General features: G+C 66.6%; 53 protein-coding genes (1 of these 53 running past the window's edge). 15 read left to right on the plus strand and 38 right to left on the minus strand.

All coding sequences use genetic code 11. The annotated features are described in order from the left end of the window. Window positions 1–433 precede the first annotated feature (433 nt). Window positions 434–1,090, plus strand: coding sequence for an endonuclease domain-containing protein (locus tag WYM_RS20980; protein ID WP_192813705.1), 657 nt, complete (start codon window positions 434–436; stop codon window positions 1,088–1,090). 97 nt (window positions 1,091–1,187) lie between these two features. Here the strand turns inward: WYM_RS20980 and WYM_RS21640 are convergent, their stop codons facing one another. From WYM_RS21640 to WYM_RS03895, 7 genes are all read right to left on the minus strand, one after another. Further along, window positions 1,188–1,331: a hypothetical protein gene (locus tag WYM_RS21640; RefSeq protein ID WP_019179517.1), complete on the minus strand. Its 144-nt coding sequence runs from the start codon at window positions 1,329–1,331 to the stop codon at window positions 1,188–1,190. Window positions 1,332–1,372: 41 nt separating this feature from the next. After that, a complete protein-coding gene (locus WYM_RS03870; RefSeq protein WP_019179518.1) occupies window positions 1,373–2,524 on the minus strand; it encodes a UDP-N-acetylmuramate dehydrogenase in 1,152 nt (383 codons plus the stop codon). A gap of 3 nt (window positions 2,525–2,527) precedes the next feature. Then, entirely contained in the window at window positions 2,528–2,941 is a 414-nt protein-coding gene (locus WYM_RS03875; RefSeq protein WP_019179519.1) for a MaoC/PaaZ C-terminal domain-containing protein, read from the minus strand. A 137-nt stretch (window positions 2,942–3,078) separates the two neighbouring features. After that, window positions 3,079–3,528, minus strand: coding sequence for an FAS1-like dehydratase domain-containing protein (locus tag WYM_RS03880; RefSeq protein WP_026059528.1), 450 nt, complete (start codon window positions 3,526–3,528; stop codon window positions 3,079–3,081). 46 nt (window positions 3,529–3,574) lie between these two features. Next, entirely contained in the window at window positions 3,575–4,369 is a 795-nt protein-coding gene (locus WYM_RS03885) for a sulfite exporter TauE/SafE family protein (protein WP_019179521.1), read from the minus strand. A gap of 1 nt (window position 4,370) precedes the next feature. Further along, complete coding sequence (locus WYM_RS03890; protein WP_019179522.1) at window positions 4,371–5,255, minus strand: DUF2510 domain-containing protein; 885 nt, start codon at window positions 5,253–5,255, stop codon at window positions 4,371–4,373. Window positions 5,256–5,286: 31 nt separating this feature from the next. Beyond that, the gene (locus tag WYM_RS03895) at window positions 5,287–7,446 is read right to left on the minus strand and encodes a heavy metal translocating P-type ATPase (protein ID WP_019179523.1); all 2,160 of its coding nucleotides are present in this window, start codon (window positions 7,444–7,446) and stop codon (window positions 5,287–5,289) included. A 215-nt stretch (window positions 7,447–7,661) separates the two neighbouring features. Here WYM_RS03895 and WYM_RS03900 point away from each other — a divergent pair, with 215 nt between their 5' ends. Then, window positions 7,662–7,967 (plus strand): NIPSNAP family protein, encoded by a 306-nt coding sequence (locus tag WYM_RS03900; protein WP_019179524.1) that lies wholly within the window; start codon window positions 7,662–7,664, stop codon window positions 7,965–7,967. Between the two features lie 120 nt (window positions 7,968–8,087). Here the strand turns inward: WYM_RS03900 and WYM_RS03905 are convergent, their stop codons facing one another. Then, a complete protein-coding gene (locus WYM_RS03905) occupies window positions 8,088–9,038 on the minus strand; it encodes an arginase family protein (protein WP_192813706.1) in 951 nt (316 codons plus the stop codon). A 12-nt stretch (window positions 9,039–9,050) separates the two neighbouring features. Beyond that, the gene (locus WYM_RS03910) at window positions 9,051–9,239 is read right to left on the minus strand and encodes an Rv0909 family putative TA system antitoxin (RefSeq protein WP_019179526.1); all 189 of its coding nucleotides are present in this window, start codon (window positions 9,237–9,239) and stop codon (window positions 9,051–9,053) included. A gap of 261 nt (window positions 9,240–9,500) precedes the next feature. Here WYM_RS03910 and WYM_RS03915 point away from each other — a divergent pair, with 261 nt between their 5' ends. Continuing rightward, window positions 9,501–9,833: a hypothetical protein gene (locus WYM_RS03915; RefSeq protein ID WP_019179527.1), complete on the plus strand. Its 333-nt coding sequence runs from the start codon at window positions 9,501–9,503 to the stop codon at window positions 9,831–9,833. A 24-nt stretch (window positions 9,834–9,857) separates the two neighbouring features. Here the strand turns inward: WYM_RS03915 and WYM_RS03920 are convergent, their stop codons facing one another. Continuing rightward, window positions 9,858–10,088, minus strand: coding sequence for a hypothetical protein (locus WYM_RS03920; RefSeq protein ID WP_019179528.1), 231 nt, complete (start codon window positions 10,086–10,088; stop codon window positions 9,858–9,860). 395 nt (window positions 10,089–10,483) lie between these two features. Between WYM_RS03920 and WYM_RS03925 the strand changes: the two genes are divergently transcribed. The 3 genes from WYM_RS03925 (at window position 10,484) to WYM_RS03935 (ending at window position 12,174) form a co-directional block, all read left to right on the plus strand. Continuing rightward, window positions 10,484–11,206, plus strand: a complete 723-nt coding sequence (locus WYM_RS03925; protein ID WP_157524849.1) for a GAF and ANTAR domain-containing protein — start codon at window positions 10,484–10,486, stop codon at window positions 11,204–11,206. Window positions 11,207–11,277: 71 nt separating this feature from the next. Continuing rightward, window positions 11,278–11,607: a nuclear transport factor 2 family protein gene (locus tag WYM_RS03930; RefSeq protein WP_019179530.1), complete on the plus strand. Its 330-nt coding sequence runs from the start codon at window positions 11,278–11,280 to the stop codon at window positions 11,605–11,607. A 66-nt stretch (window positions 11,608–11,673) separates the two neighbouring features. Beyond that, window positions 11,674–12,174 (plus strand): GNAT family N-acetyltransferase, encoded by a 501-nt coding sequence (locus tag WYM_RS03935; RefSeq protein WP_019179531.1) that lies wholly within the window; start codon window positions 11,674–11,676, stop codon window positions 12,172–12,174. A gap of 186 nt (window positions 12,175–12,360) precedes the next feature. Here the strand turns inward: WYM_RS03935 and WYM_RS22525 are convergent, their stop codons facing one another. After that, a complete protein-coding gene (locus WYM_RS22525; protein ID WP_423793899.1) occupies window positions 12,361–13,191 on the minus strand; it encodes a DDE-type integrase/transposase/recombinase in 831 nt (276 codons plus the stop codon). A gap of 468 nt (window positions 13,192–13,659) precedes the next feature. On the opposite strand from WYM_RS22525, the gene WYM_RS19120 reads away from it, so the two are divergent. Further along, window positions 13,660–15,036, plus strand: a complete 1,377-nt coding sequence (locus tag WYM_RS19120) for a CoA transferase (protein WP_019179534.1) — start codon at window positions 13,660–13,662, stop codon at window positions 15,034–15,036. Window positions 15,037–15,060: 24 nt separating this feature from the next. On the opposite strand, the gene WYM_RS03955 is transcribed toward WYM_RS19120, so the two are convergent. From WYM_RS03955 to WYM_RS21645, 8 genes are all read right to left on the minus strand, one after another. Further along, window positions 15,061–15,615, minus strand: a complete 555-nt coding sequence (locus WYM_RS03955; RefSeq protein WP_019179535.1) for an RBBP9/YdeN family alpha/beta hydrolase — start codon at window positions 15,613–15,615, stop codon at window positions 15,061–15,063. Between the two features lie 75 nt (window positions 15,616–15,690). Beyond that, entirely contained in the window at window positions 15,691–16,308 is a 618-nt protein-coding gene (locus WYM_RS03960; RefSeq protein WP_019179536.1) for a hypothetical protein, read from the minus strand. After that, window positions 16,305–17,054: an SDR family NAD(P)-dependent oxidoreductase gene (locus tag WYM_RS03965; RefSeq protein WP_019179537.1), complete on the minus strand. Its 750-nt coding sequence runs from the start codon at window positions 17,052–17,054 to the stop codon at window positions 16,305–16,307. The genes WYM_RS03960 and WYM_RS03965 overlap by 4 nt, the downstream gene beginning before the upstream one ends. Next, the gene (locus tag WYM_RS03970; RefSeq protein ID WP_019179538.1) at window positions 17,051–17,377 is read right to left on the minus strand and encodes a cupin domain-containing protein; all 327 of its coding nucleotides are present in this window, start codon (window positions 17,375–17,377) and stop codon (window positions 17,051–17,053) included. Before WYM_RS03970 ends, WYM_RS03965 begins: the two co-directional genes overlap by 4 nt. A gap of 88 nt (window positions 17,378–17,465) precedes the next feature. After that, window positions 17,466–17,954 carry a PaaI family thioesterase gene (locus tag WYM_RS03975; RefSeq protein ID WP_202802619.1) on the minus strand — a complete coding sequence of 163 codons (489 nt, stop codon included), beginning with the start codon at window positions 17,952–17,954 and terminating at the stop codon, window positions 17,466–17,468. A gap of 90 nt (window positions 17,955–18,044) precedes the next feature. Further along, window positions 18,045–19,226: an FAD-binding domain gene (locus WYM_RS03980; RefSeq protein WP_019179540.1), complete on the minus strand. Its 1,182-nt coding sequence runs from the start codon at window positions 19,224–19,226 to the stop codon at window positions 18,045–18,047. Further along, complete coding sequence (locus tag WYM_RS03985) at window positions 19,223–20,128, minus strand: NAD(P)-dependent oxidoreductase (RefSeq protein ID WP_019179541.1); 906 nt, start codon at window positions 20,126–20,128, stop codon at window positions 19,223–19,225. The genes WYM_RS03980 and WYM_RS03985 overlap by 4 nt, the downstream gene beginning before the upstream one ends. Further along, window positions 20,125–20,340, minus strand: a complete 216-nt coding sequence (locus WYM_RS21645) for a hypothetical protein (protein WP_157524851.1) — start codon at window positions 20,338–20,340, stop codon at window positions 20,125–20,127. Before WYM_RS21645 ends, WYM_RS03985 begins: the two co-directional genes overlap by 4 nt. A gap of 35 nt (window positions 20,341–20,375) precedes the next feature. Between WYM_RS21645 and WYM_RS03995 the strand changes: the two genes are divergently transcribed. Continuing rightward, entirely contained in the window at window positions 20,376–21,800 is a 1,425-nt protein-coding gene (locus WYM_RS03995) for a PLP-dependent aminotransferase family protein (RefSeq protein ID WP_019179543.1), read from the plus strand. Between the two features lie 80 nt (window positions 21,801–21,880). On the opposite strand, the gene WYM_RS04000 is transcribed toward WYM_RS03995, so the two are convergent. The 6 genes from WYM_RS04000 to WYM_RS04025 form a co-directional block, all read right to left on the minus strand. After that, window positions 21,881–23,113, minus strand: a complete 1,233-nt coding sequence (locus tag WYM_RS04000; RefSeq protein WP_019179544.1) for an NAD(P)/FAD-dependent oxidoreductase — start codon at window positions 23,111–23,113, stop codon at window positions 21,881–21,883. Beyond that, window positions 23,110–23,526 carry a VOC family protein gene (locus WYM_RS21910; RefSeq protein WP_019179545.1) on the minus strand — a complete coding sequence of 139 codons (417 nt, stop codon included), beginning with the start codon at window positions 23,524–23,526 and terminating at the stop codon, window positions 23,110–23,112. Before WYM_RS21910 ends, WYM_RS04000 begins: the two co-directional genes overlap by 4 nt. 67 nt (window positions 23,527–23,593) lie before the next feature. Then, complete coding sequence (locus WYM_RS19125; RefSeq protein ID WP_157524855.1) at window positions 23,594–25,264, minus strand: S1C family serine protease; 1,671 nt, start codon at window positions 25,262–25,264, stop codon at window positions 23,594–23,596. After that, window positions 25,233–26,105 carry a carbohydrate kinase family protein gene (locus tag WYM_RS04015; protein WP_237739298.1) on the minus strand — a complete coding sequence of 291 codons (873 nt, stop codon included), beginning with the start codon at window positions 26,103–26,105 and terminating at the stop codon, window positions 25,233–25,235. Before WYM_RS04015 ends, WYM_RS19125 begins: the two co-directional genes overlap by 32 nt. Before the next feature lie 178 nt (window positions 26,106–26,283). Then, entirely contained in the window at window positions 26,284–27,669 is a 1,386-nt protein-coding gene (locus WYM_RS19130) for an FAD-binding protein (RefSeq protein ID WP_019179548.1), read from the minus strand. Between the two features lie 93 nt (window positions 27,670–27,762). Then, a complete protein-coding gene (locus WYM_RS04025) occupies window positions 27,763–28,386 on the minus strand; it encodes a TetR/AcrR family transcriptional regulator (RefSeq protein WP_019179549.1) in 624 nt (207 codons plus the stop codon). A gap of 67 nt (window positions 28,387–28,453) precedes the next feature. Between WYM_RS04025 and WYM_RS19135 the strand changes: the two genes are divergently transcribed. Next, window positions 28,454–29,653, plus strand: a complete 1,200-nt coding sequence (locus WYM_RS19135) for an FAD-dependent monooxygenase (RefSeq protein WP_051008056.1) — start codon at window positions 28,454–28,456, stop codon at window positions 29,651–29,653. Between the two features lie 113 nt (window positions 29,654–29,766). Beyond that, entirely contained in the window at window positions 29,767–32,970 is a 3,204-nt protein-coding gene (locus WYM_RS20985) for a BTAD domain-containing putative transcriptional regulator (protein WP_192813707.1), read from the plus strand. Between the two features lie 122 nt (window positions 32,971–33,092). Here WYM_RS20985 and WYM_RS22345 read toward each other — a convergent pair whose 3' ends face one another. Further along, the gene (locus WYM_RS22345) at window positions 33,093–38,453 is read right to left on the minus strand and encodes a Calx-beta domain-containing protein (protein ID WP_192813708.1); all 5,361 of its coding nucleotides are present in this window, start codon (window positions 38,451–38,453) and stop codon (window positions 33,093–33,095) included. Between the two features lie 15 nt (window positions 38,454–38,468). Here WYM_RS22345 and WYM_RS22350 point away from each other — a divergent pair, with 15 nt between their 5' ends. After that, window positions 38,469–38,600 carry a hypothetical protein gene (locus WYM_RS22350; RefSeq protein ID WP_272943135.1) on the plus strand — a complete coding sequence of 44 codons (132 nt, stop codon included), beginning with the start codon at window positions 38,469–38,471 and terminating at the stop codon, window positions 38,598–38,600. A 1,937-nt stretch (window positions 38,601–40,537) separates the two neighbouring features. Here the strand turns inward: WYM_RS22350 and WYM_RS04045 are convergent. Both WYM_RS04045 and WYM_RS04050 read right to left on the minus strand, forming a co-directional pair. Next, window positions 40,538–41,146 carry a hypothetical protein gene (locus tag WYM_RS04045; protein WP_202802620.1) on the minus strand — a complete coding sequence of 203 codons (609 nt, stop codon included), beginning with the start codon at window positions 41,144–41,146 and terminating at the stop codon, window positions 40,538–40,540. Between the two features lie 136 nt (window positions 41,147–41,282). Further along, complete coding sequence (locus WYM_RS04050) at window positions 41,283–42,221, minus strand: NAD-dependent epimerase/dehydratase family protein (protein WP_019179553.1); 939 nt, start codon at window positions 42,219–42,221, stop codon at window positions 41,283–41,285. Window positions 42,222–42,432: 211 nt separating this feature from the next. Here WYM_RS04050 and WYM_RS20990 point away from each other — a divergent pair, with 211 nt between their 5' ends. Beyond that, window positions 42,433–43,080 (plus strand): DAPG hydrolase family protein, encoded by a 648-nt coding sequence (locus WYM_RS20990; RefSeq protein WP_019179554.1) that lies wholly within the window; start codon window positions 42,433–42,435, stop codon window positions 43,078–43,080. A 30-nt stretch (window positions 43,081–43,110) separates the two neighbouring features. Here the strand turns inward: WYM_RS20990 and WYM_RS04060 are convergent, their stop codons facing one another. Then, a complete protein-coding gene (locus WYM_RS04060; protein ID WP_202802621.1) occupies window positions 43,111–43,635 on the minus strand; it encodes a GNAT family N-acetyltransferase in 525 nt (174 codons plus the stop codon). 270 nt (window positions 43,636–43,905) lie between these two features. On the opposite strand from WYM_RS04060, the gene WYM_RS19170 reads away from it, so the two are divergent. Further along, window positions 43,906–44,748 (plus strand): hypothetical protein, encoded by an 843-nt coding sequence (locus WYM_RS19170; protein ID WP_019179556.1) that lies wholly within the window; start codon window positions 43,906–43,908, stop codon window positions 44,746–44,748. Between the two features lie 155 nt (window positions 44,749–44,903). Here WYM_RS19170 and WYM_RS04070 read toward each other — a convergent pair whose 3' ends face one another. From WYM_RS04070 to pdhA, 9 genes are all read right to left on the minus strand, one after another. Further along, window positions 44,904–47,585 (minus strand): AAA family ATPase, encoded by a 2,682-nt coding sequence (locus WYM_RS04070; RefSeq protein ID WP_019179557.1) that lies wholly within the window; start codon window positions 47,583–47,585, stop codon window positions 44,904–44,906. 304 nt (window positions 47,586–47,889) lie between these two features. Beyond that, on the minus strand, window positions 47,890–48,792 hold the full coding sequence (locus WYM_RS04075; protein WP_019179558.1) for an arginase family protein: 903 nt from the start codon (window positions 48,790–48,792) through the stop codon (window positions 47,890–47,892). Between the two features lie 275 nt (window positions 48,793–49,067). After that, window positions 49,068–49,235, minus strand: a complete 168-nt coding sequence (locus WYM_RS21650; RefSeq protein ID WP_019179559.1) for a hypothetical protein — start codon at window positions 49,233–49,235, stop codon at window positions 49,068–49,070. A gap of 789 nt (window positions 49,236–50,024) precedes the next feature. Beyond that, window positions 50,025–50,210, minus strand: a complete 186-nt coding sequence (locus WYM_RS04090; protein ID WP_019179561.1) for a hypothetical protein — start codon at window positions 50,208–50,210, stop codon at window positions 50,025–50,027. Window positions 50,211–50,855: 645 nt separating this feature from the next. Continuing rightward, complete coding sequence (locus tag WYM_RS04095; protein ID WP_019179562.1) at window positions 50,856–51,221, minus strand: DoxX family protein; 366 nt, start codon at window positions 51,219–51,221, stop codon at window positions 50,856–50,858. Between the two features lie 184 nt (window positions 51,222–51,405). Further along, window positions 51,406–52,308 carry an RNA polymerase sigma factor SigJ gene (gene sigJ / locus WYM_RS04100; protein ID WP_019179563.1) on the minus strand — a complete coding sequence of 301 codons (903 nt, stop codon included), beginning with the start codon at window positions 52,306–52,308 and terminating at the stop codon, window positions 51,406–51,408. 478 nt (window positions 52,309–52,786) lie between these two features. Then, window positions 52,787–54,082, minus strand: a complete 1,296-nt coding sequence (locus WYM_RS04105; protein WP_019179564.1) for a dihydrolipoamide acetyltransferase family protein — start codon at window positions 54,080–54,082, stop codon at window positions 52,787–52,789. 14 nt (window positions 54,083–54,096) lie between these two features. Next, window positions 54,097–55,089, minus strand: a complete 993-nt coding sequence (locus WYM_RS04110; protein ID WP_019179565.1) for an alpha-ketoacid dehydrogenase subunit beta — start codon at window positions 55,087–55,089, stop codon at window positions 54,097–54,099. Further along, entirely contained in the window at window positions 55,080–56,228 is a 1,149-nt protein-coding gene (gene pdhA, locus WYM_RS19175) for a pyruvate dehydrogenase (acetyl-transferring) E1 component subunit alpha (protein ID WP_337479039.1), read from the minus strand. The genes WYM_RS04110 and pdhA overlap by 10 nt, the downstream gene beginning before the upstream one ends. A gap of 200 nt (window positions 56,229–56,428) precedes the next feature. On the opposite strand from pdhA, the gene WYM_RS04120 reads away from it, so the two are divergent. Then, complete coding sequence (locus tag WYM_RS04120) at window positions 56,429–56,884, plus strand: carboxymuconolactone decarboxylase family protein (protein WP_026059533.1); 456 nt, start codon at window positions 56,429–56,431, stop codon at window positions 56,882–56,884. A gap of 166 nt (window positions 56,885–57,050) precedes the next feature. Next, a protein-coding gene (locus WYM_RS04125; protein ID WP_019179569.1) for an NAD(P)/FAD-dependent oxidoreductase crosses the window boundary here: on the plus strand, window positions 57,051–57,671 show its 5' end (the start). The gene runs 753 nt beyond the window's last position; only the first 621 of its 1,374 coding nucleotides appear in the window; it begins with the start codon at window positions 57,051–57,053; its stop codon lies beyond the right edge, outside the window.

The following is a 57,671-nucleotide window of genomic DNA, read 5'->3' on the forward strand; positions in this document are numbered from 1 at the left end:
GCGCCCCGCACCCGCGCCCGGGTCCCTGAACCTCCGACTCGCCAAGACACGCCGTGCCCGCGACCCGCGCCCCTGCGTGTTCTGGCAAGTGGCCGGTCAGAGCACGCGGTGCACCGTTCCTCCCCAGAAGCGCGCAAGTCTCAGGTGCTCACAAAGGCTCTGATCGAGAGATTGGCCCGGCCTTCCCGCACGCACCATGGGTCTCGTGCCGCACCGCCCACTGCCCGCCGACCTCGGTCACGCATTCACTGTGCGCCAAGCCCGAGCGCACGGCGTCTCATCCGGTCGGCTTCAGGCCAAGCACCTCTCTGCTCCGTATCACGGCACACGGACGCGACATGCGCTCGACGACGGAGAGCGCCTGTTGCTCCTTCTTGACGTGCTCCCTCAACACGCGTTCGCATGCGGCCCGACAGCAGCAGCACTGCTCGGCATGCCGCTGCCCCTCGCTCTGGAATTGCGAGCGTTCTCGGAGCCGACGATCGGCGTGCCTTTGCCGGCGAATCGGATTCGGCGCCCGGGCGTCGTCGGCCGGGCACTCGCGATCTCGGATCATGACATCACCCGGGTGCACGGCATCCGCTGTACGACGCCCGAGCGCACGTGGATCGATGTCGCTCCGCTCGTCTCGCTCCCCCGCCTCATCGCCATCACGGACCATGTGATCTCCCGCCGTCGGCAGGTCACGACGCGGGCTGCTCTGCAAGCGGCCCATGCGCATGCCGGAGCCAACCGCGGTTCGGCAGCCCGCGCCACCGCACTCGCGTTCTGCTCGGACGGCTCCGAGTCGCCGCGCGAGTCGGAGACGCGCGCGATCCTGGTGCTCGCAGGACTGCCCGCGCCCGAGGCCAACGTGCAGATCCTCGACGGAAGGCGATTCGTCGCGCGCGTGGACCTGCTGTACCGCGACGCTCGGCTGGTCATCGAATACGACGGCGACTACCACCGCACGCCTGCACAGTGGAGCAGAGATCAATCCCGGCGAGCCGAGCTCGAATCGCTGGGCTACCGGGTCACCGTCGTCACCTCCCGCGACTTGGACGATCCCGCCGCGCTCGTGGCGCGCATCCGACGCCTCCTCGCGGCCTGATCGCACCCGCGACTCGCCAAGACACGCCGCGTCCGGCGCGACCGACCGGCATGTCTTGGCGACTCGGTGTAGACGGTCGCAGGCGACCGGGCGCGGGTCAGATCTCGACGTCGACCGGGACGGGTCCGGGCTGGAGGATCAAGCCGAACTCGGACCGCACCGGCCCTGGATCAAGCAGGCGATTCCGCACCCGCGACTCGCCATGACACGCCGCCTCGAGGGCGCCCGACCGGCGTGTCATGGCGACTCGTTGCAAGGGCGCCCGCGGCAGCACGGGCGCGGTCAGAGCTCGACGTCGACCAGGACGGGTTCGGGCTGCAGGATTAGACCGAACTCGGACTGCACGCGGCCCTGGATGAAGCGGGCGAGTTCGGCGAGCTCGGCGGCGGTCGCGTTTCCGCGGTTCGTCAGGGCCAGCGCGTGCTTGCTCGACACCGCCGCCCGCGAGCGGGGCAGCTTGAACCCCTTGCGCACGCCCGCGTGCTCGATGAGCCAGGCGGCGCTGACCTTGACATCCGATTCGGTCGCCGCGGGCGGCGGCACGTACCCGTCGAACGATGCGAGCGGGATCACGAGCACCGGGTCGAGATCGGGTGCCACGGGCCACCGCGGGCACTCGCCGGGAAGGGTGCGGGCGAAGGATGCCGACACCACCGCGTTCTGGAAGAACGAGCCGGCGCTCCACGTGTCGGGGTCGTCGGCGTCGAGCACCATGCCCTTGCTGCGGCGCGTCGCCAGTATGCGTTCCCGAACCCAGGCGAGGGTCACCTCGTCGTCGGCTGCCAGACGAAGGGCCGTCCGCAGCTGATCGCCGGCGATGCGGCGGCCACCGGGGCCGACCTCGGCGAGGTCGAGGGTGACCGACAGGATCACGGCGCGGCGTTCGGGCGCCGAGCCGTAGTGGTGCTTGAGAACTGAGGTGCGGAATCCGAGGCCGAGCTCGGCAGCCGGGACGGTGGAGATCTCGCCCGTGGATTCGTCGATCAGCTCGACCTCGGCGAGCGTCTGCACGATCTCCTGGCCGTACGCGCCGATGTTCTGCACGGGGGCGGCGCCGACGGTTCCCGGGATGCCCGACATGGCCTCGATGCCGCCGAGGCCTTCTGCGACGGCGTACCCCACGAGCGCGTCCCAGTCGTGGCCCGCCTGCACCCGCAGCCTCGCGCGTCCGGGCGTGGGCGACGGCATCCGTTCGATCCCCTGCGTCAGCACGCGCACAACGGTGCCGTCGAACGGCTCGTCTCCGACGAACAGGTTCGACCCGCCGCCGAGCACGAACCACGGGTCGCCCGTCGACCAGACCTCGCGGAGGGCGGCGATGATCTCGTCGCGGGTCGCGGCGTCGATCATGCGAGCGGGGGCGCCGCCGGTGCGCAGCGTGGTCAGCTGCGCGAGCGGGATGGGCGTCACATCGCCTCTTTCGCGCACGGGCATGGGTCAGGCTATCCGCACGCGGACCTGCGCCTTGACGAGGACCGTGGTGCCGTTGTGCGAGACCGTCAGGTCGACACGCGCGGACTCCTCGTCGACGGCGCCGACCTTGGCGACGACGGTCACATCGGCGCCTGTCTCGGGGTCGACGACGACGGGCTTGGTGAAGCGCACGCCGTACTCGAGGATGCGGCCGGTGTCCTGAAGGCCGCTGGCATTCAGCCAGGACTGGATCGTCCCGACGGCGAGGCCCATCGTGAGCATGCCGTGCGCGAGCACCCCGGGCAGGCCGACGGCGGCGGCCACATCGTCGCGGTAATGGATCGGATTGAAATCTCCGGATGCCCCGGCATAGCGCACGAGAGACTCCCGGGTCAGATGCACCGTGCGCTCGGCGACGATGTCTCCGACGGCGAGCACCCCGGCCCCCGAGCCTGCCCCGGTCCCCGAGCCTGTCCCGTTCCCTGAGCCTGTCCCGGTCCCTGAGCCTGTCCCGGTCCCTGAGCCTGTCCCGGTCCCTGAGCCTGTCCCGATCCCTGAGCCTGTCGAAGGGGCGCTCATCGGTCGCCCTCCCCCACCAGCAGGACGGACGTCGCGGTCACCACGTGCGCGCCCGCGGCATCCGTGATCTCAGCGTCGCTCGTGACCATCGCGTTGCCGCCCATCGTGCGGATGCCGGTGACCGACAGGGTGGCGGTGAGCTCGTCACCCGCGACGATCGGCCGGGTGTAGCGGAACTTCTGCTCGGCGTGCAGCACGTTGTGCAGGACGATGCCCGAATCGGGCTCCGCGAGAAGCTGCTGCAGCGTGGCATCGGTCACGACGATTGCGAAGGTCGCAGGCGCGACCACGTCGGCGTAGCCGAGCGCCTGCGCGGCGGCCGGATCGGTGTGCTGCGGGTCGTCGGCGAAGACGGCGCGCGCGAACTCGCGCACCTTCTCGCGACCCACGAGGTAGGGGGCCGTCGGCGGGAACGCACGTCCGACGAGCTCGGGGTTCACTGGCACCACCCCATCCTACCGAGCAGGTGCTGACCGCCCGGCCGGGGCCGGGTCAGGCGCGGCGGTCCTTCACGGCGCGCACGCCCATCTGCACCGCGATGACCACGAGGTAGGCCGCGAACAGGATGTTGCCGGCCAAGGGGTCGACGAGCGTCGCGATCCAGGCGCCGAGAGCGGTCGTCGTGCAGGCGGCGACCCCGATCACCGCGGCGGCGAAGAGGTCGACGTTGCGCCGGCGAACGTTGCCGATCGTGCCCGAGAGGGCGGTCGGGATCATCATGAGGAGCGACGTGCCCTTGGCGACGAGGTCGCTGGTCCCGAAGAGGAGCATGAGAGCAGGGACGACGACGATCCCGCCGCCGACGCCGATGAGGCCGGAGAGGATGCCGGTCGCCACGCCCAGCGCGACCAGCGCGATCCCGGTGAGCCAGGTGAGCGAGAGCTCTGCGTCCCTCGAGGGAATGACGATGAACAGGCTCACGATCACCGCCGCGAGGAAGCCGATGAAGGCCCATCGCAGCACCGTCAGGGGCACCCGCGGCAGCATCCACGTGCCGATCTGCGCGCCGACGACGGCGCCCGCCGCGAGCAGGAGCGCCGGGATCCAGGCGACGGAATCGTAGATCGCATACGAGATCACGCCGATTGCAGCCGTGGGCACGATCGCAGCGAGCGACGTTCCGGCCGCGAGCCGCTGATCGAACCCCAGCATCAGGACGAGGAACGGCACGATCACCGTTCCTCCCCCCACCCCGAACAGGCCGGAGAGAAGCCCCGCGAGAAGTCCTACCCCGATGCAGGTGACGATGAAGCGGGCATCGCGCTTCGCAGGTGCGGTGGCGGGCACGTCACTCGTAGGTCAGGACGTCGATCGCCCACCCGTCGTCGGCGGGCACCAGGGTGTAGTGGTAGATCGTCGAGCCAGCTTCGCCCGTCTCGATCGGCGCGCCGGTGTCGTCGATGAGGGCGATGTACGACTCGGTGGTCGTGACCGAGATGACGTCGCCGTCGGACTCGATCTCGTCGATGTTCACCTGATAGTCGTCGAAGTTGGTGTCGAAGGCCTGCGCCTCCGCCTCGAACGCCGCGCAGTCTGTGAACCCGGCCTCGGTGCGGAAGTTCTCGGTCGTGGCCGCGTTGAAGGCTTCGCAGTCGGCGTTCTGCCACGCCTGGTCGTACTGCTCGACCGCGGCGACGGCCGCCTCCTCGTCCGCACTCGACGCGCCGCCGTTGCCCGCCGCATTGAGGAACGACAGCGGGATCAGGACGGCGGCCGCGATCACGATGCCGAGCAGCACCATGCCCAGCACGAGCCACAGGATCCAGAGCTTCGACCTCCGCCCATCGGTCGCTGCGGTGAACGCCCCTCCCGAGGCATCCGCTTCTGGCTGCCCGCTTGTCCCGGCGCCCGGAACCGCCGCAGGACTCTGAGCGGGATCCGCGCCCTGCACCTGGAACAGCGCCGCGGCCGGATCGGCCGCCGAGTATGCCTGGTAGTCCAGTGCTCCGGCCGGCGATGGCACGCCCGCGGCAGGCACCGCAGCGGGATAGAGGTCATTCGCGACGGGGTCGGGAGCTGCTCCGCCCTCCGAAGCGGCGACGATCTCTGCCTCGCTCGGCGCATCGGTGGTCTCGGCGTCGGGTGCGGCGACATGCTCCGTCCACTGCGACCCGTCCCACCAGCGCATTGCGCCGTGGCCGTCGTCATACCATCCGGGCGGAGTCGTCGTCATCCTCAAACCCTACTCCCGCCTGAGGATGCTCTCATCGCGCGAGGACGACCCCGGCACTTCGCCCTGGGCTCAGGTCGAGCCGCCGGAGCAGCTGGGCGTTGAGTGCGACGACCACCGTCGACAACGACATGAGGAGCGCTCCCACCGACATCGGCAGCACGAATCCCACCGGAGCGAGAATTCCTGCCGCCAGCGGCACCGAGATGAGGTTGTAGCCCGCCGCCCACCACAGGTTCTGCGACATCTTGCGGTAGCTCGCGCGCGAGAGCTCGATCACCGAGAGCACCGATCGCGGATCGCTCGAGGCGAGGATCACGCCGGCGGACGCGATGGCCACGTCGGTTCCGGCGCCGATCGCGATGCCGACGTCGGCGCGAGCCAGCGCCGGAGCGTCGTTCACACCGTCGCCGACCATCGCGACCTTCTTGCCCTCCGCCTGCAGCTCGGCCACCTTCGCGGACTTGTCTTCGGGGCGGACGCCCGCGAACACGCGACGGATGCCGAGGGCCTCGCCCACCGCGCGGGCCACCGGCTCGGCATCCCCCGTGATCAGCACGACCTCGACACCCAGCCGGTGAAGCGCGTCGACCGCCTCGCGCGACTCGGGCCGGATCTCGTCGGCGAGGGCGAGCACGCCGACCACCTCACCGTCGCGCACCACGTGCAGGACGATGGACCCGTCGTCGTGCCACGCGCCTGACTCGGCAGCGGCTTCTTCTTCCTCCTCGTCGAGCAGGCGGGGTCCGCCGACGCGCACGACGTGCCCTCCGACGCTCGCCGTCACGCCGACGGCGGGAGAGGACGAGAAGCCTGTCCCGGCCGGAACGTCGAGCCCGCGGTCGTGTGCCGCGCGAACGATTGCGCGGGCGAGCGGGTGCTCGCTGTCGGCCTCCGCGGCTGCGGCGAGCGCGAGCACCGCGTCGCTGTCGAGCGCACGGGTCGCGACCACGTCGATGACCGTCGGCGCGCCCTTGGTGAGCGTGCCGGTCTTGTCGAACAGCACGGCATCGATGCTCCGCATGGTCTCGAGGGCGAGCCGGTCCTTGACGAGAACGCCGCCGCGCGCGGCGCGCTCGGTGGCGATCGACACGACGAGGGGGATCGCGAGGCCGAGCGCGTGCGGGCACGCGATCACCAGCACCGTGATGGTCCGCACGACGGCTTCGTCGGGAAGCCCGAGAACCGACCAGGCGATCGCGGTGAGCACCGCCGCGATCAGCGCGAACCAGAAGAGCCAGCCCGCCGCCCGATCGGCCAGGCGCTGCGCGCGGGAGGTGGAGTTCTGAGCTTCGGCCACCAGTCGACGGATGCCGGCGAGCGTGGTGTCATCGCCCGCCGCCGTCACTTCGATCCGCAGGCCCGAATCGGTCGCGACCGTGCCTGCGGTCACGACGTCGCCCACGGAGCGGCCGACCGCACGGGACTCCCCTGTCACCATCGACTCGTCCATGTCGGCTCGGCCCTCGACGATGCGCCCGTCGGCAGGGACGCTGGACCCCGGCCTCACCACCACCACGTCGCCGACGCGGAGGTCGGCAGGCGAGACCATCACGATTCCGTCGCCGTCCACGCGCTCTGCCTGGTCGGGCAGCAGCGCCGCCAGCGAGTCGAGCGCCGACGTGGTCTGGGCGAGCGAGCGCATCTCGATCCAGTGCCCCAGCAGCATGATGACGATGAGGAGCGCCAGCTCCCACCAGAACTCGAGCTCGTGGTGCAGCAGCCCCAGACTCGCGCCCCACGAAGCCGCGAAGGCGACCGTGATGGCGAGGCCGATGAGCAGCATCATCCCGGGCTTGCGGGCGCGCAGCTCGTCGACCGCGCCGGTCAGGAAGGGCCATCCGCCCCAGAAGTACATGACGGTTCCGAGCACCGGTGAGATCCACCCCGAGAACGGAGCATCGGGGAGCGGGTAGCCGAGGAGCATGGCGAACATCCCCGAGAACCCGACGACCGGGATCGCAAGGAGCAGGTTGATCCAGAACAGGCGGCGGAAACGGGTGGAATGGTCGCCGTGACCGGCGTGGCCGGCGTGACCGGCGTGACCGCTGTGGTCGCTGTGGTCGCCGCTGTCGCCGTGTCCGGCAGGAAGCACACGCTTGGCACGGTGCTCGTGCGAAGCGGCGTGAGATCCGTGCTCGTGCTCCGAGGAAGCAGCATCCGCTGCGGCGCCACTCGTGTGGTGTTCGGGCATGGATCTCTCCTCATCGTCCAACTACTACTTCTATACCCCCACCGGGTATTAGGGACAAGTCCGGGGAACGCGCGGCTATTCCGAATCGCGCTCGTTCTGCCACGCATGGGCGAGGATCCGCCAGTGTCTGCGCGCGACGAGCGATACCCGATCGGGGTCGTGAACGGTCGGCGACAATCGAGGTGAGACCCGCCCGCGGCCCGAAGGAGCCTCTGATGATCACGATCCACCTGCGCTACGAGATCGACCCCGACAAGCTCGAGGAGTTCACGCACTACGGGCGGGAGTGGATCCGGCTCGTCAACAAGCTCGGCGGCACGCACCACGGCTACTTCATGCCGAGCGAGGGCGACAGCGACGAAGCGTTCGCGCTGTTCACCTTCCCTTCCCTCGCCGAGTACGAGGCCTACCGTTCCGCCTCGTTCGAAGATCTGGAGTGCATCGAGATGTTCCAGTTCGCGCGCGATACCGGCTGTGTCCGGCGGTACGAGCGGCGCTTCCTGACGCCGGTGTTCGAGTGAACGCCCGCGGCATCCGCTGACGGGGACATGTCGGTCCATCTCCTCGGCCGTCGCGGTGCCGCGTTGCTGGAACACGCCGCGGATGACCGCGGAATCCTGGCGGCAATCGACGAGATGTGCTCATAGCTGAGGCGAATCGTCGGCGATGAGCCGTCGTGAGTGACGCGCTCGGTCGACGATGAAGCCCAAGAGGGTGAGAGCTGCTCGGCCGAGCGCACCGTGCGGATCGAACGACGGGTCATAGGACGCCACGGTCGCCGAACCGATCCGCACGAAGTCGGATGCCAGTCCGATGACATCACGGACGTCGCCGGCCGAGAGCCCACCCGGCGCCGCGTACTGATTTGCCGGCGCGATGGAAGGGTCGAGCACGTCGAGGTCGACGTGCAGGTGGACGACATCCACCCGTTCCGCGAGAGCTCGAACAGCCGCGCGGAGTTCACCGGCATCCGAGCAGCTCGGCCCGAACACGGACAGACCGGACTCACCGAGGACCGTACGCTGAGCATCGGTGAGGTCCCGTACGCCGACGAGGACGACGTCTTCTTCAGGCAGAGGGCGAAAACCGGGGATGCGTGAGGTGGCAGCATGCCAGCAGCGACCTACCGCCATGGCGAGGCCCTGGCCATCGAGGAAGCCGGCACCGTCCTCATCGGGAGAGTTGAAGTCGCCGTGCGCGTCCATCCAGATGAGACCGACGCGCTCACAGGTAGCAGTCAGTCCCGCGAGAGCGCCCACGGTGGCGTTGCAGTTCCCCGCCAGCAGAAGTGGAAAAGCACCGCTCCGACGAGCTGTGCTCGTCGCCTCCGCGATCACACGGTGCAGTTCGAATGCTGTCGCCAATTCCGATCGCCATTCGGAGATCGGTTCGAGCTCGACCTCGAGCACGTTGTGACCGCTCTCACGCAGCACCCGAGCTGCGCCGGCAATCTGCAGCGCCCGCGGCCCGGCGCCCATCCGCTCGTCGAATCGTCCTGAGTCGTACGGCGCGACGAGGAGATGAACCGAAGCAGAGGAGGGCGCCCCGATGTCGTGGGGCGCCCTTCTTCCGCGGGACACTTCCTCTTCCACGGAGATCGACTGTTATCGCTCGTCGCCGATCTTGGAATCGGCTGCTTTCTCACCCGCGTCGGTCTTCTCGTCGAAGCGGCCTCCGGTCGCCGCATCCGCTCCTTCGCCGGCTTTGTCGATCGCGGCGTCAGATGCCTGTTCTCCCTTCTCGCCGCTGACCGCGTCCTTGGCTTTGTCGCCGAGATCTCCTAGATCCGCCATTGCTTCCCTTCCTCGCTTCCCGTGCTCACGGGCTGGTGCAAGCGTGCTCTCCGCGCGGCGCTCGGCACCCGGGGGTTGACAGGGGCCCGCCAGGCGCGACCGAGCTCATTCGCGGAGCGAGAGCTCGCCACGCTGGCGCCCGCGCCGCGCGGAGACGAATCGATCGACCGTAGGTCGGCCGCGACGGCGGGCACCTCCTGTCGTCTGCGGGACGTTGTCAAGCCCGTACCCGTCCTTTCGAGGCGGCCGGACCATGGTGCGATGAAGCACCTCTCCTTCGCGGACAAGACGATCTTCGTGGACGATGATGCCGCCGATTGCCTGGTCGAGTACACCGCGCTGCTCGGCGCCGAGCAGACGGCCGACTCCGTCCGGCTGCGTGCGATCGGGCAGGACGGCAATGAGGTCGATGTCGATTTCGTCCTGAACTCCGCTACCAACCTGGTCGCCGAGTCGACCAACTCGAGCCTTCAACCGCCAACGAACAAGGAGGCTGTCGACTACATGCGTTCCAGGATCGCAGCGATCCGCAACCCGCCTCCTATCCAGGCGTCCGATGAGCTCTACCTCGTCCAAGACGAGGACATCGCCTGACTCGCACGAACGTGATCGGCTCGGTCACCGCGAGCGCTCTTGCTCCTTCAGCGCGAAGTCGGAGATCGGATCAAGCACGATACGGGCGCCGCGAGTGATCAAGAGGTGCACATCAGCCCGCTCCCCCGGCTCGCGAACCGGAAGCCACCCACCGCCGGCAGCCAGACTCGCATTGATCTCGCGCTGCACCTGAGCGACCTCCCGCTCGGCCACGATGTACTCGCGGTCTCCGTAGGTGATCTCGATGCGATTCATTTCGCCCCCTTGAGTTCAGCGCTCAAGTTAGCCGTTCGAATACATGGCGAAGCAATGCGAGAGCAAGCCTGAGTCGATGCTGATCTCACCCTGAGTCGCCGCTTCGGAGTCCACGCGAGCGCAGCTGTCATGAGATGGCGGCGAACGTCCGACCCTCAGTTCCCGAACTGACGTGCAAGGGCTTCCCGGAGCCGGCTAGCAGCGATCTCCGCGTCTTCGCGTGAGGGTGAATGGACCCTCTCTCGGCACCGTGGTTCAGCGCCGGAACCGGCACCTTCACCTGCAGGCGCGATGCGCGTACGTTGGTGGAATCGGCGCAGCGTTCGACCCGGTCTGAGCCGTCAACGCTCGGTGATCGAGCGTGGCCGATCACTCAGTGAAGGGCTCCGAGAACAGTGAGCGACGAATCTGGTGCATGGCCCGGTGAGGAGTTGTCCACCGTGTTCGCGCGTCTGGCCGACGCGTTGGACCCCCGCCACGACGTGATCGACACCATGGATCTGCTCGTTCAGGCCGCTGTCAGACACACCGCTGCCGTAGAGGCGGGCATCGTGTTGGCCGATATGGAGGGGACGCTGCACGTGGTGGGCTCGACGAGCGAGCGCACCAGCGACGTGGAGGAGATGGAGCTCGGAATCGAGCAGGGCCCATGTCTGGACAGCTATCGGATGGGCATGGTCGTAGATACCCCGGACCTGAACGAGGCGCGGCAACGCTGGCCGGAGTTCGTCCAGATCGCTGAACAGCGTGGGTTCCGAGCGGGCTATGCCGTGCCGCTCACGTTGCGCGGACAGCACTTGGGAGCGGTGAACCTGTTCTTCGACCGTGTGCACGGCTTCACCGACCAAGACGCAGCGGTCGCACAGGCTCTGGCCCAGTTCGCGACCATCGGCATCATCCAGCGCCGAGCCCTCGCAGACCGCGCCGACCGAGCCTCACAGCTTCAACATGCTCTGGACAGCAGAGTTGTGATCGAGCAAGCCAAGGGCGCGCTCGCGTTCCAGCGGAATGTGCCCATCGACGAGGCGTTCACGCTGCTGCGCGGGCACGCTCGCAGCACCGGCACGCGGCTCCACGATGTGGCTGAGCAGATCGTCAATCAGCGCATCGACATCTGACAGGCGTCGCAAACCCGGTCGGGGCTCTTTCCCCACTGGACGTGCCATCGGTGACCACAGAGGATCGAGGCATGACTCAGGTTCCGTCACCCATCGCAGCCTTCATCGACGCCACCAACACGGGCGACTCCGACGCGTTCGTCGCCATCTTCGCCGAGGATGGCTCACTCGAGGACTGGGGTCGGATAGCGCGCGGCCGTGACGGCATCCGCGATTGGGACCGCACCGACAACATAGGCAAGCAGTCGCGCTTCGAGCTCGTCGACATCACCGAGGAAGCGCCACACGACACCTTTCTCGTACATCTGAAGGTCAGCGGGAACGGGTTCAACGGCACCAGTCCGTTCCGCTTCACGTTGCGCGGCGACCTCATCGAGAGCGTCGAGATCGTGCCCGACTGAGGTCAGTCGGAGACCACGGCAACGTCGCTGTCGATCCGCCGGCGTGGGAGCTGTCACAGTTGTGGCGTGGGCGAGAACGTCGAACTCCTGGGTCCGCATATCCGCAACTACCGAACCGAGGATGCGCCGGCAACGCTGGCGATCTTCCTCGCGGCGATCACAGAGACCGCCGCAGCTGACTACTCACCAGAACAGGTTCGGGCGTGGGCGCGGCCCGATCGCCGGAACCTGACCGAATGGGATCTGGCACGGAAGGCCCGGAACACATACGTCGCCTTGATCGTCGACGAGGTCGTCGGATTCTCTGACGTCTCTGCCACCGGCTATATCGACATGATGTTCGTCTCACCGGCTCAGGCGCGCCGCGGCGTGGCACGCACCCTGCTGATGGAGTTGGAACGACGGGCACGTGACACCGGTGTCACTCGGCTGACGGCCGATGTGAGCGTCACCGCGCGACCGTTCTTCGAGCGGTTCGGGTTTCACGTGGTCGCCGAACAGCGCCCCGTGACGGACGGAGTGCGAATGACGAACTTCCGTATGGCGAAGGCGCTCCCGCACGGGTGACCGGTGGATGAGCTTCAACGGATCGCCGAGGACCGATCGATGCGGGCTCGGCGCGACCTGGTCGGCGGCTGACCTGAGGCCGTTGCTCTGGAGGATGCCGAGACCGTCGCCGGAACGACAAAACCCCCGTTTTACCGGGGGTTTTTCGATGTAGCAGGAGCGGGGCTTGAACCCGCGACCTCACGATTATGAGGACTGACCAGGGGTTCTTTGTCGATCCAGCCTGATCAGAATGCCGCGTGATTCTGCGGATTTAGCTCCATCTCGATCTGCCGCGTAGGGGCTCGTTCTACTTCGTTCGTGGGCAAAATGTGGGCAAAATGTCTCCACTCGAGAAGTTGACTCGTGTGCAACTGACGGACGCCTATGGCAGTGGGGCCGCTGCGTTCTGTTTGAGGCGTTCGTAGGGGGTCTTGGCCGCCGAGGGCGCCGTGGGGCCGACCGTACTTGTAGTGGTCTTCCCATTGTTGGAGTCGTTCGGCGAACAGGCGGGTGTCGTAAGACCTCGCCTTCGAGGAGTCCGTAGAACTCGTCGGAGTGGATTCGGTGGGATCTTTCGACCTTGCCGTTGAGGCGTGTGGTGCGGGGTCTGATCTTGACGTGGTCGAAGCTCTTGTCGAGCAGGTGCCAGTGGAACGCCTGCCCGAATCCGGCACCGTTGTCTGTCTGGACTCGTTCGATCTGGAATGGCAGCTTGGCGAGGACGTGGTCGAGGAACTGGATCGCGGTCTTCTGGTTGTTGCGTTCGTAGGCGCGTAGCCCCCGGATGCGCGTGTATTCGTCGATCGCGGTGTATTGGTAGTACCGCTTCCTCTTGGCCGTCTGCCCCAGCGGTTCAATGAACTTCACGTCGACTTGCAGCTGGTGGCCGGGGCGTTGCTTCTCGTACCGCTTCCACCGGGTCTGCGTCCGCTTGTATCGCTGCGAGGTGGGCAGCCGGCCCAGGCCGAGCTTGTGAAGGATGCGCCACACTCCGGAGGCGCTGATGGTGATGTCGTGATACCTGGCGAGGTGCATCGAGATGTTCTGCGGCCCGAAGTGGTACTGCTGCCGCAGCCAGAGGATCTTCTCCACCACGTCCGGGACGATCTTGGTGGGCTGGTGGTGCAGGTTGCAGGAGCGGTCCTTGAGCCCCTCGAACCCCTCCGCGTCCTACCGTCGCTTGCACGCGGCATACGCCTGCCTGCTGATCCCGTAGTACCGGCACGTCGCGGCGACATTCCCGCCGACTTCCTCGGCGTGCCGCAGTACCGCCAGCTTGTGACTCGCTCGCCGATCAATCGCCCGATCTGACATGGAATCTTCCTCCCAATCGTATGATCCAACTGTCAACAACCTCCGTCAGTTCTAGACTTTCGATAGAAGTCAGGGCGGCGTTCACTCACCACCACGCGCCAACGAGGTCCCGGCGGACCGGTCCAGTTGCGCTCACCGGCTCTCACCTTCCCTTCGCCCCTGCGGTTTCATGGCCACCGTGGTGAAGGTATGAGCCTCGGTGCGGTCGGCGAAGAGTTCGCGAAGACGGTCGGCGTGCCGCCTGACTACCTGGATCTCGTGCCGCCCGCGCATGGCGGATCGCCGTGGGCGTCGCAGCTTCCGGTCGGGACGCTCGCCGCGGACAGTGTCGCGCTCGCGTCGCTCGCGGTGAACGCCGCGTCCGCGGAACGTTTCGGTGTCGATGTGGCCCCCGTCCGCGTGAACCGGAGCCGGATGGCAGCGTCTTTCGGCAGCGAGCGTGTTTTGCGGGTCAACGGCGAAGCACCGTCGGTGTGGGCGCCACTGTCCGGCTTCTGGATGGCAGCCGACGGCTGGGTGCGTACGCACGCGAACTACCCGCATCACGAAAGGGCGTTGCGGGTGTTGCTTGGCGTGGAAGGCGCTGCGGGCAAGCCTGAGGTCGCAGCGGCGATTCAGGGCTGGTCGGCGGTGGAGCTGGAGGACGCGGCCGCGCAGTTCGGTGCTGTCGTCGGCGCGGTGCGTACGGCGGATCGGTGGCGGGAGCACCCGCATGGGCGCATCGTTGACCAGGCGCCTCTCGTTCAGCGAACCAGGTTCGACGGTGCGGCCCCACGGGGATGGACGCCGGGTGACGCTCCTCTCAGTGGCGTGCGGGTGCTGGACCTCACTCGGGTCATCGCCGGCCCGATTGCGGCTCGCGATCTGGCGTTCGCCGGTGCGGAGGTGTTGCGGGTGGACTCGCCGGCGCTGGAGGAGACCGGCTGGATCCATCTGGACACCGGTCAGGGAAAGCGGTCCACGCTCCTCGACCTCCGGGAGCGGGCGGATGCTGAGACGTTCGACGCTCTCCTGTCGCGGGCCGATGTGGTGGTCACCGGGTACCGCCCCGGCTCACTGAGTCGCTTCGGGCTCGACCCGGAGTCGCTGGCGGACCGGCACCCGGGCCTGGTGACAGCGTCGGTATCGGCGTGGGGTACGACCGGCCGCTGGGCGGGACGCAGAGGGTTCGACAGCATCGTCCAGGCCGTCAGCGGTATCGCGATGACCGAAAGCGCCGACGGTTTCACTCCCGGGGCGCTTCCTGTGCAGGCGTTGGACCATTCCACGGGCCATTTCCTGGCATCCGCTATCGTCCTTGCCCTGGTGGAGCAGCGCCGAGTGGGCGGTTCCATCGACGTGCAAATGTCGCTCGCACGCACCGCCAAGGCGCTGCTGACTTCGACCGATGACGTCGAGGATGCCGCCCCTGACGTTGTCCTTCCCTTCGTCGAGCGACAGTTCACGGACGGGCGCCTGTCGTCGCTGACGTACGCTCCTCCGGTGCTGGCGTTCACCGGTGCTCCATCGGACTATCAGCGCGTGGGTGGGCGCTGGGGCGTGGACGAGGCGGAGTGGGCGAGCTGACCGGATAGGCGGGGCTGGCGCGGCTCACCTCTCGTGGCGCGTAGTCCGGTGCAGCCCGACTGCGAAAGCGGTAAGCAGGTCGCGACCCTGCTGCCAAGCACCGAGGCTTGAGGCTTCGTTGATGTGTCCGTGATCTCCGATGTCGATGTGGCCGGCGCCCCATCGCGTGGCCATCGACTGCTGGTAGTCGAGGCTGCCGTAGGGGTCCGTCGAGCTCGAGATGACCAGGGCCGGGAAGGGGAGGAATCCGTCCGGTAGTCCGCGGAAGGTGGACGCCTGCTCAGGAAAGGCGGGTGCGTCGGGGTTCGGGACGGACACCAGGAAGGCACCCGCGACCTCGCTTTCCGAGCGATTCGCCCAGTGCGCGACGAGGAGGCAACCCAGGCTGTGGGCGACGAGCACAGCACCGGGCGTGCCGGCCACTGCACGTTCGAGGGCGTCCATCCAATCGTCGAGGCGCGGAGCGTCCCAGGTCGTCGGTTGGAACCTGGCGAAGGCCAGGTCTGACGCTTCCCAGCGGGACTGCCAGTGGTCCGTGCCGGAGCTGTCGATGCCGGGGATGGTGATGAACGCGGACATCGCTCTCCTTCTGGTCAGTCTGGTGTGGCGCGTGTGGGTCCTGCCGGTCTTCACCCCCGGCAGGACCCGCGGCGCCTACCGTGCGGCGGGGGCTGCCGGACGGTAAGGCTCTTCCTGCACCGCGTGGGCGAGTACGAGCTTGAGCGCAAGCATGACAGGCAGCCATCCCCACATCTCCGGCATCGGTGAATAGGCCGAGACCATCGCAACCAGGGCGCAGAAACCGAGAGCGACAGGCCGCTCGAGGTAGAGCGGGACGGATCGAACGATGGCGGTGCCGGCGAGGATGCCGAGGTACCAGAGCGGCCCCCACCACCACAGGTGCGGCGGGTAGAAGGTGCCGACGATGATGGGGTGGATATGCAGGGAGGTGAAGATCACTGGGTGCCGGACGAGGCGCCCCAGGGCGGTCCTCTCAGTCGCGGACGGCGGCCCGAAGTGGTCGCGCTTGGCAGCGTTCAGCCCGTTGGCGACCACACCGCCGACCACGTCGAAGGCGATGATGGCAGCGACCAGGTAGAGCAGGATGTTCCAGTCGGCCTCGTTCACCCACGCCGCGAGCACGATGAAGACGGCACCAGCGATGCCCACTCCGTTGGCGAGGGATTTCTCGGCGCGGGTTGCTCCGGCGCCGAAGAGTGCGTCTGCCTTCGCGTCGGGCGCCCGCCAATCGACCCTGCCGCTCAATTTCATCGGATCCCTCCTGTGACGTCGAGGATGCTGCCGGTGACGTAGCCAGCGTCGCTGGTGGTGAGCCACTCGACGGCTGCGGCGATGTCGTCCGGTGCTCCGGCGCGGCCGAGAGGCGTGCGGGCGCCGACCTGGGCGGCACGGTCCGGGCGGCCAGCTCGCGCGTGGATGGTCGTGGTGGTGGTGCCGGGGCTGACCGCGTTCACGCGGATGCCTTGGCCGGCGACTTCTCGGGCAAGACCGACCGTGAGCGCTTCGACCCCGGCCTTCGTGGCGGCGTACCAGACGTACTCCCCCGGCGCCCCGGTGCGTGCGGCGATGGAGGACACGTTGACGATGCTGCGGTCCTCCCGCGGTGGCCGTGACTCCCACCGGGTTACGACCTCACGGCACAGCCGCAGTGTTGCGGTGAGGTTCACGTCGATGACTCGTGAGAGGGTGTCGTCGGTGGCGGTGCGGAGGGGTCCGATGGGACCTGTGATGCCGGCGTTGTTGACCAGGACAGTGAGCTCGCCGAGTTCGTCGGCGGCGTCGAAGATGCGCTGCGGGGCGTCGGTCCCAGTGATGTCACATCGCAGAGCCAGCACGTTCGCGCCGGTGTCGGCGGCGTGCGCGAGGACGTGGTCGGTGCCGGACTCGTCGGAGGTGTAGGTGAACAGCACCGCGTGACCGAGGCGGGTGAGCCGCCGCACGATGGCTTCCCCGATGCCGCGGCTGCCGCCGGTGACCACCGCCACGGTCGTTGTCATCGGCCCATCTCCTTCCGCGTGTGCTCGGCGGGAGCGAAGAGCACCAGCACATCCAGGGGCTCGACGATGTCCACGAATCGGTGCTCCTCGCCAGCCGGAACGAACAGCACGGCTCCGGGGACAGCCTGCTCATCGCCGCCCGGTGTACGGAGGGTGCCCCGCCCGGACCGGATGACGTACACCTCGTCCTCGGTGTGCGGTTGCTGCATGTCGGTTGAACCAGCGGGCAGTAGGTAGCGGCCCACGCTGAGGGCGGGAACGCGGAGCAGCTCGTCGTACCTCACCTGGGCGGAGGTGTCGTCCTCGAGGGTCAGCGCATGCATCTGTCGTGTTCCTTTCACCAGCCTCAGCCTCGTGCCGCATCGGGCCCGCTTCCAGGTCCAGCGGCAAGAACTGGACCGCGCGTGCGCTTCACCGGGACTTCGGACTGGAACGGTCTGCGTCGGCGCCGCGGACGGTCATGACCGAGCTGTCGGCGACCGCGACCAGCCGGTTCTGGTCGTCGCGGATCTCGCACCGGTAGTGAGAGATGGTGCGCCCGGCGTGCTCGGCCCAGGCTGATGCCGTCAGCGTCGCCTGCCAGATGGGGCGGAGGTAGCGGACGGTGAGTTCGATGGTCGCGAAGGATTCGCCGGTGTCGATGACGGTGGAGTGGGCGGTTCCGATGGCGGCGTCGGCGAGTTCAGCGATGGTCCCGCCATGGACGGTGCCCTGCTGATTGCCGTGCACGTCCGTGGTCACGCTCATGCGCACCGTGGCGGCCCGCTCGTCGACGGCGATGATCTGGATACCGAGCAGCTCAGAGACCGGCGTCGGATAGAGCAGCGGGTTCGTATCGTCCGGCCGCAGCTGGCCGGCGACGTGTCGCTGGAGGTAGTCGAGCACGGAGAGAGTCGTCACCAGTGCAGGACATCACCGGGGGCCCGCATGTCGCGCGGTCCACCCGCGAGCAGTGGACCCTCAAGCGCAGCGCTGAGTCATGCTGCCATGTCAGTGTGCCGGTGTCGGGGGCAGTTGAATGGGGTCGCGGAGGCTTCGGCCCATGGCGATGCGTGCGACCAGCGGAATGCCCATGAGGCCGAGCACGCTGTTGCGGATGAGAAGTTGGGCGCGGTTGCGTGGGGTGAATGCGGCGCCGAGTCTGATCGCGGCGTCCTGCTTCGCGCGCGCCAGGGATGCGAGTCGGCGGTGGTATGCGGGGAACGCGCGACGGTGGTCTCCGCCGGCGTCATGCAGTTCGGTGGCGAGGATGTACGCCTCCACCATGGCCAGCGCCGACCCCTGACCGGACAGCAGCGACGGGCAGGCGGCGGCGTCACCGACGAGCGCGACGCGTCCCTGGTGCCAGGACGGCATCAAGATCTGACTCGCGCTGTCGAAGTAGAAACTCGTCGCGTCATCCAGGCTCTCGAGGATCTGGGGCACCTCCCACCCCAGGCCTCGCAGCCGGGTGCGCAGCAGCTGACGCTGCGCCTCGGCATCTCCGGTCGGGGCGTTGGCGTCATGGCGGAAGATCATCGAGAACATCGTCGCGTCGTCGCGAATCGAGAACCGGAGCACCTCCGCTCCCACCACCGTGTGGGTGATAGCGGTGAGTTCGTTCCGCGGCCGGTACCCGTTCACCTCGAACGCGGCGACCGAGATCCCCAGCTGCCGCTCGAACTGCCCCTCCGGCCCGAACGTGAGCTCACGGACTTGTGAGTGCAGGCCATCGGCGCCAACAACAACATCGAACTCGTGCTCGGCGCCACCGGCGAACTGCACCTGCACGCGGTCCCCGTCACCGTGCATCGACTGGACGGTGTCACCGAAGATCACCTCGATGTCCGTCTCGACCGCTTCCAGGATGGTCGCGGCCAGGTCAGAGCGGGCGATGCTGACGTAGCGGCCCGAGACAGCGTCCAGCGCGATACGCGGATCGAAGTGCGCGACCCGTCTGCCGGTGGCGGAGACCTCCCGCACTTCACGGACCCGGTATCCCCGTTCCATAAGCGTGGGGACGATACCCATGCGGTCGGCGACGTCGAACCCCGCACCCCAGAAGTCGATGACGTACCCGCCGCGCCGCGGGTGAGCGGACCGTTCCAGCAGTGTCGGCTCATGCCCGAAACGCTGCAACCAGTACGCGAGCGTCGGTCCGGCGATCCCCGCCCCGACAATCAGAACCCTCACGATGGTCTCCTCTCAGCCTGCAGATGGATCGACGGCTCCTCGTTCAGGTCTGCGGTGCGGGCCCGGTACGCCGAGATGACCGCAGCCATGTCCTCCGTATCGTGGCCGAGCGCAAGGGCTTCGGCGTACAGCTCTGCGCACGCATCCATCAACGTCGCCGTCGTGCGGTGCTCACGGGCGGAATCGACGACCAGGCGGGCGTTCTTCAGCACATCCGGGATCGCCGCCTGCGGAGTGAATTCGCCAGACACCAGAGCAGCCGACTTCGCGCGCGACACGAACGACGCCATTGGGCCCGCGTCGAGGATTCCTTGCAGCAGAGTGGCGTCAAGCCCGTGTGTCTCGGCGAAGTGGAATGATTCGGCCAGGCCGGTGACGACGGTGATGAGGAACGTGTTGACGGCGAGCTTCATCTGCATCGCCTGCGGCGGCGTCCCGCACCTGACGACGTTCGCACATACCGGCTGGAGGAGCGGTTCGACCTCATCGAGCACCGCGTCCTCCCCGGCGAGCATCCCGATGAGGTTGCCGCTCAGCGCCGGCTGCCGCGACCCGGACACCGGAGCCTCCACGAACCATCCCCCGGCCGCGGCCACGCGAGCGGCCAGGGCCTCGGAGTAGCCGGGTGTCACCGTGCTCATCTGCACCAGCGTGGTGTCCGCCAGGTCCACGTCGTGAAGGATGTCGTCGATGGCGTGCTCGTCGGTGACCATCAGGAACACCGTCCGGCACGCAGCGAAGACATCGGCCGCGGATGACGCAACCGCAGCGCCGGCCTCCGCGAGGGGGGCGGCCGCGGCGGCCGTCCGGTTCCACACCAGCAGCGGATGCTCGGTGAGCAGACGGGACGCGACGGCTGAGCCCATCAGCCCGAGGCCGATGAAGCCAATGGGTGCGGTCATTGTGGTCTCCGAGTGTCGTAGTCGTCGCGGTGCGGACGCGGGCCGGGGTCGTCGCGCAGGACTACCCGCAGGGTCCACACCATTTCGATGACCAGGATGACGCCGACCACCAGCAGGAACCAGATCTCGCCCATCGCACGTGCGCCTTCCGCCGTCCACTTTCTGCCAATGTCCGAGCAAACCTCGAACAGACGGTGATTGGCGCGGTCCACTCGCAGATGCTGGACTCATGGCAACCGGACCACGAATGTCAGCACGCGCGCTGCTGTCGATGACCGGCGACCTGGGCGCAGAACCGGTCGCCTACACCGAGCTCGCCGGACGCATCCGCGTCCTCATCGCCGACGGCCGCGTCGCCGTCGGCACACGACTCCCCTCCGAACGGGAACTCGCCGTCCTCGCCGGACGCAGCCGCACCACCATCGTCGCCACCTATCAGGCGCTCCGCGACAGCGGCCACCTCGTCAGCAGGCAAGGATCCGGCAGCCGCGCGACCCTCCCCCACCTCGCGGACATCTCCAAACGGCCAGGCCGTGCCGTCAACTTCGCAGGGTCCGTGCCGCCACCGGTGGACGGGCTACGCGAACTGATCGCCGAGACGACCACCGACCTTCCCGACATCACCACGTTCCCCGGGTTCGACCTGCTCGGCAACGACGCCCTCCGCGAAGCCATCGCCGACCGCTACACACAGCGCGGGCCCCCTACTTCGCCGGACCAGATCATCGTCACCACCGGCGGCCAGCACGCCATCGCCCTCACAGCACAGACCCTCATCCAACGCACCGACACCGCGCTCGTGGAATCCCCCACCTACCCGCACGCGTACGAAGCGTTCCAACGGGCCGGGGCGCGAATGATCGCGAGCCCCGTCACCACCGACGGATGGGACATCCCCCATCTGGTCGCCACCATCCAACAGTCCCGGCCCGTCCTCGCCTACCTCATCCCCGACTTCCACAACCCCACCGGCGCATCGATGCACCCCGAAGACCGCGCCCGTGTCGTGCACGCTGCCCGCACCGCTGGAACCACCCTCGTCATCGACGAAGCCCCCGCGGACTTGAACATCGACCGACCCTGGGACGACGGACCATTCGCCCGTCACGCCACCCGCGACGCGACCTGGAACGGGTCCGGCATCATCACCCTCGGCTCACTGTCCAAGAGCATCTGGAGCGGACTGCGAATCGGCTGGATCCGCGCCGACGAAGCAGTCATCCGCCGCCTCGTTCAAGCCCGGCCCGCCGGTGACCTCGGCACCCCACCCATCGAACAGCTCATCGGCGAACGAGTCGTCCGCCGCCTCGACGAACTCGTCATCGGCCGGCGACGTTTCCTTCACGAACACCGCACGGTACTCACCGAATCGCTCAACCGCCGCCTGCCGCAATGGACGACCCCATGGCCGGACGGCGGCCTATCCATGTGGGTGCAGCTCGACCACCCCGGAAGCAGCGCACTGACCTCGATCTGCCGGGCGCGAGGCATGTCGCTCATCGCCGGACCGAAGTTCTCCATAGACGGGTCACTCGAACGGTTCCTGCGGCTGCCGTTCACATCGCCTATCGCCGACCTCGACGCCGGTGTCGAACTCCTCGCCGACGCCTGGGCACATCTCGACGCCAACGCCCGCACTGCGCACGAGCGGCTGCCAGCGTCAGCCATCTGAGCAGTGGCGGGTCGTTGCTGATCGAGGCGACTGGCGACTGTGTCGCTTGCTTCTCTTCTGGCAGGTGTTGAGTAGATCGTCTAGCGGTGGGTAGCGGCGGTCGAGGACCGGTGCCTTTGAGCGGGTTTCGGCCCGTCCGGCACGCGGTAGGCGCCGGGCCGGGTGCGCTCGTCGCGAGGCCTGTCGATGGTCATCCGGCACACCCACGCCTTGATTGCCGCGCCTAGGCGCCCGGTCACTGCGATGGGCCTGGGTGAATCGTCGGGACGGGCAAGCTGAATGTAGCCGTCGTGTCGACCAATGCTGATGGAAGGCCCTAGGAGACCTATGGAGATCGGCTGCGCCACCTCGTGACGAAGGCGAGCGAGGAGCGTGTCGGCGGCTGCCCCACCGAGCGGCAGCGCAGTCCGCGCCCCCATTGGCAGATGTGCGCTAACCGCGTCAGGGGCTCTCACCGCGTCGCCAGCACCTAGGATCCTCGGTTCGGTGATGCAGGCGAGGGTCTCGTCCACGAGGAGCCGGCCCGTCTGATCTACGGGCAGTCCGCTGCGTGCGGCGAGATCGGGGACCTCAAATCCAGCAGCCCAGACGACGAGGTCGAACGGCAGCCGAGTACCCCCGACTGTCTTCACCCCGTGCGGTGTCACTTCCGCGACGTGCACCCCCTCTTCAACGACTACCCCCAGTCGTTGCAAGCGTCGGCGGATTGAGCGGCGTGCCGCCACACGCATTCCCGCGACCAGCTCCTGTCCAGCAAGGAGGGTGACCCGAGCGCTCTGGTGTGCTTCGGCGAGTTCGGCCGCGGTTTCTACTCCCGCCGGTCCTCCGCCGACGACGCAGACCCTGCGGACCTGCTTCGCGGCGAACCGACGTGCGATATCGCTCGCACCGTCGATGTCGCCGATGGGCACGGCGTACCGGGCCGCTCCCGGCACCTGAGAGGCGCTGCGGGAGCCGACGGCATACACCAACCAGTCATACGCAAGGAGGTGTTCAGCCGCGGCGGTGTCGACAAGCACGATCTGTCGCGCGGTGTCGATGCTCGTAGCCCGGCCGATGACTACTGTCACTTCGGCGTGGATCATCGACCTCAGCTCGAGGGCGGCATCCGCAATTCCTGCGGCGTGCTCGTGCAGGCGGATGCGGTGCACGAAGCGGTCCGTTGGGTTGATGATTGTGACGCGCACTCGTGCCCGTTCCTCGCTGGTCAGCGAGCCGAGGAGCCGGTTGGATGCCATCATTCCGGCGTACCCGCCGCCGACGATCACCACCGAGACGAGGTCGTCGCGGTCGGAGAGTAAGTAGCGTGTCATGGCCGTCCCGTCGCTGTAGCTGTAGCTGTGGACACCGGTGCCGCGTTGCGCTCTTGCTCGGTGAGCCGCCAGTAGTAGCCGGACGGGTCTAGGACGCGGAAGTCGTTGAGTCCCCAGGGTCGTGCGGTGATGTCCTCATCCACCGGCCAGCCAGAGGCGAGGACTCGCGCGTGCGCCTGCGCAAGGTCATCGACTTCCAGGACGAGCTCAACCCCGGTGGGCGGGCGCCGGGCGGAGTTGTCGCGGGGCGGTCGGCGGGCTGCCCCGACGCGCGCGTCGCCGAGACGCATTGTCACGTAGGTCGCGGCCTCGTCACGCTCATCGCGCTCTAGAGCAAACCCCAGGACGGCGGTGTAGAAATTCACCGTCTGGTCGAGGTCGTCCGGGAAGATCTCAATACGCAGAATGCTCATGCGAACTCCTTCGTTGATAACGACGGAGACGGTGGCGCTGGCGTGGAGTCGGCGCCACCGTCTCGGTTCAGAACTGGGCGATGAAGCTGCCGATGACCCGGTCGATGGCGGCGAGGTCTGCTTCGGTGTTTGCCTGCACGGCAACGGTGATGGTGTAGCTGCCATCTTTCGCGGTTGCTGCGAGGAAAAGGTAGGCCGCTCCCACGCCGCCGCATTGCTCGTAAACCGTGTACGTGCCGGTGTGAACACCGTCATCGAACGCGGCGGGCGGTTCGGGTGTGCAGTTCTGAGCCAGGAACTCGTCGGCGCGCTGGAGAAGCACGTCAGGGGTCACCTTTGCGCTGGCGTCGGGGGAAGCCGCGACCCACACCCCTGGTGTGTTCCAACCGTCTTCGAATCCGGCCATGTCGGGTGATGCGATCACGCTCGCCCAGGTGCCGTCGTCATTGGTGTAGCCGGCGCCGTCGAGCTGATTCCAGGCCGCCGGCACTTCGACCTGGATGCTGCCGGAGTCGTCGGTGATGCTGACGAAGTCGCCTTCGGCGACTTCGCTCGAGCCCCCGCTGTCGTCCTCGCCGCCCGCGTTGCCGAGAACCTGGACGGCTTCGAGCTCGTCTCCGTTGAACTGGCCGCGGTAGTAGATGCCGTCCGCCGGACGATAGACGTCGACGTCGAGGGTGGCGTCCTGTCCGTGGGTGCGCAGGACGTCGCAGTAGTCGGCGAGGGTGCCGTCTTGGGCGAGCGTCACTCCCTGCAGCTTGGTCAGCAGGTCGCCAGGTTCGATCCCCGCTTTGTCGGCGGGCGAACCGGACTGCACCGAGCTGACCCAGATGCCGAGTCCTTGTCCGTTCTCGTCGGCGATGGCTTGAGCATTGATACCCAGGCTGAGGACGCTCTTGCCGTCGATGAGGTCGTCAAGAACGGCGGTGACTTCGTCCCGGTGAATGGCGAGGTTTGTGTCGTGAACGTCGTTTCCGGCGTAGTTGACACCGACGAGCCGGCCCTTGTCGTCGATGAGTGGGCCGCCGGAGTCTCCGCCGCGAATGCGAGCATCGTGCTCGATGACGCTGTCCAGCGACGCCCATGGCGTCTCCCCGGGCGTGGATGCCTTGGAGACGATGCCCCGGGTCATGGTGAACGTGGGATCGCCGAGGGGGAAACCTGCGGCGTAGACATCGGTGGCGGTCTTGATCTCTCCCTCGCGCCAATCGAAGAACGGGAAGGCGTCGCCCGGAAGCTGGATGACTGCGAGGTCCAGGCATTCCGATGAACCGAGGATCTTGGCGTTGTAGGTCCTGCTTGTGTCACCGCCGAGCCAGACGTCGAGCGTTCCGGCGCCGACCACCACATGGTTATTGGTGACCGCGATGCCGTCGCGCGAGATCAGAAAGCCTGAGCCGCGGCCGGCGACCTCATACCCGCCCTCTTCGGGTGAGACAAACGAGCCGACAGCTTCGATCTGAATGGTGGCGGACTGGACATCCTCGAAGCCGACAGGCTTCGACGTCACGGACGATGTTGTCGGGGCGGCGCAAGCGGCCATCGTGACGCCGGCAAGAACGAGCGCGCTGGCGGCCAAGGCGGGGCGGCGCACGCGCCGCTGGTATTCGGTGGAGGTCATGATGCGACCGTAGAAACGGGCGCTTGCTAGGGCCTTGCCCGCTCCGGGCGCTGAGCTTTCACCGCCCTTGCACCCGCGCCACCGCCTACTCGCCGCTGCCTGAACGGGATCCCTCACTGAGGGCGGCAGTCAGCGACGGGTGCAAGTGCACCGTTCCGAGGGCGACTGTGGCTTGCTGCGCGCCGGCCTGAAGGCTTGTTGTGATGTCTGCGCCGTGCAGAGTCGCGTCGAGGAAACCTGCCATGAATGCATCTCCCGCACCGTTGGTGTCCACGACGCGGGTGGATACCGCGTCGGCGGTGTAGCGCCTGCCCGCAGCGTCCAAAGCGAGGGCGCCGCGCGCGCCTAGAGTGCAGACAGCAACTCGCGGCCCCCGGGTGAGGCAGCTGCTGAGAAGACCCCAGGGATCCGCCGTTCGGTCGGCGTTCATGAAGACGACGTCTGCAGCTCTGAGGAACGGCTCGTGGTACGCGGAGGCGCCGTCGTAGTCGTGGAGGTCCACCCAGACCTCAGCAGCCCACCTGGCGCGGTGGCGTCGCTGAAGGAGTGTTCCACACATGTCGCTGAGGTCGAGGATGGCGATGTCGGCACCTTCAAGAGCTTGCTCGACTGCGGCGAGGGCTTCTTCTGTGGTGGCGGAAGGGGTGTCGACGTAGATGGAGAGTCGTTCCCCGGTGGGCGTCATGAGGTTGACGTGGCGTTCCGTGCGGGCAGATGGGTGCGGGCGGAGTCTCACGCCTGCACCTGTGAGCGCGTCGTAGATCTGGTGTGCGTCGGCATCTGTACCGAGCAGCGCGTGAAGTTCGAGCGAGGCGCCGCGTTCGGCGAGGTGGAGCGCCTTGCCGGCTGAGGTGCCGCCGACTGTGTGAATGGAGCGGCGCGCGAACTCCATGTGCGGGGTCGGGTCGGGAAGGTGGTCAAGCTCGATGAGGTGATTCCATGAGGCGGGGCCGACCACGACGATACGAGGCGCCTGGTGTTCGTTCGATTCCAAGTTGTGGCCTTCGTTGTCCCTCACGGAGCGTGCCGATGAGGGTGTCATTCGTTTGAACGATGTCAGTAATCTCGCACAGAGACGGTGTGCGGTGCACCGGGGAATGCACCGCACACCGTCGGGTATCCGAGGTGCGGCTGCCTCAGATGGCTTCCCCGTGGAGCGGGTAGGGGAAGCGGCCAGCGGGATCGTGCTTGCGGCGAACCTCGAGCAGTCGAGCGGCAACTTCGGGCGACCAGGAGGTGACCTTGTCGCCCGGCATGTTGGCGCGGCCGAAGAAGTTCACCTGCGTTCCACCGGTTGCCCACGGCTCCATCCCGGCGAACAGCCCACCGATCACCTGCGGGATGAGGGAATGCAGCAGTTCCGGCACGGGCGCGCCGACCACGTGCAGGCTGTAGGCCGCGTCGCGTCCGCCGACGGCGTTCGGCGGCTCGGGCATGCGCGAGAGGGCACCGCCGAGGCGACGTACCTCAACCGCGGCAAGCGGGACTTCAACGGTCGGACCGGACGCCGTCAAGAGGGCATCGGCGGCTGCGGTGTCGAACTCGTCGAGAAGGATGCCCCCTTCCATGACCCGCATCGGGTCAACCGGGTCGGCGTGGACGCGGCCGATCTCGGCGTAGGGCATCTCTCCGACCCCGTCGATGAGCGGGCGCGCGACCTCGCGAATCGGCGTCATCAGCGCCTCGGCGTCTTCAGCCGCGCCGACGTACCCGATCCGCACCGCGCACACGAATCGCCCGCGGAGCGGCTCAGGCAGTTCTGGGAGGGGCGGAAGCCGCAGCATCGCGACAGAAGTCGTCATCTCGTCGGGGAGGTCTCGTGACCACTCAGCGAATGTGCGCAGCACGGCCGGGGTGTCCTCGCCGGCGTAAAACAGCGCGCCGCCGTAGATGGTGGCGAGCGGGAACAGGTCGATTTCGACCTCCACCACGACTCCGAAACCGCCCTTACCGCCGCGCAACGCCCAGAACAGGTCCTGGTTGAATTCCGCGTCAGCTCGGACCAAGCCGCCGTCGGCTGTGACGACACTGATGGAGCGGACGTGGTCCGCCGCGAACCCGAAGGTGCGGCCGACGGGCCCGATACCGCCGCCGAGCAAGTAGCCGACGACGCCGACGTGCGGGGCAGAACCGCACAGCGCGGCAAGGCCGCGCGGCGCGGCCGCGGACAGCACGTCGGTCCACGTGGCCCCGGCTCCCACACGGGCGGTCCGCGTTTCGGCGTCGACGGACACGAAGGCGAGCTGGTCAGTGGCGATGGCGATTCCGTCGGTGATCGGGGCTTGTGCGCCGTGTCCCTTGCCGAGCACCCGCACGGGAAGGTTGTGGCGGTTCGCGAAGGTCACGGTTGTGACAACCTCTGCGACGGTGTGGGGCACCGCCACGATTTCTGGGGTGTGACTGATGTCGCGGTTGAAGCCGAGCAGCGCCGGCTGATACTCCGGATCGCCGGCTGCGTACGCGTTCGCGACGCCGGCGGCTCGGAGCTCGACGACGAGCGCGACATCCAGATTGGTCGACATAGGTTCCTCCAGTGGGATCGACGGATGACTCATTTGTCCCCCGGTCACCTGTCGCCAACCTTGCACCGCGACGCCGGCTACCTTGCGCCCAAGTTAGCGAGGTTCTTGCGGCAGCGACCGTAGAAAGGCGATGAGCACCGCGCGGACGTCGAGGTGAAGGTGAGGCGACGACGCGTGCACTGTTCGGGAGAAGGTCATAGCGTCAGTGAGCAGCATGATGTCTCGGCCGTGCTCAGGACTGACGGTCAATCCGAAGCGTCGCATCAGACTCGGAGCTTCGGCGTACGCGTTCGCAAGGAGCGGTGAGTCCGATGAGAGGACTCCGCTGAGAGGGTCCGCGGCAAGAAAGTCCATGACCAGCGCGTACCGTGCCCGCATGTCATCGGGACGTGCGAGGAGAGCTTGGACGAAGTCCGTCATCATGCTCGCAAGTTGCTCGATTCGCTCATCTGCGCTGTCCGCCGGTTGAGCGTCGGCCAGTGAACGGAAATAGCGATGCAGGTCGGCAAGGCTGCGTTCCGCCAGCCGTGACGCAATCAACTCCAGCAGTGCCAGCCGCGTGGATGCGTAGTAGGACGTCGATCCCTGCGGGAGTGCGGCTTCCCGGTCAACGGCGCGGTGGGTCAGGCCCCGCAGGCCATCGCGCGCGATGACCCGGACGGCGGCGTCGGCGAGCGCCTGGGGGCGGGTGGCGACGGATTCCTGTGACTCTTGCATCCCGGTGACTCTACAGGTGTATAGTCGGCGCATAAACCCTCTACATCTGTAGTGAACGGAGTGCTTGATGCGTGTCGCGGTAGTCGGAGCTGGAATAGGAGGCCTGTGCACAGCCATCGGGCTCCAACGTGCCGGCGCAGAAGTGGTCGTCCTCGAGCGCGCGCCGGAGCTCAAGTCGGTCGGCTCCGGGCTGTCGGTGTTCCCGAACGGAATCGCCGCCCTAGACGCGCTCGGTCTTGGGCAGCAGTTCCGCGACATCACCGCGGCGGATGCGGCGCGTTTGGACGCCGGGCAACGCCGTCCCGATGGTTCATGGCTGGCTCGCCTGCCGCACGACGCCGTCAGCGGATTGCGAGTCGTGCACCGGGCCGAGCTGCACGAAATGCTTGTTGCCGGCTTGCAGCCCGCTACGTTGCACCTCGGAACGACCGTCTCCGCAATCAGCATTGACGGGAAGACCGTCGAGTCCCTCAGCGCTAACGGTGCGGGAACCGCTGAGGCGTTCGATGTCGTTGTCGCCGCCGACGGCATCAACAGCGCCATCCGCCGCTCATGGCCAGGTGACCCCGGTCTGCGATACTCCGGGTACTCCAGCTGGCGGGGGGTCACCTCCCGGCCGGTGGATCTGCTAGGCGCAGCCGGGGAGACGTGGGGCCGTGGCCTGCGCTTCGGGATGGCTCCCCTGCGTGATGGGCGGGTGTACTGGTTCGCTGTGGCCACGATGCCGGCCGATGAAAAGGTCAACGACGAGTACGCCCGGGTCCGCGAGCTCTTCGGCGGCTGGCATGCTCCCATTCCGGCGCTGCTGGACGCCACCGATCCGGCCGTCGTGTTCCGTCTTCCCATCAACGACCTCGCCAATCCGCTCTCGACATTCCGCCGGGGCCGGTGCGTTCTTCTCGGCGACGCGGCGCACGCGATGACCCCTGACTTGGGGCAAGGCGCGAACCAGGCGATGGAAGACGCGGCGACTCTCACCGCCCTTCTGCAGCCGTTCGCCGCCCAGACGGCGCCGACTGCCGACGGGGTGGAGACCGCTCTCGCAACGTACGATCAGCTACGCCGTGCGCGCACGCAACCTATCGCGCGCCGGGCCCGCACCCTCGGCGCGCTGGCCCACGTTCCGTCGCGAACAGGCGTCGCTTTTCGGAACGCTTTGATGCGGCTCACGCCGGCCTCGGCACTCGGCAAGCAGGCCAAAGCGGTGCAGACATGGGCGCCGCCTTCCGCCGGCATGAATCCGACCGTCACTTCCAGCCCACGGTGAATACCGCAGCAGACACCGCCCCCGCCTCCGTCAGGACGGCGTGGATTCGTCTGCTCGGCAACATGCAGGCCGAAGCCGCCGACCTACCACCGGTCGCGCCTCAGCCTGGTCGCGTGGCCGCACTCCTCGCGCTTCTGGCGTTGGAGCCCGGACGCGTGGTCTCGGCGGAACGCCTGATGGATCAACTCTGGGACGACAATCCCCCGCAATCGGGGGTCGCCGCCCTCTATGTGTACATCTCCCGACTCCGCCGACAACTAGACGCAATCCACATCTCGGTAGCGACCCGCGCGCCCGGCTACGTTCTTGAGGTCGCTCCCGACGCGGTCGACACGGTCCTCTTCGCCGAAGCGGTCACCGCCGCCGAGGTGGCCCTCGATGAGGGTGATCTCGCCACCGCGGAACGGCAGCTGCGCTCCGCACGCGAGATATGGCGCGGCGATCCTTTCCAAGGCGTGTCGGCCTGCACGGACCTGATGCTCGAGTCGCAACGACTGCTGCGCGTTCGAGACCGCATGTCCGAGCTTGACGCACGTCTCCTCCTTGCCGCGGGGCAGGCGCGAGCGGCAGCGGACTTGGCTCGCACACTCACCGAACGCGATCCGCTCAGTGAAGCTCACTGGGTACTTCGCATCCAGGCCGAGCACGACTCCGGCAACACCGCCGTCGCCCTCGCGCTCTACGAGGAAGTTAGAGAGCTTCTCGCTGACGCTTTGGGCATCGACCCCGGCTCCCGCCTGCGCGCATTGCACGCCCAGCTCCTGCGTGAGGATGCCACACACATCGAAGCAGTTCCCCCTGCAGCCCTGCACGGGCCCGCACCGGAGCACGTCGGCATCGGCAGGGTGACGCACCTGCGTGAGATTGACACCTTCCTGCGCGCTGCCGGTGACCGCCGCGGTGGCGTACTTGTCCTGGAAGGCCACGCCGGTGTCGGGAAGACGTATCTCGCTGAACGGGCGGTGGACATCGCCGAGCGTGCCGGTTTCGCTACGACGTGGACGCGGACGGTGGAAGGCATGGGCACGCCACCGTTGTGGCCCTGGCAGCGCATCCTCGCCTCTCTTCCGGACGCGACTGACCCGACCGGCGCTCACGAACTCGCCGAACTCCAATTGACGCTCGGCGCGTCGTCGGATGCGGACGAAGCCCGCTTCCGATTGTCAGAGGCGCTCGTCTCCCGCGTCCTGACCGCAGCTCGTCAGCGCCCGCTCCTGCTCGTCTTCGACGATGTGCAGTGGGCGGATGCGGCGACTCTCCACGCCATCGGCATGCTGGCATCCGTCGTCCGTTCCTCCGCATGCCTCGTCGTGCTGACCGTTCGCCAGCCCGTGGCGCACCGTCCGGCTCTCGCATCGACCCTGGCGTCCTTGCAGCGTGAGACCACCACTCACCGGCTTCACGTCGCAGAGTTCACGGTGGCAGAGATCACGGCCGAGTTGCAACGCACAGCAGAGCTCACAGACGACGAGGCTTCGGAAGCTGCCGCGCAGCTGCAGGAGCGCACGGGAGGCAACGCCTTCTTTCTCACCGAGCTCCTTGCTGACAGCAGCTCTGACGCGCTCCCCGCCACCGTCGCGGACCTTGTCGAAGAACGACTTGCGCCACTCCCCTCATCGCTTCGCCAACTCGTGGACATCGCCGCCATCGCCGGTCTTGAGATCGATACCCCACTCCTCGCAACCGCCCTCGGACTCACCCCTGACGACGTGCTATCCCAGGCCGACGAGGTGTGCGCTGTCGGGCTGTGGCGGCAGGATGCCACCGGTTACGCCTTTGCTCACAGCCTCGCCCGAGACGCCGTCCTGGCGTCCATCCCCCGCGCCACCGCCGCCGACGCGCATCGGCTCCTCGCCGACGCGCTCGAACAAAGACACGTCGCCGACCTCGACCCCGTTCTCGAAGCCCTCGCCTACCACCGCTTCCGGGCGGCGGCGGGCATGAGCGACGAGCAGGCGTACCTGGTGTGCACCGCCGCCGCTGACCGCGCCGCGCGCAGTCTTGCCTTCGACCAGGCCGCCACCTTCCGCGAACGAGCGCTGTCGTCGACCCCTGCTGGTGACTTGCAACCGCGGCGCCGAGCCGAGACACTGCTGTCCCTCACCGCCGAGCGCCGTGCCGCAGGCGACGTCGTGGCCGCCGCCTCATCGCTCCGCCAAGCCATCCGCGCCGCCCAGCAACTGGGCGACGCGGGGTTCACGGTGAGGGTGCTCGCGCTGCTCGGCGAGGTCACCCTGTGGAACTGGCGGCAGTACGGGGAAGTGGACACCGACACCATCGCGGTGCTCGACGACCTCCTCTCTCACGCGTCGCTCACGGACGCCGAACGCACAGACCTGTCGGTTGCATTGGCGATGGAGCTGTACTACGCCGACGAACCCGTACGATCTCGCGCCGCCATGCTCACCGGCGCCGCGGTCGCCACCGCCTCAACGGGCACCGACGACGTGCGACGTTCCCGCGCATACAGCGCGAGCGTGTTCTCCGTATGGCGGCCGAACAGCGAACAGGCACGCCTGACAGTCCTGAATGACTGGCTGAGCGGCACATCCACCGCCGGCACAATGCACGGCGAAGTGGTCGCCCGGCTCCATCGGGCCAGCATCCACCTGGTACACGGCGACATTGACGCGTGGAGCGTTGACATCGAACGGGCTGGCGACCTGCTAACGCGGGCAGGTCGAGCAGAGTACGCCGCGCAGTACACGGCGCAGCTGGCCGGCGCCGCCCTACAGGCCGGACGCCTCGACGAAGCCCGCGATCTCATCGCCCGCACCGACGCAACCATGCGCCGCACCAGCATGTGGGGTGGATCGTGGGTCACCTGGATACAGCGGCTGACCCTTGCCCGCGTCCAAGGAAACGTTGCAGACATCGCAGACGAACTCCTCGCCGCCGCAGCCCCGGACGGACAACGATCCCTCCGCTCGGCGGCCGTGCTCGCCCTCGCAGAGGCCGGCCGCCTCGACGAGGCACGTGCGATGCAAGGGCGCTGGAACCTACGTCTTATGCCGCGGACGAGCACATGGTCGACCGACTTCGATGTCGCGCAGGCCGCTGAGGTCGCCGTTCACCTCGGAACGCCGCTGCTTAGCGACGCGTACGACCACCTCGCCCGCTCCACGTCACCACTGCTCATGGCCGGCACCGGGATCGCCATCCTCGGACCCCGCGACGAGCTGCTCGCCCGGATCGCGGTCCGTCTCGGACGACACGACGACGCGCGTGCGCACCACGCCCAGGCCCGTCTGCTGACCGACGACATCCGCTCGGCGCTCGGAGCACCCCCGGCCTGGCCACTCACACCCGTCGCCTGAATCGCCCGAGCCGACGCCCCGTGGTCAGCGACCACGGGGCCTCTTCGCACGTCTGTCCGCGCAGAAGCCTTGGGGAGTGCGAGATGACCCCGGAGCTCACGAGCTCCGGGGCCATCTCACTGTCACTCAGCTCGACGCCGCCGCCATATCAGCAGCATCGTTCCCAGCAGAGTGGCAACCAGTCCCGTTACCCAGCCGATTCCGAGAGCCTGCCCCGTCGCAGCGAGGTCGCGCCGTTCGTGCGACTCGGCTCCGGCATCCAGACCACTCTCACCATCCGGCCGCGCCGGCGGGGTCGGGTCCGTCGGGTCCGTGGGGTCGGTCGGGTCCGTGGGGTCGGTCGGGTCCGTGGGATCGGTCGGGTCCGTGGGATCGGTCGGGTCCGTGGGATCGGTCGGGTCCGTGGGATCGGTCGGGTCCGTGGGGTCTGTCGGGTCCGTGGGATCCGTCGGATCGGTCGGGTCCGTGGGATCGGTCGGGTCCGTGGGATCGGTCGGGTCCGTGGGATCCGTCGGATCGGTGGGGTCCTTCTCTACCCAGCGGAGGAAGTTGAGCTCGCGGAGATTCGCCCGGTCCGGGGCCCACGGGCTCCAGAAGTGCACGTCACCGGGCACCAGCGTGTTGGCATAGGAGGCGAACAGCACGTCGGTCCCATCATCGGACACCGCTGTCAGCGCCCCGGCTGGCCACGGCGACGCACCAATGTCGCACGAGGAGTTGTCGCACGACCCGTCGAACACCACTCGACCAGGATCTCCGTCGCGATCCACGTCGATCCGTTCAAGCGCTCCGGTCGATACGTTGAGGCGATACAAGCCGGCGTGATCGGCGTCTTCGAAGAAACCGAGCATGACGACGTACCGGCCGTCGCCGCTGAGTCTTGCCTGAACGGCCGGCGTATCGCCAATGGCATCAGGGTCGGTGCCGTCGCTGACCTCGGTCACGTCCCCAGTCTGAAGTTCGACGAGATACACGTCGTTCTTGAGATCCGTGTCGCCAGCGTTCGCGCCAAGGTCGCCCAGCGCGCGGACCAGCACGAAGCTGCCGTCGTCGGAGACGTCGAGAAGTTCGACGCCGACTGGAAACAGCTTCTTCGAATCCTCGCCACCGATCTTCCAGTCCGACCAGGTGAGCACACCAACCTCAGGCCCATCGACACGCACGATGCGCGAACCGTTCCCGCTGATCCGCGGAGCCGACGCCCCGGCCAGCGGCACACTCTGCTGCGCCCCGCTCTCAAGATCGTGCACGGTGACCCCAGGGCCAGTCGACAATGCAGAAACTAACCAGTGCGCATCGTCGCTGACCGTAGCCTGCTGAACATCCGCGTACCCGTCGAGAAGCCTCGTTGTCCCGTCCTCGAGGTCGAGCAGGGTGGAGCCGATTACGGCCAGCGGGTGCTGCGGCGACATGTGCACGTCGAAGTAGAGCACGTCCTCCGCCACCTCGAACCGGCGAACCGTGCCCGTCTCGGTGTCTTCAATCTCGACCGCGCCGCGGGCAGGCTCCTGGTCCGGCACGTCGTAATCCTCGGCGCCAATCAACAGGTACCGGCCACTGGCGGCGGACACAGATGGTGCTCTGCCGATCTCATCGGCGAACGCGACATGCGGGCTGCCTGCGGCATTGCGTTCGAGATCGATGGCGCCCACCGCTTGGTGCGGAGCGACCTGCACGGTCATCTCTTCTTCGGCGGTCACGCCGAATCGGTCGGTGACTCGTACTCGCGCGGTGTATTCACCCGGTGAGTCGTATCGGTAGACGAAGTGGTCATTCCGCTCCCATGAGGACACTGCTGGCAACAGTGGACGTTCGAGCACACGGTCCCACTGCCCATCCGCGTCCGCATCCAGCTCGTAGCGGACGATGCCTTGCTCGGGGTCGAGCGCGAGCACGTCAAAGCGTGTGTCGTAGCCTGCCTCGGGGCGGCCCGGAGTGAGCAGTCCCCGCACGACGGGCGCGGAGTTGGCCACCACGGTCACTCGCGCTACCAGTTCCGCCGGCTCGTGGTACGCGTCTCCCGGAAAGTGCACTAGCAGCTCGTGCACTCCCGGCTGCAGACCAGTCCCCAGATCCACCGGAAGCGTGTACCTGCCGTCGTCCCGGACGACAGCAGAACGTGCGCCCTGCCATGTCGCCTCGATACCGGAGTCGTCGCCCGCGCTCAAGATGCCCGCCGGTCCGCGTAGCACCACCGGCAGCCCGGTGACCGCACCCTGACCAACGGTGGGGTGTTCCTCCACGACAACTTCTCCCCGGACCACACGGACGGTGACCGTGGCGGGCTCGGAGACGTTCTCACCGTCGTCGGCGACATAGTCGAACACGACGTCGCCCACGAAGTTGTGGGACGGGCGAACACGGAGCATGTCGCCCGAGATCACCACATCAGCGTTCGCCGGTTGCTCCACCACGGAGTAGGTCAGCGCGTCACCGTTGGGATCAACACCCCGCAACCGCGCAGTCACATCCGTGGCGTAGGGCGTGTGCAACTCCACGTCGGGGACAGAAGGGGTGTCCCCTCCCGGCCCCTCGCCTTCGGGTCCAACATGCGCGGCCGCCAGACCGAGAACGCGGATGTTTCCTACTGCGACCGTCACTTCTGAGCCCGCGTATCCGGTCGCCAGTCGATCTAGGCCCGCGCTGTAGACCTGGTCCGCGGGGGTGTCATCCCCGGCGGTGCCGTCGTCTCGGAGCGTCGTGGACACCGTCGCACCTCGCGCGTCGACCGTCCGGGAGGCCAAGGTGGTGGGCAACTGCGAGCCATCGACTCGACCGGTAAGTCGCATGCCGCCATGGTCGTCGGTGGCGGTGAGGTCGGCTTCGACCGTCGTCACAAGCCCGTCCGCCCACACGGCCAAGACGATGGTTTGCGGCTCGGCGGCGCTGTTCTTGAAGCGGATCGTCCAATTCCCCTGGGCAGGATTGGCGATCTCGACGCTGCGGTCGAGCACGACGCCTGAGGTCCCTTCGGGCACGTCGACGGGAGAGCCGGAGCTGGGACCAATGTTCGCCGTGACCTCCCCGGGCGCAGACACAGTGAGCCCGATGCCGCTTGTCCCGCGCGGGACAGTGACCGCATATGTCGCATCGCCCGGAGCCACCGTCAGCGACCGAAGCTCCAGAAGCTGCGGGGAGCCCGGCTGCGTGAAGATATCGGTGAACCAGCCGGTCGCGCCGTTGATCAATACGCGGGCCGTCTGAGCGACAGCGTCCAGCGGAGACAGCGAGGAACCTGCCGTCAGCCGAGGAAGGAGGAAGTCGTGGGTGATTTCCTCGTCGCCGAGCATCTCCTCCAAGCGCACGCCATACGTCGCGACGTCGCCGTATCCGGACAGGACGGAGCTCGTGGTGCTGAACCCATCGCCGGGTTCGTCGGCGAAGCAGGTGGTTTCCTCGCTGTCGCCGGCTGCCACCGACACCGTGACCCCATGGGTACGGGTGACACGCTCGTTGAAAGCCGCCATCACGTCGCTGCGATATTCCAGGTGTGCGTCATCCAGGAACAAGTCCGCGCATGCGGCGCCCGCGTTCGGGGTCCCCAGCATGATGAGACGCTCGACCGTGCGGGCGTTCTCGTCGACGTACTGATCTACGAACAGGCGGGCAGCGATTCCACCGGTGGAATGCGCGACGATATCCACACGCGCGGCGTTGGTCAGCGCGCGGACCTCCGCGACGGAGGCCGCGATCTGCTCCGCGGCGGCATCGACGTAACCGGCCGGTCCCGCTGTCACGTCGGTGGCAGTGGTTTCGATGTGCCAGTCCTCGCGTTTCGCGTGGAGCTGCTCGGTGAGCGCGGCCCACCCGTCTCCGGTCCCCCATCCGCCTACGGCGATCACGGGGCGCGGTTCGACGGTCACCTGACCGGTGAGTGCTTGCACGGGTCCGTCGTCGGCGACCAGCGCCATCCGGATATCGAACGCCTCCGTGGGAGATCCGCCAGCCCACGCCAGGCCGGTTGTGTCCCACTCCCAGGTTTCGTCGCGTCGTTCGCCGGGGCGGAGCGTGAACGGCTCGCTCTCATGGCGCAGCTCCCCGTTGATGAAGAACTGTGCACGAAGCCCTTCGGCCGGGTCCCGGTGCGCATCGTCATTGTTGACCGCGGTCGCAGTGAGCCGGACTGTGCTGCCATCGACGGTGCGGTCCACGACCAGGATGCGATCATCTTCAGGCCCGTCGACGCGCTGTTCGTCCATGCGTCCGCCCAGTTCAAGACGGGGCGGCTGTGGCGCCTGTCCGTACGGGTAGAGCAGCACGTGCGTGTAGTCGTCGTAGTCGAGGTTGCCGAGGGAGGCGACGATGACCCGGTCGTCGGTGATGGCGGCCGTGCTGGTGTAAGCCCCCCAACCGCTGCCCGCAAGATCGCCGACCTCGTCGAGGATCGAGTAGACGCCTTCCCGCCACACCCACGCTCGGTCCAGAAGTGTCGGCCCGACCGCAACGTTCCCGACGACATCGCCCCGGACATTCACGCCGGTCGGCGTACCCTCGCCAAGCAGGACGGCACCGCCGTCCGCCGTCCAACTCCACGCACGCGGCGAAACCCCGGGATCGTCCGTCATACCGACGACCCGACCGTCCTCCCCTAGCGCAGTGGCGACCACACGCGTACCCGTGATGTCCGCCGGGAGAGTGATGGCGACCGGCTCACCGGCGGCCGGGTGGTACCAGCTGCGGGCGTTACCCGCGATGTCGACGTAGACGAGGTCTCCGCGGTCGTTGACATCCGTGACGACGCCCGGGGCGTCGAAGAAGAGCGGCTTTTCACCGGGGCTCGGCCACACGACGTTCTGCACGTTGCCTCCGCCTTCGGGCGTGAACTGCCCGAACACGCGGCCGTCGTCGTCCATACCGATGATGCTGACGTCACCGTTCTCGGGTGTTGACATGGACTCCCACAGGGTTCCCGTTTCGGTCCAGCACCACATCGGGTTTCCCTTGTCGTCGCGGCATGTGCCGACCAGCAGGTCGTCGGTCGCCGCCGCGACGGACTCTGCCCCGCCGAGTTCGGTTTGCCGGCCTGTGTCGAGAGAGATGCGGTACGCCTGACCCTGGACGGTGGTGTACGCGTCGTCGTTGGTGAGGACGCCGACGCGGGCGCGGCCGATGCCGGGAAGCATGCGCGTCACCCACTCGGGCATCTGCTCGTTTTCAAGGACTGTGACCTCGGCCACGTCATTGCCGAGCGTCAGCCCTGCGGCACCGGTCAGACGCACCTGGAAGCCCAGGTCTCCTCCCTTGAGTTCATCGTCGAGGATCTTCACCTCGATGAACTTCTCGGTGTCGCCCGGTTCGAAGGTGACGGCGCCGTCTGCGGCGACATAGTCCTGGCCGGCCAGTGCGGTGCCATCCTCGGTCTGCCATCCCACTTCCGCGGCTTCATTAGGCGCGCCGCTCAAGGTGACGGGTATGCGGACGGTACCACCGTCCTCGGCTACGGAGATGGCCTCGGGAACGCTGGCACACAGCCGCAGCAGCACCTTGAGGAAGGTGGGGTGCTGTTCGAACTGCGAGCACCCATCGAGGGCGTCAAACTCGCCGCTCAGCGCCGTCGCACGGACGATGTCGTACTCGCCAGGGATCGACGCGTCAGCGTCGGGCTGCAGGTCGAGGCTCCCGCCGAGTGACGCGGTGCCGGTGACGGTCAACGCGTCCTGCTGGAGCTCGCCGAGCCGTATACGCAACGCCGCGTCAGGTGATTGCCGGTAGTCGCCGTCGACCGTGAGTGTGTCATAGGCGTCCGCCGTTCCCGGTTCCACGGTTCCGCTGTTCTCGAGGAGGCCGAATACCGCACCGGATCCGGTCAGCGTCGCGCCCGGTGCGACGGCGACGACCCCAGAGCTGGCGTCGATGCCGGCACGCGTCGCGATCTGGGTGCGTCCTGCGAGCACGTCGACGCGGGACGCGAATACATCAGCGGTGTCGCGCACATCGAGCAAGCTGTTGGTCGTCAGGTCGGTGGCGAGGAATTGTGCGTCGTCATGGAGGATCAGGTCCCCGGCAAGTGCGGTTGTGCCGGTGCTGGTCCAGCCCCACAGGTCCATCCTTCCGCCGGCGTCGACTTCCAGGCGGCCCTCGGTGCCGATGGTGGTCGCTGCGCTGCCCTCCACCTCGCCGCCGGCGATGATGCGGGTGCCACCGGCCCCGGAGATTGAGCCGTTGAGGGTGGCGGCTCCGTCAAGTCGCAGGGTCGCGTTGTTCGTCAGGGTCACTAGCGCCTCGGGCACCAGCTCGACGGCTGCGTCCACATCCAAGGTGGCGCCGTCGATGGTGACGATGTTGTCCAAGGCCAATCGGCCACCGCCGCTGATGATGATCTCCGCGCCACCGTCAAGGATTCCACCGGCGATGTTCAATTGCGCGTCGTCGATGAGAGCGACGTCCGGGTGAGTGTTCGGAAGATTGAGCACGCTGGCTGCGTTCACCACCACTCCGGCTGCGATGGTGGAGGCGCCGGTGTCTAGTCGGAGACGCCCGATGGTGGTGTTCGTTGCAAGCTCACCTCCGCCCCAGGTGAGCTGGTCGACGACGGTGAAGTCGGCTGGGCCGGTGATGGCGCCGCCGAAGACCACTGCCCGCTCAGAGGTGGTGGGGACGTTGAGACGCAACGCGCCGCTGCTGACGAGCATGCCAAGATGAGCGGCCTCCTCTGTCTCGACGACGGCCTCACCGCCGACGAGGAGTGCTCCGAGATCGAGTGTCCCGAGAACTAGGACACGGCCGCCCTCGAGTGCTTCGACGTCTCCGTCACCTGTCAGCGAGCTGGGCTGTCCCCACCCGACGCGTGTGCTGACGTGGACATCATTGCTCTCGTCCACCGTCCACTCGCCCCAAAGGTTGGCGCCCCCGGCGACTTCGAGGCGGCTTTCTGTCCCGCCGACGTTCGTGCTCGACGTCGGTTCCGTGATCAGGAAGCTGCTGATGTTCGCGATGGAGCTTTGGACGGTGAATGTGTCGACGACGACGAGCGTGCCACCGTACACGGCAGCGTCGCTCGTCTGGGTGATGTGGAGCTCCTGCACGGTTAGTGCGACGCCGTCACCGATCCCGAGGCGAGGTGTCACGCCCCGGTCGTAGAGGTCGGTGAGGTGGACGGCCCGGATGGTTGACGGGCCGCCCAGTGCGAGATTTCCTTCGACGGCGACGGCTGCGTCGGCGACCATGCGCCCTGCCTCCGCGGTCACGCCGCTCGGCACCAAGATCTCGCCACCCAGCGCGCAGACCGTCTGGTCTCCGGTAGGCACAGCCGCCGGGGTCCAGTTCGTTGCGACGTCCCAGCGTCCGCCGGCTCCACCTGACCAGGTGACATCACACAGGGGCGGTTCCTCCGACGTCTGGAGTTCCGCCGCCGTCGTCAGCTCCTCGGGGAGCTGTGCAAGATCTTGTTCGAGTTCGTCCGCCCACTCGGGGTTCGGCGTGCTCTGGCTGGCCGGCGCGGCAGTGGTTTCCTCGGCGCTGTGGGCTGCGGGGACGGTGAAGCCGGCGACGAGGGTGGCGGTGAGGAGCGCGGCTGCAACGGCGCGCAGGCGCGAAGAGTGTCGGAAGGTCATCTCGGGTTTCAGGGTCAGCGGGTGATGGCGGGTTGCTGCAGGGCGGGGAGGAGGTGCTCGAACAAGCCGACCTCTTCGACGTTGTGTTTGACCCAGGCACGTTCCATGCCGGGAACGAAGACCCGGGAGCGGAGGTAGGTGTTGATGGGAAGGGCGAGGGCGGAGCGGGCGCCGACATCCATCACGGAGGTGTAGTGGGTGGCGTTCTCGGCCCGCGACCAGGTGTGCTCAAGCTGGAAGAACATGACCCCGGCGATACGCAGTACAAGGCGGATACCGGTGAGGTCAAGCTTTTCCACACGGTCGACAGAGTCGATGTAGAAGCGCTCGTCGCGCCCCATCGCCTCGACGATGCGGAAGCGCGCGCCCTCCCCGGCGCCGCCGCCGGGTGCGGAACGGACGAGTTCCCAATGGATGTGGTCTAGAGGGTGCCACGCTCGGTAGCGCGGCACGGTCTGCCCGGCGTAGAGCATGGTCTCGCCGATGTGGGAGAACCAGTCCAAGAGCATCTCAGGCGTGACGCCTTGCAGCGGCTCGTGGTCAATGGTGATCCGGAGCCGGCGGTGCGGAAACTCCTGGACGGAAACCCGATCCTCGCGCACAGTGCGAAGCGGGTACTCCATGCGCAGCGGTTGAGGCAGTGGGAGCCGGGACATGGTGTGACCTCTCGTTCGGCGGGTGTGCGGGTCAGTTTCATCGTCGAGCAGCGTTCTTTCACGGGCCTTTCGCGACCCTGATCCGCCCGACGCAACGTGCAAGTCAGCGGGATCCGTTGCTGCGATACCAGTCCGCGGTCGCACGGACCGACTTCTCGTACGGAGTCGGGTTCGCCCCGAAGCGGGAAGTGAAGTCGGAGGCGTCAATGGTGAAGGGCTGCTCGAACTGATAGATCATTTCTGCGCCCTCTCGCGCCAGCGGCCAGACCAGCCCGAGGGCCCTTCCAGTGCGGCTCGAGATGCGACTGATGTGCACGCGACGGCCGTGCCTGTCGGCAGCGAGCTGCACGAGGCTGCGGGCTGTCGTTGGCGGCGGCGTGGGAATCATCCACGCCCGCCCGGACGCGTCCTGTGCTGTGGCCAGCGTGATGAGACCCCGCGCAAAGTCGTCGATGAACATCGGCGTGATGGGAAGGTCAGGGTTGCCGATATAGACGGCGCGTCTGCCACGGGCGGCCGCGCCGATGAATCCTGCGTTCAGGAGCGACCCGACGTGAGGGCCGAACAACTCCGGGGCCCGGCCGATAACGACGTGAGCGTCGCCACGATGGTGCGCGGTGAGGAGCATCTCGCCCAGCCATGCCCGCAGGACGCCCTTGTTGCTCACCGGGTTCTCCGGCGTGCGCTCCGAGATCGGACCGGTGACCTTGCCATACATCCATGTGTCGTCGGCGAACACAACGCGTGCGTCATTCCCGCCGGCGGCCTCCACGATGGCCCGCGTCATTCGAGGGAAGTCGCTACGCCAGTTCTCGAACGTCGGCATCGCGCAGTGGTAGACAACGGCCGCTCCATGCACAGCACGCTTCACACTCGCCGGGTCCAGCGCGTCCGCGGCGACGGACGTGACGTTGACCGGCACGTCCCGTATTGCGCGCCGGCTCACCGCACGGACCGGGACGCCACGCGCGCTGAGTTCACGGACGATGACGCGTCCCGTCGCGCCCGTCGCACCAATGACGACGTGGGTGCCTTGAGACATAGCGAACTTCCCCTCGAGTCTTCTCGGTCCTGAGCCGAGCCAAGGTCAGTCTTCGACCATCGCCTTGCATGTCGCTTTCGCGATTGCGTACTCGACGTCCGTCAAGAGCGGGCGAGGCTGCCCGCTGGCCGACTTGCCGCAAGGCTGATGCAAGGAGGTAAAGCGACGATGGCGGCGATCATGATGCTCACGCGTCACGGAAAGGATCGAGATGCGCAAGATGCCCGCCGCAAGACAGCTTCCGCCGCTGGGCGCGAAGCGAAGGATCGACGACGCGCACATAACTTTCGAGACGACACCTGATGGGCGCCGGCAGGTGACTGTTCTGCATCCGCTGCTCCACAGGATTTCTCCCGCAATGCTGACCTGGTGGTTCGCGAACATTGAGGGCGGCATGGGCTACCGCGACCAACAGGTCGACCGCTACCAGGAATGGCACCCCGAAGACCACCTCCTCTGGCGTGTGGTCAAACCCAGTCGAGACGGCGGATACGGTGTCGGGGCACGCATCCAAGTCGTGGAGGCGTTCGGTGGTAACCCGAGCTATTACTTCGGTCTGACGTGGGATGTGCTGCGATACGACAGCACCGGAACGACGCGTGCAGCGCGAGTCCTTGGGATGACCATCGCAGAACGGCAAGACGACTGGTGGTCAGAGGGCAAGAACCTTCGCTGCCGGAGCGTCCTCAGGGTCGGGGCCCCGGAAATGCTCGGGCGCCTCTTGAACCCACTGGTCCACCGGCTCCTGATCCCGCACGGGGCTGAGTTGGCTTGGGCGCGGCACAGCGTCGAAGAGATGGGGTTCCTCGAGTGGCTCATCGTCGGTCTCTACGTGGCAGAACACGACTCCGCTGGCTGAGGAGACGGGTTCGCTCCAGATCCGGAAATCTCACGGACGCCACACGTAGAGAACATCCGGTTCATTCTCTTCGTTGTCACCATCGGTCTCGCGAACCGCGACGAATCCATGGCCCTCGTAGAAGGCGCGCGCTCGGTGATTGCGCTGGAACGTCCACAGCTGCAGCGGCCCCGGCGCCGCGCCCTGCGCTTCCCTCAGCAAGTGAGAACCGATACCTCGCCCCTGGGCCGCGGGCGCGATGTAGAGCTGATCGACCCAGCCATCACTGACGGCGAGGACGCCGACGACTCGCGACGATTTCCCGTCTTCCGCGGCCACCTTCACCACATGATCACGGAGAAGGATGTTCGCCGCCCACCATTCGTCCTCCGTGAGCGTATGAGGCTTCGCAAGCCACGGCATCGCCTCCGCTTTCGCGCGTCGTATCAAGCGTGCAATCGCAGCGGAGTCGGCGGGCTCTGCCGGCCGGACTCTAACTGCTGCTACCCCAGGGCCTCCTTTCCGACGCACGGCGGGCGAATCGGTGTCGTTGTCGAACGCCTCAGCATCGCGCACGGCTCATCCACTTCTTCTCGTAGTCGCCGTCTTGTCCGGCGAAAGGCGGGGGCAAGCATGCCGTAAGGGCACCGTGTCGTACTGGCAACGCCAGAAAGTATCGTCGCCAGAAGGAGAGGCAAGCATGACTCACGACAACCCAGATGCTCCGCTGCCGAGGCCCTCGGACAGGAATCGTACGCCTAGAACGACCGTCATACGATGCCGCGCTGGAGCACACCTGTCGCGCCAACCCACGTGTCCAGCGGGCTCCCAGGACAGTAGTAAGCCATGACCGTGTGGATCTGCCAGACGTGCGCCATCGAGCATGCCGACACGGAGCAACCGCCCGTTATCTGCGAGATCTGCGTCGATGACAGACAGTGGGTCCCGGTGGCGGGGCAACAGTGGACCCATCGCGAGCAGCTACGCCAGCTCGGCTACCGTACGCGCATTGACGAACTCGAGCCAGGCCTGCATGGCATCACTGTGAGCCCGAAACTCGGCATCGGACAGCGCGGCCTCCTCCTATGCACGGAGGGAGGAAATTTGCTGTTCGACCCGCCCGGGTACATCGACCAGGAAGCCATTGACGTGGTCCGAGATCTGGGCGGTGTGGCGGTCATCGCCTCCAGCCACCCTCACCTCACCGGGGCCTCAATCCAATGGAGCCACGCGTTCGGCGGCGTCGACGTTCTGGTCGCGGACGCCGATCGGGAATGGGTGCGTCGCCCCGATCCCGTCATTCGTTTCTGGCGTGACGAGACCGAACTGTTGCCGGGTGTGCGAATTGTGCAATGCGGTGGTCACTTTCCGGGTAGCAGTGTGGTCGACTGGCAGGGCGGTGCCGACGGGCGCGGGGTACTGCTCACTGGCGACACACTGATGGTGAACCCAGACCACAAGACAATCGCCGTCATGTGGAGTTTCGTCAATCGTGTGCCACTGTCCCAGACGGCGATCCGGGGAATACAGTTTGCTATCCAGCCGCTCCAATACGACCGCATCTACGACGGGTGGGACGCGCTTGGCACCGGTGCACGGTCAAGAGTTACGGCGTCGCTCGAACGCTACCTAGCCGTGGAAACCGCGCGTCAGGTGCCCCCGGTCGCCGTGCCCACGCCGTCTTGCTGAGCGTTCTGTCTCGCGATCCGACAGGAGGCGGCGCAAGACCGATATCCGCCGAGCGCTCTCGTCGGCGGTTGCTTACGACGAGGACGCACGCCCGCTGTATCTCCGAGCAGCCAGCTTTATGGAGATGGTGCACTGGCGCGCTGTCCGTTCGTGTCTCACCGGAATGGCCCGAGACTGGCCGACTGGGTGGGTCCGTATCCCTGGGGTTGACTGGCGCGGTCCCGTGCGGCGCGCCGCAGTTCGGCTTCAACAGCATGCACGGAGTCGTTGATGGTGATTTCGGTGGTGCCGCGGAGCATGGTCGCGGCGAGCCGTTCTCGTGCGTTGGTGTCGGTTCGGGCGATGACGATGGCGTGGTTGTGGTGTCGTCCGCGGGTGAGGCCGACGTAGAGGCCGGCGGCGTCGACGTCGGGGCCGACGATGGCGGCGTCGGTGGTCTCGCCTTGGACGCCGTGAACCGTGGAGGCGTAGGCGAGTTGCAGATGCTCGAGCGTGTAGTCGCGGCTGACTCGGCGGCGGACGCCGCTGTCGGTTGGGGAGACGAGGTCGATCGCGTCTGCGGTGATGCGGGTCACGGTCCATTGCGCACGGTTTTCGACACCGGTGCGGGGATCGTTGCGCCGTGTTTGGACGGCGTCGCCGACGAGGATGCGCTGCTCCCCCATTCCGACCGCGAGTGTTGTCGGGTCCAGTTCGCCGACATCGATGCGTCTCTGCTGAATGTCGGCGTTGACGGTATCCACCTCACTGTTAGTCCCGCACACCAACGCCACCCGCTTCCCGCGGGCGTGCCAGTTGAAGAACTCCTCGACCAGTGCCGCCCGAGCCTCGTCCGGGCTGTCCACGCGGCGCACGTGACCGCGCTCGGCGAGCATGCCGGCGATCTGCAGCGCGTGATCGCGATCGCGGGGGTTCCGGAGCTGCAGGGTGAGCTGCGCATACTCCGGGTCTCGGAACCGGCGGACGGTGTCCAGCTCAACGGTGGCGGTGGCGTGCCGGATCGCGGCCGCCATCGCACCGGGGTGACCCACCGGCAGCGCTTGGTGAGTGTCGCCGACCATCGCCACACCGACACCCGTCTCCACGGCGAGTTCAGTGAGAGCGTCCGCGGCCTGCAGATCGACCATCCCGGCCTCATCCACAACGATGCGATCGCCGTGGGTGAGTGGGAACTGCGTCGGGCCGTGGTAAGTGGCTCCTGTCGCCGGGTCGATCTTTCCCGGCGCGAGCCGGCTCCACGTGATGGCGCCGGCGGCGTCGGTGGACCAGCGGTAGCCGTGGTCGGCAAGCAGCGCATGCAGACTTGACGCGTCCGCGCCGGTTTCGCGGGCCGCGACCGACGCGGCCTTGCGAGTCGGCGCCACCACAAGCATCTGTCGGCGCTGCCGGTGCAGTGCGATGAAAGCTGCGCGCAGCATCGTCGTCTTCCCCGCACCGGCGGGCCCGGACACGGCCACCAGTCCGTGGGTTCCTGCGATCGCTCCGGCTGCGGCCAGCTGCGAGCCATCCATCTTTGCGGCATCGTCGAGGGATGTTGTAACCTGTCGTATCTCGTCGGGGAGCAGCGACCGGCCGGCGGTGGCGAGGGCGTCGAAGCGTCCGGCGAGCCGGATCTTCAGGCGCATCGTCTCGGTCGCCATGAACGCCTTCACATGCGCCGGAACCGCCGTATCGGGGATGAGCCGCACCGCACGGGCACGGGCGACACGATCAACCTCCACAATCAGCCGCTCAAGCTCAGCCCTCGTGGCGACGACACCAGTGCGCGAGACCGCGCGAATAGCGCCGGCACGCAGGTCAAACAGGCTGAACCGGCCGCTCGAGGACGTCGACCGGCGATCCGCATCGACCACGGCCGCACCCGCCAGCATTTCAAGGTCCAGGTCACGAATCGCGACGGGCCGGAGCTCACGGGGCCCTCGACGTTGAGATAGGCGGGAGTCGATGGCAGCGAGCTCGTCCCGAACCGTCGCCTCCCACGTCTGCTCGTCCAGAGCTGCGGGCTTGTTCGGACGCGCCACCGCCCACGCCCGTCGATCGATCTGCGCGAGCACCTCAACACTCGGAGACGCCCCACCGTGCGCCGCCGTCCACTCCGAGATCAACGTCTTCCGATTGGCTTCGATCTGCGCAGAGCGTCGCGAGAGCGGCCCGACTGCGGCGGCGAGCTCCGCGATCTCCCCGTCCGGATCGATGGTGTAGCCGTAGCGGGCAAGAGCGGCAATCCACTGCGGGTCGGAGCGAGCAGCCAGCTCCCCCTCCGCGTTGACGACGGTGTGGAACTTCATCGCCACCCGGGAGTCGACGTTCGTCCACTTCCCATCAACGCCTTGCACTTTGATGTTCAACCACAGGTGACGGTGCGCGTGCGGGTCCAGCGCGCGGGACCGCCGGTGCTGCAGCTCGACCACCTCAAGCCGCGCGATGGACTCGCGGATCCGACCGCCGTGGCCGCGGCGGGCATTCAGCTTCTGCTGCCACAGCAGCAGAATTCGGTCCCGCAACCGGTCCTGCAACGCCTCGAACTCCACCGCCAACTCCGGATGCAACAGCGCCGCAACGCTGTACGACTTGGGGTGATTCAGCGTGCCATCCAACAGCAAATCCGCATCCGGCCGCAGCCGCGATGTGCCCCGCTCCTCCCCCGTCACCGGATCATTCCCGGCCAACCACACCCGCAGCGCAGTCGCCGACAACTCATCCGTACTGATCGATCCGCCCTCGACGACGTACCGAGACACCGAAGAATCGGCCGCACCGCTGTAGCTCTCGAGCGCCTGGGCGCCGGTGGAACGCGAGAGGTGAGCGTCGCACGACCCCTCGAGCGCGTACGCCACCGCGTGCCGAAGGCCGCGCGAATCGACTCCCCGCTTCCACCGCTCGAGCCCACCTCGCATACGCGTCAGAGTACGCCGGATTCTGCGTAACGTCTAGCGCATTTCACATCGGTGCCTGCGTGCATTGCGGTTTCTCTTGCTCTCGCTGCCGCGTCTTCCATGCGCGGTCTTTGGCGGCGGCGCGTTTGTGGCACGTTGGCGTGCAAGTTCATCGGGCGGGCTAATCGGGCGTTCTGAGCGATCGGACGGACGAAGTCCGATCGCACGAACAATTCGCGCGACCGGGGACCCCCTACCGGGACGGCTAGAGCGTTGGGATCAAAGCCGATACGAGCGCCGAGACGAGCCGCGGCAGCGCGGTCGGATCTGAGGACGCGTGCGCTGGGTCGAGCTGTCCGAGGGAGAGGCCGAGGCAGTCGGGGTCCTGCAGGAGTTCGGCGAGGGCACGCTCGAGAACTGCGATCGTGGGTCCGCTGTTGCGCCCATTGACGTTCTCTTCTATCGGGGCATCGAGGAAATCGAGAACATCGACGTCGAGATGCACGACAAACGGCCCGCCGGCGAGCTCGCCCCGTGCGCGCCGCGCGGCCTTGTGTGGGTCGTCGCAGAGCTCCGCTTGGTCGACGATCGCGAGACCGAGCGCTTCGGCCCGATCGCGCTCCCACTGGGTCGTCTCCCTCGTCGGGTCAGCTCCCAGGTAGACGAGATCCGACGGATGCAGCAGCGGTCGGTCGCCAGACGCTCCTGCCAGCTCTGGGGCAGCGCCTTCCAGACACAGCGCATGACCCATCCCCATCCAGCTGAGCGACCCCTCGGTGGTGGAGTGCGGTGTGTTGAGGTCCAGGTGCCGGTCGATGTAGACGAGACGTGGACGCTCACCTCGGCGCCTCATCGCCGCGCACAGGCCCACTGCGACCATGCAACTGCCACCGAGCACGAGCAGCCGCTCGCCTTCCGTCAGCAGCTCAGCCGCAGACGCGGACAGCTCGCGCATTGATTCCGCTTCATCACCCAGGTTCTGCGCGAACGGACTGTCCTGGTCAGGCTTCCACAACCGCGTCGTGAGGTCGCCGGCATCAACGACGTCCGCACCCGCAGAAAGCAGCGATTCGACGAGCCCCGCGTCTCGTAGGGCTCCGGGCGCTCGCTCAACGCCGACGCAGTACGCGCCGGCACTGCTCGGCACTCCCAACACAGTCACCTTCATGAGACTTCCCTCCAACGGGTCTGCGAACCGAACTCCTTCACACTCACGGGCCGGACCCTCGTCCCGCAACCGGGCTCAGTTTGTTGCGAGCACGGCCGCCGGCCCCCGCGTTGCGCCAGGAGCATCACGCACACCTCAACTCGTCGTGGAACGCGCATGAGTCCTTGCGGGAGCCGCTGACTCCACCGCCGTCTCTAGCGGTGATGCGGTTGCCTCCAGAACTGACCGGAAAGGGATCGAGGCGCGCTGACGAACCGCCGGGATGGCCGCCCTTGCTAGAGCGGCCAGGCGTGAGTCTTGGGCCGGTCGGCCCGCGCGCGACTCATCTCCGCGGCGCGCTTCCTCAGCGCATCGTTGTAGCGGATGTGCTCGGCGTCGGTGAGATTTCGCGACTGCAACGTGAGCTGGAGCTTGGCGAGCGTGGTGCGCCACGAATCGGTCATGTCAGTCCTCGCGGGGTCGGTTGTGCCGACACTATCGAGAGCCTCTGACATCGCCGACTCCTGGACGCGGTCGCTGGGCGAGCAAGCGGACCGCCTGTCGGACCCGCCAAACGAGCATTGCCCGTTTGCGGATCGACTTTCGGGCATTTGCCTGGTCACCACTGGTGTGGTCGGCTGGAGTCATGCCGCGTGCGCTAAGCGAATCCGACAGGTCCGACAGAGTTCCGGCTTGGTTGGAGCCGCCGAGCGACGAGGTGCCGGCCGTGTTGCCGATAACGAAGGTTGTCGCCTCGACCTCGAACATTGCTGTCGCATTAGTCGGCGCACACGTCTACAGCACCGGCGTTGAACTACAGATCGAGTTGCGTGCGCGCCGGCTCGGTGAGGACGACGCCGGGTGGGAGCGAATGCAAGATATCTTCTTCGGCCGAGCAGGCACGCCAAGCGCCCCGGGCGGCGAAGCGGCACTGATGTTCGCGGTAGCGCTCGACAACGGCGAAGAGGCCACGGCGAGCTCGCCGTTTCGTTCCCGCCAACCCCAGGCGAGCCGCCCCAGGGTCTCTCGGTGATGACTACCCGTCCTGGGGGTGGTGGTGGCCCATTCTTGATGTCATCCAGCCCGGGGCTTTGGCTATGGCGACTGCCCGAAGCGAGGAAGCTCGAGCTGATTGTTCGATGGCCCGCTGCGGCCATCACCGAAGCGCGGGCTGAAATCGATGTGAGCGAGGTAGCCGCGCTTTCGCTGAAGGCGCGCGCACTCTGGGGGTAACGCCGGACGAAATCTTGAAGCTAGCTGCCCCCGGTAGGCCACAGCTGCCACCGCCACTCGGTGAAGCACTCGCTTGTCTGTCCCGCCACGCTTGCCCCGACGTCGTTGCACCAGCTCACCTGACGCAAGCCAACCACAACGATGATCGCCGCGATCGCGACAGCCGCGAGGACAACGATGATCCACGTGCGCGCGCGCTTCGACATCTGCGAACCCTATCGGTGGCCCTTGCTGGCGAGACCGGGCGGCCGCCCGGCTGACGATCGATCTCCGCCCGTCAGACCTAGGAGGACTCACTCTGGGTTCGGCCGCTTTGAAGGCGCGCGCGACGAAGCCTGATCAAAGCAGTCAGTGTCACCGCCAAGACGGCCGCCATCATCGTGGACAGCAGGATCGCCGTAGGCACCCCGACCGCGGGCGCGTACGTGCACGGTGCACTGCCCCAGTGCTCGAGACATCCATCGTCTGTCGCCCAAACGAGCAGGATGATCAACACTGCTGCACCCGTCACCGACCACAACCAAAGACGCACCGGTTCACCCTATTGTCAGCGCTGATGCAGCACGCATACGGATCCCTACCGCTCAGTTCGGAGGGTCGGATCGCGCCGGGGTATGCAGACAGTCGCAAGGCTGACGACGGTGGTGCCGGTCTTGTGGTTGACCTTGGCCATCCTCCCCGGCGGATCGGCGCGGACCCGGACCCGCTCGCCTTGATATTGGTTCCTATTGGACCCTTCTATTTGGTCCGATTGCAGCGTTCCTGCTCGTCGTGTAACCCCGGCTGCCCCCTCGATTGGCACAAGTCATCGCTCCAGCCCTGACTCGGGGGAGCGGCTCGTGATGGGATGGTCAAGCAAGGCTGAGGAAGCCCACAAGAGCAGTCACGACGGACAGCACAGCGAGCGCGAGAGGGGCGCGGTAGTCCTCCTGGCGACGAACATGAACCGCGACTGCTGCGGCCATGAGGGCGGCGAGCCCCAGCGCCGCAATGGGGGCAAGAATTGACGCTACTTCCGTCAGGCGGGGGACGACAAGCCCAACGGCGCCGACGATTTCGACGGCGCCAATCGACTTGACCTGCGAGCCTGAGAACTCCTCCACATATTTCATCCCCGTGGAGGCGAGGGCCGCCTTCGGCCTGGCGATCTTTGTTGAACCGGATGCGATGAAGATCAGTGCAAGCACCGCGGCGAGGATCCAGTATGCGATCAGCAAGACATCCTTCAATCTTCTCTGGACGGCCCGGAGGGGCCTCGCTCAGAAAGACCGCATAGGTCCACGCGATGTGAGGTGAAACGGTGATCTGAACTTCAGGAACTCAAGGGTGCGCACCATCGACAGTGCAGCCGGCGTTTGATCGCCGGATGAAGGGTTATGGACAAGTGACCGCGCTGCTGAGTCAGTTCCAGAGGGTGAGCTTTTGCGGGTTCATCATCATGCGGACGTCCGTGACGAGACCGTTAAGCACATCCAATGTCACCACGCCAAAGATCCGGCCGCGTTCCCACATCGCAAAGCCCATACCGTCCGGCGTCTCGTGCTCGAGAATCGTCGCCTCTGGATGCTTTTGCAGGGTGCCGAGGAGGAAACGTGCGACGCGGTCGTTACCGAGGACGGGCTTTCGCGCGGCTGAGACGATCCCGCCCCCGTCGGAACGAAGCACCACCTGCGGATCGAGAACATGAATGAGGCCCTCGATGTCACCGGCGCGCGCGGCAGCGGCAAAAGCTTTCACCACTTCGTCGTGCTCGGAACGAGAAGCGCGTCGAGTCCTGCTCTGCTGAACGCGGCGGCGCGCGGAGGTCGCAAGCTGGCGGCAGGCGGCGGACGTGCGCCCCACGGTCTCAGCGATCTCGTCGAAAGGGATGGCGAAGACGTCGTGCAGCACGAAAGCCACACGTTCGGCAGGCGTCATCGACTCAAGAACCACCAGCAACGCGGTGCTGACAGATTCGTCGAGGGTGATGCGATCTAATGGATCTGACAAGGTCTCTGTGGGCGCGCTAAACGCCTGGCTCGGCACGGGCTCGGGCAGCCACGGTCCCACGTACGTCTCCCGGCGATGATGCGCTGACGCGAGGATGTTCAGGCAGACCCTACTCGCAGCCCGAGTCAGCCATGCACGCGGCACGAGGATGGCATCTCGTTCAGAATCGCTCATCCGGTACCAGCGTACGTACGTCTCCTGAACCGCATCCTCGGCGTCGGCAACGGTGCCCAGCATGCGAAACGCTAGCGATATGAGGTGCTGGCGCTCGCCGAGTACCTCATCCTGCGGACTTTCGTGTGAAGCGATCGTCATGGCTGACCTCTCATCTCAATATAGAGACAGCGCAGGCCGCATGAATGTGAGGTGTCGCCTCACGATCAGATGCTCTGTCCGTTCGATGTGCGGGTGCGACGTCGCCTCAAGAAAGTGATGCGTAGAAGCGCCTCACGATGTGGTCGCCTACCCGAGGGATTCCTTGCAGACGAGGATTGATGCGTGTTGCCAACGCCGCCAGTACTCGCGTCAGTGTCTCGGGAGTTGGAGGGGTGAAGAGAGCCCCATATCTGGACTTCCTTTCTTTGCGGTACACGCGGGCATACCGCGCTGAGCTCACTGTGTTTTCGGCCAGGGCGAGGCACCAAGCAACCCGACGTCCGATGATGGACGGGCCCCCAAATTCTGGCCGACGCGGGGTGCCGGTCTGTTCGCTCACCGGGCGGGGCGCGTCACGTAGCGACCCTCCCGCTGACGAGCGGTCGGTCGGCGCACCCCCGCGCGGACCAGCCGTCCGTCAAGCGATGACGCGCAAGGGGTGCTCGAGCAGCTCCACGAGCGTGGTCAAGAACTGCGCGCCCATTGCCCCATCGATGATGCGGTGATCCGCGGTGAGGGTGAGACGTAGGCATGTGCGGGTCTCCACATTCCCGTCCACGAGCGCGAGCTCTTCTTTCGCGGCGCCAACGGCAAGGATCGCGCCCTCCGGGGGGTTGATGAGCGCGGCGAAGTGCTCGATCCCATACATCCCGAGATTGCTGATGGTGAACGTTCCATCGCTCATATCCAGGGTTGTCAAGGTGCGTTGCGCAGCCTTTCCGATCAGCGCTCGAGAGGTCGAGGCGATTGCGCTGACCGCCGCACGATCCGCGTCTCGCACGACGGGGACGACGAGTCCGGCAGGCGAGGCGACGGCGATCCCGACATTCACTCTCCTGTGGAGAAGCGTCTGCCCACGGCCGATGGGGCTGTAGGAAGCGTTCACACCCGGGTGCGCCCGAAGCGCGATCGCTGCGGCACGAACGAGGAGATCATTGACGCTGACCTTTGTCCCGGAAGCCTCGTTTGTTTCGTTGATCTGCGCGCGAAGTGCCAGGAGGGCTCCCACGTCTGCAGAAACCGTCGCCGTGAACGTCGGAACGGTGGTTCCGCTTTCGGTAAGCCGGGAGGCGACCGCCTGGCGGATGCCGTCGAACGGCACCGCCTGCGGTTCACGCGTATCCTCGAACGCCGGCGAGTGGCTTAGAGCGGCCGCGGGCCGTGGCGCCGACTGGAGGTCGTCGAGATCTGCGCGGACGACGCGTCCGCCGGGACCGCTACCGGTCACGTCGGAGAGTTGGATCCCCCGCTCGCGAGCGAGTCGGCGCACGAGAGGAGTCGCGGCTTGCCGATCTGCGGGCTCTCGATCTGCCGGCGTGTCAGGTGCTTGCGTCATCGTCGGGTGGACTTCGAGCGCTGGAGGACCATCGTCTTCAGCCTTGGCCGGTGTCGCTCGACCCGCCATCGCCGCTTCTCGGGTCGTAACCTTGTTGGTTGGTTCGTCGCTGATGGCGGAGGCATGTGGGTAGTGGTCATCGCTGCCGTCATCGAGGCGTGCGATCGGCGTTCCGATGGCGACGTTCTCCCCTTCTGGCACGAGAATTTCGACCAGGGTGCCGGCATCGTAGGCTTCCTGCTCCATCAGGGCCTTGTCGGTTTCGATCTCGACGAGCAGATCGCCCGGCGCAACTGCATCTCCGGGCTTCTTGTGCCATTCGGCAATCGCGCCCTCCGTCATCGTGTCGGACAGTCGGGGCATGAGGATGTCGATCATGGGAGGAAGTCCTTTCAAGCTTGGCGTGCCACGGCGTCGAGGGTTTCACGGATCGCGTTGATGGCGTCATCTACAGAGGGCAGCGCAGCCATCTCGAGTGTCTTGGCGTACGGCATCGGCACCTCGGCCATTGCCACTCGACGAACCGGAGCATCGAGCCAGTCGAACGCTCCGTCCGAGATCGTCGCAGCGATCTCTGCCCCGATCCCGTAGGTGAGCCAGTCGTCCTCGAGTACGACAGCGCAGTTGGTTTTCTTCACCGACTCGACGACTGTCCTGCGATCGAGTGGTCGCAGGCTGCGGAGATCGACCACCTCCACGTCGATGCCTTCCGCGGAAAGCCGTTTCGCGGCTTCTCGGGCGACGACCGCCATTCGCGAATAGGCGACCACAGTGATGTCCTTTCCGGGACGGGCAACAGACGCTCTGCCGATTTCAATGACTTCCAGCTCGTCCGGGACTTCTCCGGTCGTGTTGTACAACGCGAGGTTCTCCAGCACCAGTACCGGATCATCGTCACGGATCGCGGCACGCATGAGTGCTTTCGCGTCGGCAGGGGTGGAAGGTGCGACGACCTTCATTCCGGGGACGAAGGCGTAGTAGAGTTCGATGTTTTGCGAATGGGTCGCCCCGAGCTGCTGTCCGCCGCCGCCGGGCGTGCGAATGACGAGGGGCACGCGCGCTTGACCGCCGAACATGCCATAGATCTTGGCGGCGTGATTCACGATCTGATCGAGGGCGAGCAGCGAAAAGTTTATGGTCATGATTTCCACGACGGGCCGCAGCCCGACCATCGCTGCTCCGATGGCGGCACCGGTGAATCCTTCCTCCGCAATGGGCGTGTCACGGACGCGTTTAGGGCCGAACTCCTCGAGCATCCCGGCGGTGATCTTGTAAGACCCTTCGAAGAGTCCGATCTCCTCCCCGATCAGGAAGACGTCTGGATCGCGGAGCATCTCCTCGCGCAGCGCATCGTGCAGTGCTTGCCGATAGCTGATCACGCCCATGCCGAGACCTCCTGCTCAGCTAGCTGCGTGAGTCTGGGCGAGGCAGGGAACAGTGCTTGGCCTGGCAGTCGACGGGAGTCATTGGGAACGGGCGTCGCGTACGTGTAATCGAAGAGAGTGGACACTTCGGGATGTGGACTTGCGTCCGCGAACTCGACGGCCCGCAGGACGACGGCCGTGATTTGCGCGTCGATTTCGCTGATGGCGTCTTCGGACAGGACGCCCCGCGCCATCAAACGGGCGGCGTACGCTGCGACGGGATCTGCGGCTTTGGCCCGTGCCGTCTCCTCTTTGCTTCGATAGCGTGCGGGATCCACGACCGAGTGTCCTTTCATCCGGCCGGTCATCGCTTCGAGCAGGAAAGGATTCCCGTCGCGCGCGCTCGCGATGGCGTTCTTCATGGCGGCGTGCACCTCTTCGGGGTCGTTTCCGTCGACCCGTGTCGCCGGCATCCGGTAGGACGCGGCTCGTCGGTACAGCTCGGGCTCCGCTGACGACTGTTCCACGGTGGTCCCCATTCCGAGCCCGTTGTTGCTCACCACGTACACGATCGGGAGACCCCACAGCGCAGCCATATTCAACGATTCGTGAAATGCACCGATATTGGTGGCGCCGTCGCCTAGGAGGCAGACGACGACCTCGTCGGCTTCCCGGTAGTTGATCGCCAGTGCGGTGCCGGTGGCCAACGGGATTTGCCCGCCGACGATCCCGTATCCCCCCATGAATCGAGTGGCGATGTCGAACATGTGCATCGAGCCACCCCACCCTTTGGACACGCCGTCGCTGCGTCCGTACAGCTCTGCCATGACCCGCTCAGGAGCAATTCCACGCGCGAGTGCATATCCATGCTCGCGGTAGTTTGTGTAGATGTAATCCTCTGCGCCGAGGGCCGCGCATAGACCCGCAACAGTGGCCTCTTCGCCAAGGTTCAGGTGGCAGTACCCCCCGATCTTGGCTTCCGAGTAGGCCCGGGCTGCTCTCTCCTCGAAGCGCCGGATCAGCACCATCTGACGGTAGAAGTCCAGCGCGAGGTCACTCTGCGGATAGTTTGCCGCTTCGGATGGAAGCGCTTGAGTCGCTCCCCCGCGAGGGGCCGTCGTTCGTGGGGACATTCGAATCCTTCCTGAGGGATGACGCATCGATCGGCGTGCCCTCGTAGGGCTTCGTAGATCGGTCGCCAGGGCGATGGACGGTGAGACTTCGGACTGCGCCGTCGTTGATACCGACCGTGTAGGGACTAGGAATGTGAGGCTGACCCACAGCCCTCACATTCGGGTCACGTGCGTTGTCCTGATGTTTGGAGGCGGAGAACCGCATCCATATTCGAGGAAGGATCACCATGGCTGACGCGAATACGAGAAGCGCATACCCGGCTGTATTCCAGGCGATGCGCGGCTTCAGTGCGGCTGCTGCTAAGGCCGCGGCGGAGGCAGGCATCGAGCCCAGGCTCGTCGAACTCGTCAAGCTTCGCACGTCGCAGATCAATGGATGCGCGTACTGTCTGCGTCTGCATGCGAAGGACGCCGCGGCTCTCGGAGAGACCCCGGAGCGCTTGGCAGTGCTCGCAGCGTGGTGGGAATCTCAGTACTTCACGCCGAAGGAACGAGCAGCGCTGCAGCTGACCGAGCAGGTCACGCTGATCAGCGACCACGGGAAGGCCGTGAGCCGGGGGATCGCCGTGACCGATTTCCTGACCGAGGACGAGATCGAGGCTGTGACTTGGATGACTATCGTTCTCAATTCGTGGAACCGAGTCGCCGTCTCCAGCCATTACCCGGTGGGCCCGACGGACTGACCCGTGATGCGCCGCGCGTGATGCGTCTCTTCGTGAGGGCGTCTTCCGAAGGGATCACTGAAGTGCCCGCATGTGGGTCATGGCGACCGCGCCATCCCGCGTAGCGCGCAATCGTCAGCGTTGAGAGTCACAGCTCGATTCGTTGTCGGGTTCTACCAGAAGAGAGATGGAGAAGAAGATGAGAGACATCCTCATCGTCGGTGGCGGCTACGCAGGGTTCTACGCTGCGTGGAACCTGGAGAAGCTACTGCGCACCTCCGAAGCGAGGATCACGGTTGTGGAGCCACGACCGTATATGACCTATCAGCCCTTCCTCCCGGAGCTGGTGGCCGGGTCAATCGAGGCAAGGCACGTTGTTGTCTCCCTGCGGGGTCATCTGCGCCGGACGACGGTCGTGCCGGGACGGGTCACGTCGATCACTCACGCGGACAAGAAGGTGGAGGTGCGGATGCCGGACGGCTCGACCAGGACGCTCGAGTACGACATCATTGCGGTCACCGCAGGAGCTGTGTCCCGTGTCTTTCCGATTGACGGAATCTCCGAGCATGCCATCGGCCTGAAGACGGTCGAGGAGGCTGTGGCTGTCAGGGATCAGATCTTGACCGCGTTCGAGGACGCCGCGGCTCTGCCTCCCGGGCCTGAGCGTCGGCGACTGCTGACAGCGACGGTGGTCGGCGGCGGTTTCTCGGGCGTTGAGGTGTTCGGGGAAATGCTCGCCCTCGCGACCTCGTTGCTCAAGTCCTACCCGGAAATCCAATTCTCTGAGCTCAGCTTCCACCTCATCGAG

The organism is Microbacterium yannicii PS01 (assembly GCF_000304335.1).
Classification (GTDB): Bacteria; Actinomycetota; Actinomycetes; order Actinomycetales; family Microbacteriaceae; genus Microbacterium; species Microbacterium yannicii_A.

What these genes read in the sequence shown, in the direction of transcription:
- WYM_RS20980 (WP_192813705.1), top strand. Translation starts at nt 434, where the DNA reads ATGCCGCTGCCCCTCGCTCTGGAATTGCGAGCGTTCTCGGAGCCGACG.
- WYM_RS21640 (WP_019179517.1), bottom strand. Translation starts at nt 1,331, where the DNA reads ATGACACGCCGGTCGGGCGCCCTCGAGGCGGCGTGTCATGGCGAGTCG.
- WYM_RS03870 (WP_019179518.1), bottom strand. Translation starts at nt 2,524, where the DNA reads ATGCCCGTGCGCGAAAGAGGCGATGTGACGCCCATCCCGCTCGCGCAG.
- WYM_RS03890 (WP_019179522.1), bottom strand. Translation starts at nt 5,255, where the DNA reads ATGACGACGACTCCGCCCGGATGGTATGACGACGGCCACGGCGCAATG.
- WYM_RS03895 (WP_019179523.1), bottom strand. Translation starts at nt 7,446, where the DNA reads ATGCCCGAACACCACACGAGTGGCGCCGCAGCGGATGCTGCTTCCTCG.
- WYM_RS03900 (WP_019179524.1), top strand. Translation starts at nt 7,662, where the DNA reads ATGATCACGATCCACCTGCGCTACGAGATCGACCCCGACAAGCTCGAG.
- WYM_RS03910 (WP_019179526.1), bottom strand. Translation starts at nt 9,239, where the DNA reads ATGGCGGATCTAGGAGATCTCGGCGACAAAGCCAAGGACGCGGTCAGC.
- WYM_RS03915 (WP_019179527.1), top strand. Translation starts at nt 9,501, where the DNA reads ATGAAGCACCTCTCCTTCGCGGACAAGACGATCTTCGTGGACGATGAT.
- WYM_RS03920 (WP_019179528.1), bottom strand. Translation starts at nt 10,088, where the DNA reads ATGAATCGCATCGAGATCACCTACGGAGACCGCGAGTACATCGTGGCC.
- WYM_RS03930 (WP_019179530.1), top strand. Translation starts at nt 11,278, where the DNA reads ATGACTCAGGTTCCGTCACCCATCGCAGCCTTCATCGACGCCACCAAC.
- WYM_RS22525 (WP_423793899.1), bottom strand. Translation starts at nt 13,191, where the DNA reads ATGCACCTCGCCAGGTATCACGACATCACCATCAGCGCCTCCGGAGTG.
- WYM_RS19120 (WP_019179534.1), top strand. Translation starts at nt 13,660, where the DNA reads ATGAGCCTCGGTGCGGTCGGCGAAGAGTTCGCGAAGACGGTCGGCGTG.
- WYM_RS03955 (WP_019179535.1), bottom strand. Translation starts at nt 15,615, where the DNA reads ATGTCCGCGTTCATCACCATCCCCGGCATCGACAGCTCCGGCACGGAC.
- WYM_RS03960 (WP_019179536.1), bottom strand. Translation starts at nt 16,308, where the DNA reads ATGAAATTGAGCGGCAGGGTCGATTGGCGGGCGCCCGACGCGAAGGCA.
- WYM_RS03965 (WP_019179537.1), bottom strand. Translation starts at nt 17,054, where the DNA reads ATGACAACGACCGTGGCGGTGGTCACCGGCGGCAGCCGCGGCATCGGG.
- WYM_RS03970 (WP_019179538.1), bottom strand. Translation starts at nt 17,377, where the DNA reads ATGCATGCGCTGACCCTCGAGGACGACACCTCCGCCCAGGTGAGGTAC.
- WYM_RS03985 (WP_019179541.1), bottom strand. Translation starts at nt 20,128, where the DNA reads ATGACCGCACCCATTGGCTTCATCGGCCTCGGGCTGATGGGCTCAGCC.
- WYM_RS03995 (WP_019179543.1), top strand. Translation starts at nt 20,376, where the DNA reads ATGTCAGCACGCGCGCTGCTGTCGATGACCGGCGACCTGGGCGCAGAA.
- WYM_RS04000 (WP_019179544.1), bottom strand. Translation starts at nt 23,113, where the DNA reads ATGACACGCTACTTACTCTCCGACCGCGACGACCTCGTCTCGGTGGTG.
- WYM_RS21910 (WP_019179545.1), bottom strand. Translation starts at nt 23,526, where the DNA reads ATGAGCATTCTGCGTATTGAGATCTTCCCGGACGACCTCGACCAGACG.
- WYM_RS19130 (WP_019179548.1), bottom strand. Translation starts at nt 27,669, where the DNA reads ATGTCGACCAATCTGGATGTCGCGCTCGTCGTCGAGCTCCGAGCCGCC.
- WYM_RS04025 (WP_019179549.1), bottom strand. Translation starts at nt 28,386, where the DNA reads ATGCAAGAGTCACAGGAATCCGTCGCCACCCGCCCCCAGGCGCTCGCC.
- WYM_RS19135 (WP_051008056.1), top strand. Translation starts at nt 28,454, where the DNA reads ATGCGTGTCGCGGTAGTCGGAGCTGGAATAGGAGGCCTGTGCACAGCC.
- WYM_RS04045 (WP_202802620.1), bottom strand. Translation starts at nt 41,146, where the DNA reads ATGGAGTACCCGCTTCGCACTGTGCGCGAGGATCGGGTTTCCGTCCAG.
- WYM_RS04050 (WP_019179553.1), bottom strand. Translation starts at nt 42,221, where the DNA reads ATGTCTCAAGGCACCCACGTCGTCATTGGTGCGACGGGCGCGACGGGA.
- WYM_RS20990 (WP_019179554.1), top strand. Translation starts at nt 42,433, where the DNA reads ATGCGCAAGATGCCCGCCGCAAGACAGCTTCCGCCGCTGGGCGCGAAG.
- WYM_RS19170 (WP_019179556.1), top strand. Translation starts at nt 43,906, where the DNA reads ATGACCGTGTGGATCTGCCAGACGTGCGCCATCGAGCATGCCGACACG.
- WYM_RS04075 (WP_019179558.1), bottom strand. Translation starts at nt 48,792, where the DNA reads ATGAAGGTGACTGTGTTGGGAGTGCCGAGCAGTGCCGGCGCGTACTGC.
- WYM_RS21650 (WP_019179559.1), bottom strand. Translation starts at nt 49,235, where the DNA reads ATGACCGATTCGTGGCGCACCACGCTCGCCAAGCTCCAGCTCACGTTG.
- WYM_RS04090 (WP_019179561.1), bottom strand. Translation starts at nt 50,210, where the DNA reads ATGTCGAAGCGCGCGCGCACGTGGATCATCGTTGTCCTCGCGGCTGTC.
- sigJ (WP_019179563.1), bottom strand. Translation starts at nt 52,308, where the DNA reads ATGACGATCGCTTCACACGAAAGTCCGCAGGATGAGGTACTCGGCGAG.
- WYM_RS04105 (WP_019179564.1), bottom strand. Translation starts at nt 54,082, where the DNA reads ATGATCGACATCCTCATGCCCCGACTGTCCGACACGATGACGGAGGGC.
- WYM_RS04110 (WP_019179565.1), bottom strand. Translation starts at nt 55,089, where the DNA reads ATGGGCGTGATCAGCTATCGGCAAGCACTGCACGATGCGCTGCGCGAG.
- pdhA (WP_337479039.1), bottom strand. Translation starts at nt 56,228, where the DNA reads ATGCGTCATCCCTCAGGAAGGATTCGAATGTCCCCACGAACGACGGCC.
- WYM_RS04120 (WP_026059533.1), top strand. Translation starts at nt 56,429, where the DNA reads ATGGCTGACGCGAATACGAGAAGCGCATACCCGGCTGTATTCCAGGCG.